The sequence below is a fragment of the Pseudovibrio denitrificans JCM 12308 genome (assembly GCF_001310815.1).
GTDB classification, from domain to species: Bacteria; Pseudomonadota; Alphaproteobacteria; order Rhizobiales; family Stappiaceae; genus Pseudovibrio; species Pseudovibrio denitrificans.
Map to the genome: position 1 here is coordinate 1 of NZ_BAZK01000033.1, position 49,573 is coordinate 49,573.

28 protein-coding genes, 2 pseudogenes and 1 riboswitch are annotated in these 49,573 nt (G+C 49.8%); of the genes and pseudogenes, 19 read left to right on the forward strand and 11 right to left on the reverse strand.

What is annotated here, in order from left to right; all coding sequences use genetic code 11:
• Positions 1–160: 160 nt before the first annotated feature.
• Positions 161–988, reverse strand: a complete 828-nt coding sequence (locus tag JCM12308_RS25500; protein WP_054785531.1) for a helix-turn-helix domain-containing protein — start codon at positions 986–988, stop codon at positions 161–163.
• Between the two features lie 306 nt (positions 989–1,294).
• On the opposite strand from JCM12308_RS25500, the gene JCM12308_RS25505 reads away from it, so the two are divergent.
• From JCM12308_RS25505 to JCM12308_RS25520, 4 genes are all read left to right on the forward strand, one after another.
• Positions 1,295–2,992, forward strand: a complete 1,698-nt coding sequence (locus JCM12308_RS25505) for a hypothetical protein (RefSeq protein ID WP_054785532.1) — start codon at positions 1,295–1,297, stop codon at positions 2,990–2,992.
• Between the two features lie 47 nt (positions 2,993–3,039).
• Positions 3,040–4,476: a hypothetical protein gene (locus JCM12308_RS25510; RefSeq protein WP_054785533.1), complete on the forward strand. Its 1,437-nt coding sequence runs from the start codon at positions 3,040–3,042 to the stop codon at positions 4,474–4,476.
• A 5-nt stretch (positions 4,477–4,481) separates the two neighbouring features.
• Positions 4,482–5,789, forward strand: coding sequence for a hypothetical protein (locus tag JCM12308_RS25515; protein WP_054785534.1), 1,308 nt, complete (start codon positions 4,482–4,484; stop codon positions 5,787–5,789).
• 118 nt (positions 5,790–5,907) lie between these two features.
• The gene (locus JCM12308_RS25520; RefSeq protein WP_164845368.1) at positions 5,908–6,810 is read left to right on the forward strand and encodes a polymorphic toxin type 4 domain-containing protein; all 903 of its coding nucleotides are present in this window, start codon (positions 5,908–5,910) and stop codon (positions 6,808–6,810) included.
• A gap of 902 nt (positions 6,811–7,712) precedes the next feature.
• Here the strand turns inward: JCM12308_RS25520 and JCM12308_RS25525 are convergent.
• Complete coding sequence (locus tag JCM12308_RS25525; RefSeq protein WP_054785536.1) at positions 7,713–8,246, reverse strand: GNAT family N-acetyltransferase; 534 nt, start codon at positions 8,244–8,246, stop codon at positions 7,713–7,715.
• Entirely contained in the window at positions 8,246–8,698 is a 453-nt protein-coding gene (locus tag JCM12308_RS25530) for a type II toxin-antitoxin system TacA family antitoxin (RefSeq protein WP_054785537.1), read from the reverse strand. Before JCM12308_RS25530 ends, JCM12308_RS25525 begins: the two co-directional genes overlap by 1 nt.
• Before the next feature lie 398 nt (positions 8,699–9,096).
• Here JCM12308_RS25530 and JCM12308_RS25535 point away from each other — a divergent pair, with 398 nt between their 5' ends.
• Positions 9,097–9,999, forward strand: a complete 903-nt coding sequence (locus JCM12308_RS25535) for a hypothetical protein (RefSeq protein WP_054785538.1) — start codon at positions 9,097–9,099, stop codon at positions 9,997–9,999.
• A 232-nt stretch (positions 10,000–10,231) separates the two neighbouring features.
• On the opposite strand, the gene JCM12308_RS25540 is transcribed toward JCM12308_RS25535, so the two are convergent.
• From JCM12308_RS25540 to nrdH, 5 genes are all read right to left on the reverse strand, one after another.
• Entirely contained in the window at positions 10,232–10,822 is a 591-nt protein-coding gene (locus JCM12308_RS25540; protein WP_054785539.1) for an ion channel, read from the reverse strand.
• 596 nt (positions 10,823–11,418) lie between these two features.
• On the reverse strand, positions 11,419–12,396 hold the full coding sequence (gene nrdF / locus JCM12308_RS25545; RefSeq protein ID WP_054785540.1) for a class 1b ribonucleoside-diphosphate reductase subunit beta: 978 nt from the start codon (positions 12,394–12,396) through the stop codon (positions 11,419–11,421).
• 16 nt (positions 12,397–12,412) lie between these two features.
• Positions 12,413–14,563: a class 1b ribonucleoside-diphosphate reductase subunit alpha gene (nrdE, locus tag JCM12308_RS25550; protein WP_083417472.1), complete on the reverse strand. Its 2,151-nt coding sequence runs from the start codon at positions 14,561–14,563 to the stop codon at positions 12,413–12,415.
• Positions 14,545–14,949 (reverse strand): class Ib ribonucleoside-diphosphate reductase assembly flavoprotein NrdI, encoded by a 405-nt coding sequence (gene nrdI / locus JCM12308_RS25555; protein ID WP_054785541.1) that lies wholly within the window; start codon positions 14,947–14,949, stop codon positions 14,545–14,547. Before nrdI ends, nrdE begins: the two co-directional genes overlap by 19 nt.
• Positions 14,950–14,953: 4 nt before the next feature.
• Positions 14,954–15,175 (reverse strand): glutaredoxin-like protein NrdH, encoded by a 222-nt coding sequence (gene nrdH / locus JCM12308_RS25560; protein ID WP_054785542.1) that lies wholly within the window; start codon positions 15,173–15,175, stop codon positions 14,954–14,956.
• A gap of 101 nt (positions 15,176–15,276) precedes the next feature.
• A riboswitch (cobalamin riboswitch) is annotated at positions 15,277–15,471 on the reverse strand.
• A gap of 814 nt (positions 15,472–16,285) precedes the next feature.
• On the opposite strand from nrdH, the gene JCM12308_RS25565 reads away from it, so the two are divergent.
• The gene (locus JCM12308_RS25565) at positions 16,286–17,107 is read left to right on the forward strand and encodes an HNH endonuclease (protein ID WP_054785543.1); all 822 of its coding nucleotides are present in this window, start codon (positions 16,286–16,288) and stop codon (positions 17,105–17,107) included.
• Between the two features lie 220 nt (positions 17,108–17,327).
• On the opposite strand, the gene JCM12308_RS25570 is transcribed toward JCM12308_RS25565, so the two are convergent.
• The 3 genes from JCM12308_RS25570 to JCM12308_RS25580 all read right to left on the reverse strand — a co-directional run bounded on the left by JCM12308_RS25570 (position 17,328) and on the right by JCM12308_RS25580 (position 20,852).
• The gene (locus JCM12308_RS25570; protein WP_128647506.1) at positions 17,328–17,945 is read right to left on the reverse strand and encodes a hypothetical protein; all 618 of its coding nucleotides are present in this window, start codon (positions 17,943–17,945) and stop codon (positions 17,328–17,330) included.
• A 274-nt stretch (positions 17,946–18,219) separates the two neighbouring features.
• On the reverse strand, positions 18,220–18,426 hold the full coding sequence (locus JCM12308_RS25575; protein WP_054785545.1) for a hypothetical protein: 207 nt from the start codon (positions 18,424–18,426) through the stop codon (positions 18,220–18,222).
• Positions 18,423–20,852 (reverse strand): histidine kinase, encoded by a 2,430-nt coding sequence (locus JCM12308_RS25580; RefSeq protein WP_054785546.1) that lies wholly within the window; start codon positions 20,850–20,852, stop codon positions 18,423–18,425. The genes JCM12308_RS25575 and JCM12308_RS25580 overlap by 4 nt, the downstream gene beginning before the upstream one ends.
• 628 nt (positions 20,853–21,480) lie before the next feature.
• On the opposite strand from JCM12308_RS25580, the gene JCM12308_RS28420 reads away from it, so the two are divergent.
• The 13 genes and pseudogenes from JCM12308_RS28420 to JCM12308_RS25640 form a co-directional block, all read left to right on the forward strand.
• Positions 21,481–21,648, forward strand: coding sequence for a hypothetical protein (locus tag JCM12308_RS28420; protein WP_164845369.1), 168 nt, complete (start codon positions 21,481–21,483; stop codon positions 21,646–21,648).
• Positions 21,649–21,815: 167 nt separating this feature from the next.
• Positions 21,816–23,005, forward strand: a pseudogene (locus JCM12308_RS33160) (condensation domain-containing protein); the annotation flags it as partial.
• A gap of 3 nt (positions 23,006–23,008) precedes the next feature.
• Positions 23,009–28,816 (forward strand): amino acid adenylation domain-containing protein, encoded by a 5,808-nt coding sequence (locus tag JCM12308_RS33165; RefSeq protein WP_373282419.1) that lies wholly within the window; start codon positions 23,009–23,011, stop codon positions 28,814–28,816.
• An 80-nt stretch (positions 28,817–28,896) separates the two neighbouring features.
• On the forward strand, positions 28,897–31,461 hold the full coding sequence (locus tag JCM12308_RS25595; RefSeq protein WP_054785549.1) for a zinc-binding dehydrogenase: 2,565 nt from the start codon (positions 28,897–28,899) through the stop codon (positions 31,459–31,461).
• Positions 31,445–33,277 (forward strand): beta-ketoacyl synthase N-terminal-like domain-containing protein, encoded by a 1,833-nt coding sequence (locus tag JCM12308_RS25600; protein WP_054785550.1) that lies wholly within the window; start codon positions 31,445–31,447, stop codon positions 33,275–33,277. The genes JCM12308_RS25595 and JCM12308_RS25600 overlap by 17 nt, the downstream gene beginning before the upstream one ends.
• Before the next feature lie 44 nt (positions 33,278–33,321).
• A complete protein-coding gene (locus JCM12308_RS31050; protein WP_054785551.1) occupies positions 33,322–33,960 on the forward strand; it encodes a phosphopantetheine-binding protein in 639 nt (212 codons plus the stop codon).
• Positions 33,957–34,874 (forward strand): 3-hydroxyacyl-CoA dehydrogenase family protein, encoded by a 918-nt coding sequence (locus JCM12308_RS25610; RefSeq protein WP_083417476.1) that lies wholly within the window; start codon positions 33,957–33,959, stop codon positions 34,872–34,874. Before JCM12308_RS31050 ends, JCM12308_RS25610 begins: the two co-directional genes overlap by 4 nt.
• A gap of 17 nt (positions 34,875–34,891) precedes the next feature.
• Positions 34,892–35,161 carry an acyl carrier protein gene (locus JCM12308_RS25615; protein WP_014285868.1) on the forward strand — a complete coding sequence of 90 codons (270 nt, stop codon included), beginning with the start codon at positions 34,892–34,894 and terminating at the stop codon, positions 35,159–35,161.
• Complete coding sequence (locus JCM12308_RS25620) at positions 35,148–36,296, forward strand: acyl-CoA dehydrogenase family protein (RefSeq protein WP_054785552.1); 1,149 nt, start codon at positions 35,148–35,150, stop codon at positions 36,294–36,296. The genes JCM12308_RS25615 and JCM12308_RS25620 overlap by 14 nt, the downstream gene beginning before the upstream one ends.
• Positions 36,293–38,271, forward strand: a pseudogene (locus tag JCM12308_RS25625) (AMP-binding protein); the annotation flags it as partial. The gene JCM12308_RS25620 and the pseudogene JCM12308_RS25625, both read left to right, overlap by 4 nt.
• Before the next feature lie 243 nt (positions 38,272–38,514).
• Positions 38,515–42,039, forward strand: a complete 3,525-nt coding sequence (locus JCM12308_RS31960; protein WP_373282420.1) for a non-ribosomal peptide synthetase — start codon at positions 38,515–38,517, stop codon at positions 42,037–42,039.
• A gap of 13 nt (positions 42,040–42,052) precedes the next feature.
• Positions 42,053–45,160, forward strand: coding sequence for a type I polyketide synthase (locus JCM12308_RS25635; protein ID WP_083417478.1), 3,108 nt, complete (start codon positions 42,053–42,055; stop codon positions 45,158–45,160).
• The coding region (locus JCM12308_RS25640; RefSeq protein WP_054785555.1) for a non-ribosomal peptide synthetase at positions 45,157–49,573 on the forward strand (4,417 nt) is incomplete at its 3' end. The genes JCM12308_RS25635 and JCM12308_RS25640, both read left to right, overlap by 4 nt.

Below are 49,573 nucleotides of genomic sequence, written 5' to 3' on the forward strand. Positions count from 1 at the left end.
GTAGCGCTGTTGCCCGAACCTCAGGTTAGAATTTGGCTGAACTCGGATCGGAGCCGAAAATAGCTTTAACGGCATACAGAATCATATGCGCCGAAAACAATCAAGTTAGCAGGACGTTGCGGTGTATCTACTGTAATGGAGGTCAGCGAAGCTTGGAATTCTACGGTTCTGGCTTTCCCAAGCGGACGAAAGTAGAAATACGGGAGAAGTCACTGTTTAAGAATGAAGCAGGACTTTTCAGTACGAACTCCTTCACAACTCGAGAAAAGTGCGCCTGGTCGTAGTAACCGGCCTCTATGGCCAGTTCTGCGATAGAAGACGTGTCACTTGTAATAAATAAACCGGCCACATGATTGAACTGCACTATACGTGCGAAGTATTTGGGTGGAAGGCCTACAATCTTGCGAAATAGCTTGTTCAAAAAAGGCATACTCGCATCTGCGTCTGAGAAGGCGTCAGTAACACGAATGGTACCATGGCTGTCCTCAATCTGACGTACAGCTTTGTCGATTGTATCTGGCACTTTGCGCGCCATTGGAATGAAAGGTGCTAGAACCTCTTCAAATGCGTTAGGATCAGGCCCATGACGGAGGAAGGCCTTACTCATTGCTGCGTCGATTTCAGGAGCGATACCAGACAAAGGCTCCGCTTTGTTGATTATGCTGGAGCCATCGATGTGAAACAGCTCCCATAGACCCGTTGCAGTCATTTCTGCAGCTACATGACCAATGCCACCATTCCACTGTACTGAAGCCCTTTTGCGGTAGATTTGCCCAGCTAAGATATTGAAAGGCATTGGTTGGGCTGGATACCTTTTATCTTCGACAACAGCTTCTCCAAACCCGCGGAAGATATGACCAAGAACTGGATAACCGGTTGGTGGGGAGTCGATCTCAATCGAGCCTTGATGTTGATCAGCGACATGGAAACTGCGAAAGAAACGAGCAAGTTCACCAGTTGCAGGTATGCGCGAGTACGGTGTCTCCATGTCGACCTCCTTATCGGTTTCGGTTTTTACAATACAGGGCCATTGACGGATGTAAATTGCCTGTTCTGACCTCACAGCTAGGGCTGTGACTGTTTGGTAAGGATGGGACCAACGCATGAAAGATTATCTTTTTGGATTTTCAACGACCCGTAATGCGAACGCTATTGCGCCAGAGGATCGAGATCGATTTCATATCCAGATGATTGAAGCCGATCGGCTGGACACGCGATATTGGTCAGACCATCCCAGGGGAGATTTTCGGAACATCTTGAACCGCATTCTTCAGAGGCTGATGGTTTTGAGGGAATGCCAGACCTTGCTGAACTCAAAGAACAGTTCAGTGCTTTTCTCACTTTCTATCGTGAAGCAAAATCTGAACAGCGGCGTCTGGATCTATCCGATCTGCCGGAGTTGGCTTTTGAGATAGGTGTATCACCTTTGGAGCCAAACCAACGCGTGTTGTTATGGGATGCTGTTGCCGAGAACCTTTGGATCCGAAAGAGCAAGCCTACTGTTGATGTAATCCGAGCGATCTTTATTGCTGACCTGGTGCTGAATGGGCTCGAGGATATTACTCAAGAAGAGCTATCTTCCCAAAAGGTTCAGACAGACCTACGTCGTATGCTCAATGCCCAACTTGTGTTGCCACTACCACTTGATAACAGATCCAAACAGCGACGGCATGGTGTGATCAATGAGCGGCAGCGCGAACTACTGGAGGCTGCACATGACCGGATTATCGCCGGCATTGATAAGCGGCGTCTGTCTAGCGCACAAGATGAGCTGTATCTTGCTAAGCTACGTTTGCGAGCTGAGACGTTGTCCCGCAATGATAGTTTAGAAGTCGAAACAGAGCGGGGGGCAGGGGAAACAAGCACAATCAATAGATTGGCGGTTCACTCTGAACAGCCGGATAACTCAAATGGGCCAAGAACTGTTTCATCTAGTTTCTTTGAAGGTAATGATATCAGCAAAGTCATGGCGCACATTGCCTCTCCGAGCGTAAAGGCAACGCTTGCGCCTTTCCAAGCGCGAGCATTCACTACTCGGGACCTCGAAGATAGTCTTGATGAAGAGATTGAGATCAACGAGCTGATTGCTGGCGGAGAGCCTGAAGTTGCGCAGTACGCAGCTTTTTATGCATTTGGGACAGAGTTTGCAATTGAAGAGCACATTCCCAAAGGTTCGCTCATACTCAAGAGATGCGCCCATCCTGACGGCGGCTACTTGACCTATATGACTTATTATCATGGGCGAACAGCACCTGTCTTGATAGAGCTATCAGGCCAGATAGTTACACCAAATGGTAGGACAAGATTACAGCCGATCTTCTTGGAAACAGGCGACGATCGTTTCCAAACTTTGCAGCTCACCACAGAGCCGGAAGATGGTTTGTTTTCAGATGTGGAGCTGGCTTTGCGCACAGCTGCACCTGGTGCACCATTGGCTAATCTCGACACGGTGCGGATTTTAAATCAAGTACCACATTTTGATGTGCCTGATTTGACTGAAGCCCCAGTTCTCAGCCAACAGCCACAACCACTGTTCGGAATAAATCGCTTGGGCTTGATTGAGTACCGCAGGGTTGAGCAGGAAACGGCCTGTTATGTCTCCGGTGAGGTCAGCAGGATCGAGTCAATTCCAGCCCGTACGTTTAAGCGCCGGAATACACGAACATTCGCAATGACTGAGTTGGAACAAGACGTCACTCAGGAGATCAGTTCAGAGCGGCAAAGTGAGACCGAAGCCGTTGAAAAAAGGGAGATGCAAAGCCAAGTCCAGGAGACGCTTCGTGAAGAGCAAGGAAAGTCATTCGATTTTGGCACTGGAGTGAGTGTTGAACTACCAGGTGCGGGGTCTTTAACAACGGAAACCGGTTTTAACTTTAACTCTCAATCCTCGAAGGAGGATGCCACAACCCAATCTATACAGTTGCTCGCCAGATCACTCAAAAGGTTGCCGAAAAGATTGTACAGAAAACAACAGCACGGCGTCGATCACTAAGCCGGAAGGAATTTGAAGACATTGTCGAACAAGGCTTCGACAACCGGATGGGTGATGATCATGTCATTTGCGTGCATCGTAGTGTCGATAAAATCGTAAACAACACACTTGTTAACTATGGCCGCATGGAGGTGATTGAGTTTGAAGTGCCGGAGCCAGCCCGACACTTCATCTCTGCCCAGCAATCGGAGCGGGAAGAACAGCAGTTTACTCACCGTCGACCAAAGCGTCCTCGTTCCATAGGTTTACGTGGCCCCAAGAGTATCAACTTTGGCAACTACCGCAGGTTTGCAAAGACTTACGGCATTGATCTTGATGCCCCACCACAGCGGAAGGTTAAACTAGCTCAAGCTTATGCCGATAGCATGCCGTTGATGGGAGGAGATGAGGAGATCTCTAGTCCTAACCGTGCAGTAGCTTGGAATGACCTGACCGTACCTGAAGGATATGTGGCCACAACAGTTTGGGTTGAAGCCGTTTCCGAGGATGCGCTGCGTGTTGATGGCAATCCATTCTCCGGTGGAGGAGATATTTCGATTTCAGTCGGGAATACCGACTTTCTCAAGTCGTCAGCTTTTGTGGTCCAGGACCTAAATAACCTTGAAGGTACTGTACCAGTTTCGGTTATGGCTAGAGGGGCAGGGGCCTTTACTGTCCAAGTAACAATCGAATGTAAGCTTAAGCCGCGCCACTTCTTTGATTGGCAGATGAAGTCCTTCACCAAACTGATGGAGGCTTATCGGAAACAGAAGGCTGAGTACGACGAGGCACTTGCAGCACACAAGTCAGAAGTAGAAGAAGCTGAAACTCGGGAGAGTGATCTCAATCCTCGTTTCCGCAGACAAGTAATGGAACGTGAGCTCAAACGGTTATGTATCTCGATGATTGCAGACCAACTAGAGATAGACATCACGGCCAATCACTATGGAGGTGCACCCGAAGGAGATCTGCCACCAATCAATTTTGGTCCTTCTTTGGATAAACATGCAGAACTGGTCCGTTTCCTTGAACAGGCAGTGCATTGGAACCTGATGTCTTACATGTTTTATCCGTATTTTTACGCAGATAAAGAGCGTTGGCGCGAGAAATTAAGTATGGAGGCCACGCGGGACAGGTTGTTTGCAGCTTTTCTTTCTTCTGGCATGGGGCGCGTGGTGGTTCCAATCCGGCCCGAGTTTGCAAGCGCTTTTGGTTACTTCTTGGAAACCGGCATTCCATGGTTTGGTGAAGGTCTCGTGATGGATAGCCAAGATGATCATTACCTATCACTTGCAGATGAGATCATGACGGGCAACCATGATGAAATTATCGAGGATCGCTGGCAAACTAAGTTACCAACGAACTTGACCATTTTGCAGGATGCCGCCTCTGCCATGATTGGTGAAGGACTTCCTTGTGAGATTGATGAGAACCGTATCGGTGCAGGAAACAGCCGCCTCAGTCCGGTGCTTCCGCCTGTCGAAGGCGATGGTAGCGTGGAGTAGCGTCTATGCGTCATCCAGATCCAAGTGTGCAGTGGTTTGCTAGGAAGTTGGCCCGCGTCAAGTCTGATATTGGGCAAGTCAAAGTAACTAAGGGCCCTGGGACAACGCGCTCTGTTGGCCACTTAGTGGTAACTCGAAACAGTGAGCATACAGTTCCTCATTTTTGGGGGCTGAATGACGCTATGGGGATGAAAGAGGGGGATCATGTTACCTTTTCCAACCAGTTTGAGGTCTTCCTATCGAGAAGTGGTATTCAGCTTGCCGCTCTGGCAAGTGCACAAGAACCAAGCCCCCCCAGTAAGTCAATTATTCTGGTCGAGGTCGAAGACCCCGATCAGCCGGACCTGACATCGGGTCGTTATTTTAACATCATAGCAGCACCTGGGCATGAGCTGGCTGACTTTCGCAATGATACAGTGTTTGTCGCTGGCATTCTTGGGCGGGCTCTTGGTGTTAACAGGGACGGATATAATGAACTGGTAGAAAATGCTTTTGCTGGTGGCTCTGCTGTGCAGTTCTACAGTTTTCGTGACCTGGTAGATGCCGCTACACAAAAGCTGATTGGTCTACTTAAGCCTCTGGTCGATAAACTTGCTAAGGTTTTTCAAGACGGAACGATGCCTGCCGAACTTTGGGATCCAGATTTAATGCCTAAGGATTTCCAGAAGCTCATCTCTCAACTTGGAGTGCAGTTAGACAGTGCAATTGCTGACAAGTTAAAAGCATTGGAAGCGATACCACGTCTGGCTGTTGTCGAGGAAATTCGGGGGTGGATTGGGGCTGGTGCCATCTCAAGTTTTCTAGATCAACTGGCCCGTATTGAAGACCTTTGGAATGACACACTGGACTTCCTGACAGATGCAGTCGTGTTTGTTAGAGAAGCGATCCCAAAGAGTGAAGATGTCATCGGTACGACCATAGGTTATCTCTGTGGGCTTTGGGATGGTGTCATTCAGGCTGCAGCGGGCATTTTTGAGACTGTTTCACTAGGACTTGTTCTTCTGAAAGCGTCTATTGCTGCTCGTCAAAACACAGCTGAAACCGCTCAGTTTGTTACCGAAGCTTTCGATGAGATCATCCAAATTCTCAGCCGGATTAAATGGCGAAAAGTCTGGCATATGATTGAAAAAGATATTTGGCCGTTAATGTCAAAGTTCTTCGATGCAGCAGCTGATAGCCTTGCTCATACAGTTACCCGTAGTCCAGCAACTGTCGGCTACTATACTGGTTACATGGTTTATAATATTGCTGAAACCTTCTTCCCGCCCTTAAAGCTAATGGCCTTGCTCGAGCAATCAAAGCAGCTGACTTGACTGCAGCATTTTCTAGGAAGTTGAGCTGATGACCAAAGGGGGCAAAGTAACCAAGAAAGTAAATTCCCGCAAAAAGGGGAGGGGAAGGCGTCCTGCTAACTTTGTTGAGGTTGTGGCAATGACCATGCAAGGTGTCGAAGAGATTGTAGGTCCGGATGGTACCAAAATCGTGAACATGGCTGGGCAGCATTTTCGCTTAATTTTGCTCGGTCTCAAGGGACTTCGTGATTTGTCTGTCAAGCTTGTTCGTGTGGGGACTGGGCCAGCGGTGCGCCGCATTATGCCGGGTGGAAAAGAGATCCCTCGCATTGTCCGGCGAATGAGTAAAGATGCCATACCCTACGAGAAGATGACCTATGAGACCCGGCTAACTGGCGGTATCCGAGAGGCTATTGGTTGGCTCACCAAGGACCGTGCTGTTGTAGTAGAGCTTGGTGGTTATATCGGGAAGTTTCCCGGTGGTGGGTCGAAGTTTCGCAAAAAGGCTGATTTTTCTAAGAAGCATTTGAAAAGAGCGGGTAACAAGGCAGTTGGAAAGTGGAGATTGCGTCGCCGTAACCCGAAGACAGGCAAAATGGAGAGTTACCAAAGATCTCACCTTTGGGGGTTTATTTTTGGTGATGAAGCGCGTGATGGCATTATGTATGCCCCGGCTGAGTTCAACCAGTTCTGGCAATCTAAACGGGTAGAAGCCAGAATTAGAGAACTTGCAGAGCAGGCAACAGCATTGAAAGGTAAGTTGGTGCTGCGCGCACGAGCCGAAAGCTACTCTCCAGGAGAACTTGCAGCTGCTGCACGCGGCACAGCCTCAGCTGGCCAATCGGTTCGCGCAGGGCAAGGGGAGTACCTGCTCAAAAAGGTCACTTATGAGTTGATGATAGAAAGTCCGCAAAAACCGGGTATTTTCCAACCTTTCACAGAACTTGTCTTTGAGATTCCTCCCCCCTGGCGCCCAGGAGATAAGCTTAAAATGCCATCTCTTGATAAAGATCTGCCGAGGCTCTCCACTGAACTCTTTTAGGAGATGGTTTTAAGGATCTGATGAACGAAGATGCTGGGTTCAGGAGTGGGGCAGCAAGTTGGCCTCGTCGAGGTTGTACTCGGTTTGGCTAAAAAATTGATGCTTAACTGGAAGTGAGAGCAGACGTTTGGGAGTAATGGTGGCTGCCAGTTTTGCTTTGGAGCCTCCCATCAGTATTACTTAGCAGAGGAGGGGGGGAGTTGGCTAAGTGAAGTGCAAATTTTATACTTAAAGGCGATTAATGACCATTAAATAGCAAATAAGCTATCTTGTTTTCGTGCTGCTACAATCGTGATACTTTGATGGTCATTCGGCTCTGGGTATCAGGAATTATGTAGCATTTATGCGCTATTAACGCCATAGTGATGTGTAAGGTAGCAAAAATGAAACATAATTTATCACACGATGTGCCTATATCTACTCTCTTAGCTGATTTAGGTTCCTAAACCTCTTGCCACCGGTGCTAAAGCTAATTTTCGTTTATAGTCAGACCGCTTTATTGAAAAACGTTGTTTCGCTATGATGTCAGGAGGCCTTTGACATCATCTACACCGATTAGGGGGCGTCCTTCGTCATAAATGTATTGGATTGGGATGTGCGAGGCTGCAGCTCAGTTGATCTGAAATTGGGCTCGAGTTCGTTGAGATAGGCTCACATTGTCTAGAATGAATGCCATTACTGAGAATGTGAGGTCTTTGGGAAAGTTGGGCTATAACCTAGTTGTCGGACTTAGCCGAAATGCAAGCGTACGCAAAGGCTACAAAGTGTTTGGTGACCAGTTGCGGACAGATGCAGGTGTTCAACGCATTCTCAGCTAGGGCGAGGTTTCAACTGTAAGTCAATGTCTCTAGGCTTAAAATGGAGGCAGTAAGCAAGGCCTCATTAGTTGGACAGTTTCGTCTTCAGGTTAGTTCCGGAGTGCTTTTAGCCAGCAGAGCTTCTTTCATGCGACTAGGCGTAAATAGGCAATTGAGCGGATCATCACAAAGAGGCACTGCTCCAAGGTGCTGGTAATATTTAGACATTTTTTCGTTCTTGGCCTCAACAAATAAGCCCAATCCACCAACTTCATTAATTACGTTTAGTGTGCGCCGGAAAGCGTCGCTTATCAGGATGAAGCTGAGTTTTTTACCTTGATATTCTTGATCAATAGCGATGCGTGCAAGCAAAAGAGTGGGAGCTGTGGAGGGCAGGCGTCTGAGTGAAGAGGGCGGGAGCATGGAAGTGTCGAACTCTTTCATTGTCAGAGTGTAATAGCCAACGATTTTGTCCGGGGCGCTTTTGGCTGATAGGATATATGTTCGAGAAAGGTTCTTGGCCTCAGCTTGAGAAGCGGTTTTTTGCAAAAAAGTATTCAGTGCAGGCTCGCCGCATTCAAAATTTGCCCTTTCAAAGCTCTTCTTGTTCTTAGCATTCAGTCTGACTAGTTCCACCATCACGTTTTATCGTATGCCTCATTAGCCTGTGCAGCCCATACATCATATCTATCATGTGGTTGAACAGGTTGATCAAGAAGATCCAGTGCATGTTGCATTTGCGCTCGGGTTAGAGTGAGTTTGGTGGCTCTTAATTCTTTTTCCAATTTATCTAATGCCTTTTCGATCGCCTCTGTGACGATTTCAGTCGCATTTTTTCCAACTGCATCAGCGACGTGATTCAATCGGTATTTTAGATCACCTGAAACTCGAAAATTCAAACGCTCGCTCTTCGTTCTGACTACTGAAGTGTTTGAGGGCACCGATTTATGAACTCCAGTAGCGCTGCTTCTAGCTCCGTAAGACTCGCTAGATTTGGCTGCACCACGCTTCTTTGAGGTGCCCCATTCCGTATCTTGCTTCTTAGCTGAACCCATAACAAACTCCATGCCTTGAGCTGCGATAATGTGCATCCAAATGGTGTACAAGTCAATCTTGAGATTGCGTACTTCATTGCAGACTTTGGTTCCTAAATCTCCAGATCAGTTGAACACGAAAAGAGAAGTTTTGCTTCTTAGTTGGACGTTTCACGAGGCAGGCAAGTGCTACATAATCCAGTATCTTTATATCGAAGGTCTGACATAGCTTCCTTTGCTGAACGCAGAGTGTCGAAGCTGGTCCAACTGGTAGAGCCTGCTGCGTTCTTGAGCTGGCTTTTCCGCCCTTTGCCAATGTTGCAACTTGAACAATGAGCTTCATTTGCAGTTAGAGCTTTGTTAGGCAAAGTAATGGTTCGGGTAGGGAGCTTGGTCACAGACTTGCCAGGTGCTGCGTCCTTACTGGTGGCAAATATTACAAGGAGAAGCCACCAATGATTAGTAACAAGGGCCGTTCGCGAATAGCCGGCAGCACTATCCTGATGCTTGTAGGACTGATGGCAAGTAGTGTGTCAGCTGAAAATGGCGCAGTTATCTCAAAATCATTCTGCAAATCTTACTCAAACGCTGCAAGCCTTTTCTGGGCTACTGAGAGCAGGAGCGTTGCAAATATCTATTACATAAACTCCACCGATATGAAGGGCACGATCCGAAAGATTGCTGGCGACAAGGACTTCAATAAACTTGAAAACCTAATCGTTTCGGCGCACGGAAGTTGCCAAAAAATTGCCGGCTTCAAGAATGACGAATTTGTAGGTTACCTGAAAAGTGCACGTTTAGGTCAAACGAGAGCGCTTAAGAATCTGGCTTACTTATCCTGTAATGCAGCAAGTACTGGTGAGAATGGCTCAAGCCTTCTTGATCTAACACGTTTAGAAATGTCCGATGTAGAACGAATTTTTGGATGGCTTGGCAAGGGCCATCTGGCAGGAAATGGTGCCGGAAAATTTGAAGATGCAATTTACACGTCAAGCGCTAGCAGTGAGGCTGTAAACTATCTGGCTGGTACAGAGAACTTTAACCCAAGGGACGCCATTGCATCCTATTATTGGGAGACCCGAAGCAATCCTGATCTGGATAATAAATCGTTCAAAAACTATTGTGAAGATTTGGTCGCAGATGAAAAACATTCGGACTTTGAAAGTAATTTCCTTAAGCTTATCAAAAAGATAAATAAGGTCTACATGAAGGAAACCCACTTCTCGAATGATATGACATTCTTTGCATGGGTTTATGAGTTTCTTGGTGCTGGTAACAAGCCTGTTGTTTGCGGTGAAAACGTAGATGGCGATCAAGTTCAGTGTAGTCAAAAAATGGTCGACTTGCCGAAATTTTGACGTTTTGCCTTTATGAGCCTGGCTCTCACTAGCCGGTATCAGCGGCCTGTGTCCTCAGGCTCATAAACTGCTCTTTTGTTGGGCTTGGGCTAGTCTGGCCGCTAGTTAACACCCAGGTCAGCGGCCTGATCATGCACATATCTGGCTTTTGTTTTCCAGCTCTCCCATGAACCCGATTACTTGGCCGTCAAAAGCCAGCATTTTCCCAAGTTCTTACAGAGTAGGGGGCAACTTATGCCTCCCCGCCATTCTTGTAGCCGATCTTTCTTGTACCTACAGAGTTCCAGAAAAATGCTATTAAGAAAGGGAGGCTAAAGAAGCCGATTGAGGCTTGGATACCTGCCCATGGTCTTGACCCGGGACATGGGGAGTATTCGCCATAGCCGACTGTGGTCGTCGTAATTGACGAAAAGTAGACAAGTTGGAGAAATTCACCGCCTTTGATACCATGTTCTGGCCCTACGATTCCAGTCACACCATAAATGACTGCAAACGTAAGGATGAAGAAGCAGTATAAAAATAGCAGGCTCACAAAATTTGTCACAGGTGTTGTCCGTTCATGCGTCAAACACTTGTAGACCAAATAAATCATCAATAAGATTCCTGCCAATAATAGAAATGCGCTCATTAATAATGGAGGGTAGGTATAATCAGTCTTTACGCAATATTTGATATTGTTATGTATATTATTTACATTTATGATGTAATCAGCTCCTAATGTGCTGATTATGATGAGTATAATCTTTGAAGTGATGAAAGTAGGTATCTCATATTCTTCTGGTATTGCTCTGATTTTATTTGTCATGAATGTGTAAATGAACATATTTTATTGACTTACCTAATTGCTCTGTTGAATTGCGTGTGTATTTTACATGTACTTTAAGTTATTTTTTGGCTCCTGAGTTGGATAGTTCCCGCGAAGCCCAAGTTGAGAAAATGTAACGCTGAAAGAGATTTCTTGCAAAGATATGAGCTAGAAGACCAGTGCACGCAGCCAGGAACATTCTGATGCCGATATGCCACTAGGGCATCGGACAGATGGTGATATCAGTAGCAGTATTAGCAGCTGTGAGAACCCAATTTGGCATGAGTACCTCATACTGAGAATGTGAGTTGTTTGGCAAAGTCGGACCATAGCCGCCCAATCGGATTTAGCCGAAATTTAGACCGGTGAGCCTTTTGCGGACGTTAGTCGGAGTTCAAGCGTTAGCAAATGCAGCAAAGTGCTTGGATGACCACAAGCCGACATTGGCTACGATGCTGAATGCCAATAGCCAAAGTTTAACTTCAACTCACGAGTGCTTTTGATCACTTGCTGTTATGAGCATGGAAACCAAAACTCCAATACATCATTCGTTTCGTAACAAGGGTTGAGTTTGCTCATCTCTGACCAAACCCAGCCCAATAACAAAAGGCTTTCTAAAAATCCCAATCTTCATCCTCAGTGGCAATGGCTTTGCCGATGACGTAGGAGGAGCCGGAGCCGGAGAAGAAGTCGTGGTTTTCGTCGGCGTTTGGTGAGAGTGAGGCCATGATCGCAGGGTTTACCTGGCAGATAGCTTCAGGGAACAGGCCTTCGAAACCCAGATTTTGCAGGGCCTTGTTGGCGTTGTAATGCAGGAAGTGTTTGACATCCTCTGTCAGACCAAGCGGATCATAAAGATCCTCGGTGTATTTGGTCTCAAGATCATAAAGATCAAACAGCAGAGCGAAGGCGAAGTCCTTGATCTCTGTTCGCTCAGCCTCTGACAACCGCTCCAAACCACGCTGGAACTTGTAGCCGATATAGTACCCATGCACCGCTTCATCTCGGATGATCAGACGGATCAGGTCTGCGGTGTTTGTTAGCTTTGCTCGGCTGGACCAATGCATAGGCAGATAGAAGCCGGAATAGAAAAGAAAGCTCTCCAGAAACACGCTGGCGATCTTTTTCTTTAATGGACTACTGGTTGCGTTGTACTCCTCCAGGATCAAGCGGGACTTGGACTGCAGGAACTCGTTTTCTTCTGACCAACGGAAGGCATCATCCACCTCAGCTGTGCGGCACAAGGTGGAGAAGACAGAAGAGTAAGAGCGGGCGTGGACGGCTTCCATGAAGGCGATGTTGGTGAGTACTGCCTCCTCATGGGGTGTCACAGCATCGGCCATGAGTGTTGGAGCACCAACTGTATTCTGGATGGTGTCCAGCAACGTCAGACCGGTAAAGACGCGAATAGTGAGTTGTTGTTCTTCTGGAGTGAGCGAAGCCCAACTTTGCACATCGTTGGACAGCGGAACTTTTTCCGGCAGCCAGAAATTGGAGGTCAGGCGGTTCCAGATCTCAAGATCTTTGTCGTCCTGTAGCCGGTTCCAGTTCACCGCTTTGGCCACTGGATGAATGGCGCTATGTAAGGTCATATGAAATCCTCAGATCTTAGAGCGAACAGGCCACGCAGCCCTGAACTTCAGTGCCTTCCAGTGCCATTTGGCGCAGGCGCACGTAGTAGATTGTTTTGATGCCCTTCTTCCAGGCGTAGATCTGGGCTTTATTGATATCGCGGGTGGTTGCTGTGTCCGGAAAGAACAGCGTTAGCGATAAGCCTTGATCCACGTGCTGAGTGGCGGCGGCATACGTATCGATCAATGCTTCTGGTCCGATCTCGTAGGCATCACGATAGTACTCCAGATTGTCATTGTTCATGAACGGTGCCGGGTAGTAAACGCGGCCAATCTTCCCCTCTTTACGGATCTCAATTTTGGAAACGATGGGGTGGATGGAGGACGTGGAGTTGTTGATGTAACTGATTGATCCGGTTGGAGGCACAGCTTGCAAGTTGCGGTTAAACAAGCCGTCCGTCATCACCGCTTCTTTCAAAGTCATCCATTCCGCGCGGGTTGGAATATGAATGCCGAACTTCTCAAAAAGAGCCGCAACCCGCTCTGTGTCCGGAAGCCAATCCTCCTCAACGTATTTGTCGAAGAACGCTCCCGAAGCGTATTGGCTATCCTCAAACCCCTTGAAGCTTGCACCACGTTCTCGCGCGAGAGCATTTGAAGCACGCAGGCAGTGATAAAGCACGGAACAGAAGTAGATGTTTGTGAAGTCGATAGCTTCCGGACTGCCATAATGAATGAGTTCACGTGCCAGGAACCCGTGCAGGTTCATCTGTCCAAGGCCGATGGCGTGGCTTTCATCATTGCCACGGCGTACAGATGGTACGGAGTCGATGGCACTCATTTCAGACACAGCCGTTAATGCACGGATTGCGGTTTCAACGGTCGAGCCAAGGTCTCCACCATCCATGGCCCTTGCGATGTTGAGAGAGCCCAGGTTGCAAGAGATGTCAGAGCCAAGGTGGGAATAAGACAAATCATCCTTAAAGATGCTGGCTTCATTCACCTGCAGGATCTCTGAGCACAGGTTGGACATGTTGATGCGACCGGAGACCGGATTAGCCGCATTCGCAGTGTCTTCAAATAGAATGTATGGGTAGCCACTCTCAAACTGGATTTCTGCTAGCAATTGGAAGAAGTCACGAGCCCGCATCTTTTTCTTGCGGATCTTCGGGTTATCGACCATCTCACGGTACTTCTCCGTTACGGAGATTTCAGAGAATGGTACGCCATAGACTTTCTCAACATCATGCGGCGAGAACAGGTACATTTCTTCGTTCTGTTTGGCGAGTTGGAAGGTGATGTCCGGAATAACCACGCCAAGAGACAAGGTCTTGATGCGGATCTTTTCATCTGCGTTTTCGCGTTTAGTGTCGAGGAAACTCAGAATATCCGGGTGGTGTGCATTCAGATAAACCGCACCAGCACCCTGGCGTGCGCCCAGTTGATTGGCATAACTGAAGCTGTCTTCCAGCAGCTTCATCACGGGCACCACTCCAGAGGACTGGTTCTCAACGCCCTTAATCGGCGCACCAGCTTCACGCAGATTGGTCAGCAACAAAGCTACACCGCCGCCACGCTTTGACAACTGTAAGGCAGAGTTGATAGAGCGACCAATGGACTCCATATTATCTTCCAGACGCAGCAAGAAACAGGAGATCAGCTCTCCGCGCTGTTTCTTACCTGCATTCAGAAAAGTCGGGGTCGCAGGCTGGAACCGATTGGAGATGATTTCATCCATCATCCGCATAGCCAGGTCTTCATCACCGCGAGACAGAGCCAGTGCGGTCATCACCACGCGGTCTTCGTAACGCTCCAGATAGCGTTTGCCATCAAATGTCTTGAGTGCATAGCTGGTGTAGAACTTAAAAGCGCCAAGGAACGTTGGGAAGCGGAACTTGCGTTCATAAGCTGCCACAAAAATGGCCTTCACAAAAGCAGGATCATATTGGTCCAGAACCTCTGCTTCATAGTAGTTGTCGCGAACCAGATAAGACAGTTTCTCTTCCAAAGAATGGAAGAACACCGTGTTCTGGTTCACATGCTCCAGAAAGTACTGACGCGCAGCCTGGCGGTCAGCCTCAAACTGAATTTTGCCCTCTGCGTCATAGAGGTTCAGCATGGCGTTCAGCGCGTGGTAATCAAGACCCTGCTGGCTGTTGACCGGTTGCCCTAAGAGTGTTGTTTCCAAAATAATTCTAGCCCCTGACGAACCCGCGCAATGTCTGTTTCCGTGCCAGCAAGTTCAAACTTGTAAAGGCAAGGGCAGTTGCATTTCGCGGCAATAATTGTGCCTGCATGGGCGAAGAACGCCCCAAAGTTTCGGTTGCCGGAGGCGATGACGCCTCGCAGCAAGTTTCGATTGGCCGCATCATTCAAAAATCGGATCACCTGCTTGTGCACCGCCCCCCGCCCTTCGCCATCCGCATAAGTTGGCGAAATCAGCACAAAAGGATGCGTCATCTGAGGCATAGACTCAGAAGCGCGATACGGTATGCGCTCAGCCGACAGGCCGAGGCATTCAACAAAGCGATGGGTGTTTCCGGATGGGCTTGAGAAGTAGACTAGCCCGCTCACGAGATCAGGCGAGCGTGCTTATCTTATCTGGGCGAAAACCAGCCCAGTGTTGATCGCCAGCAACAACAACAGGTACCTGGCGATATCCAAGCTCCTGCACAGCAGCGAAAGCATCAGTGTCCTGAGAAAGGTCAATCACGTCGTAGGAGATTCCGGCACTGTCCAGCGCACGAGTGGTGGCGGTGCACTGCACGCAGGCAGGTTTGGAATATACCGTAATGCTCATGCTTCAAACCCCGTAGCATGGGCGAAGAAGCAAGGATGAGAGGCCAACACTGCTTTGGAACGCAAATGTGCCCGCAACCCAAACAGGCCCTCCGCCCGTGGTTGTTAAAATGTCCCTTGGCAGGTCTCCTGACTTCACAGCTCTAACACAGGCCCTCTACCTTCCCGGAATACGCTCCAGTGGCATAAATGAGAGCCCGCTTGCTGCTTACAGTTGCGGGGGCAGTCCCGGAATCTCACCGGCTTCCCTCTTAGCTTGCGAGTCACCTTGCAAGAACCAAGATGGCTTATATAGTGCATTTGCGTAGGAGGCGGTCAACATATAGAAGTCTATGCACAGCTTATTGTTGTGGAGTTTGCTGTCGCTTCAAAAACTTACAACATCAGGCCATAGCGCTAATTACGTGCTTGAGGCAAGTGAGAGAGTGCTTCACAAGCGCAGAGATATTCTGACAAGCATTCATCATCCGTCCTGCCAAACACCTTGCTTTAGGTACAATTGTCGGTGAGTCAGAGTGTTGCGGAAATATGCATCATGGGAAACGATCACCATAGCTTGTGGCAAGGATAGAAGAGTTTCCGTGAGGCGAGACTGATCAGTTCGCTTATCTGCTTTCCATCTGATCCTCAAGGTGGCGTCTGACTATACTGTATGCCTTTGAAAGGAAACTATTCTGGTATAGTTTTGAGCAATCCGGGCCAGAACAAAGTTCTCTAAAAACCGCCCGCTTTGAACGAACAACACAGAACTTTCGGAGAGACTTGGATCTAACTTGAAGTTCAAGAATCCGATGATTGGCCCTAATGCAGAATCCCCCCATAAGCAAACGACTGCAATTCAGATCATCTCAAGCTTGTATGCCTGTTGCAAGTCACAGGCACCAATATCGGTCTTTATCGGGACAGCAAAGAGTTTGACTTTTACTGACAATGAAACCAACGCAACAGAAATCTAGGGCAGAGTGGCAATTCAACGTCGGGTATATTTATTCTTGATGCATATTGCTAAGTTCAAAGAAGAGTGATCAATAGTTCGGCCATTACAAAGATGAAGTAGCGGCTTCAGAATAAAACGCTGCTTTCACGGTTCGAGTGAGAGTTGGGGGTGCGTATGTTTATTGAAGGTCAGGAATATTCACGCCGGAATGACATTCACGGAGTTTATGGGGGCCAATCTCAAGGAGGGATTTCCACTCCTGCTTCCCATCCTAAGATCTTCATTTTTACCGGAAAGTCAGGCGAGCAGCATGGCTACGCTGATGGGTGGCAGGATTCAGGTGTCTTCCTGTACACAGGCGAAGGACAGCTTGGCGATATGCGCTTCAAGGGCGGCAACCTTGCTATTCGTGATCATGACTGCAATGGAAAGTCATTGTTACTCTTTGAAGCATTAGGAAAATCTAAGCCTGTTCGTTTCATGGGGCAGTTTTCATGTCAAACCTGGGACACGTTTCAAGGAGTAGATCGAAACGGCGACATGCGAGAATGCATTCGGTTTCACCTTGTCCGTTGCGAGCATGATGTAGTGCCGGCTGAAAAGATTGAGGTTGCGACAAATAAAGACACTTCTATAGAACTTCTTAGGAAGCGAGCGTTTGATGCGGCTGTGCCTAAGCAATCCAAGAACTGGAATGATGCACCTCGTGTCTACAGAAACCGCAGCAAGGCGGTTCGCGATTATGTTCTTGCCCGAGCCGATGGTGTTTGTGAGCTAACAGGTAAGCCTGCTCCATTTCTAACGGCCTCAGGGCAACCCTACTTAGAGGTTCACCATACTCGCAGACTTTCAGATGAAGGGCCTGATGACCCTCGTTTTGTGGCCGCAATCTGTCCGACTGTTCATCGAGAAATTCACTTTGGGAAGAATGGTGAAGAGCTAAATCGACAGTTAATTCGGCAGCTTGAAATAATTGAGCCACACAGCAAAGAATGAGAAAGAAGTGGCCATCAGTGTCAAGCTGATCAGATCAGTCCTATGTTAATGTCTCGCTCAGGCTGAAGCTGATCCATAATAAGCCGAATGGCAACAAAGATCAGCCAGCAGTTTTACAGCATCTGCGAACGATTGCGCTCCGGCTAACGTCCGTTAAGAGGCTCGAAAAGTCTCAGGATGCCTGAGACTTTTTTCCTCTCCTACAAGGAGCAAAGCGACGTCAGCTTTGGATGTTAGCCCGTGCGATCATCGCCTTGTTCAATTGACGGAGTTCCTCAAGCATCTGGATGGTTTCGAAAGTTTCATCATTGTACATTTCTACAGATGTTCCTTCGCCACGCACTGACGAAAGAGCTGCTAAAGGTGCGGCTATCGCTTGCCAGGCAGCTGCACCGACTTCATCCATTGCACCACCACCAAGGCCATATTGGAATACGTCCTTGAACATGTCATCTACCGGACCCTCGCCATTTTTGATGCTAGCGTTCAATGATAAGAGCGTATTCCCAAGGCCTATCTTGGTAAACCGCCCGCGTGCCTCAAGATAGGTTTGAATGAGAGACGCACCATCAGGATCCATAGGATCGATGAACGGCAGAAGGCCATCATCGATCATGTGAAAGATGCTATCGGCTTCATCCAGAAGATCTTCGATTTCAGGGCTGTTGATGATTTCCTCGACTAAGTCACTGATCAGAGCGTTTCGTTTGGATTGATAGGCAGAGTCATGATTGATGCTGTCAGGCGTTGCTTCAATCATTTGTCGGAAGTCTTCTATCGATGTGTTTTCCAGATGCTTAGTGACTTTTTCCGCAAATAAACCCGCAAGTCGCGGCACATCACGATCATAGTGATGGTTGATTGTTCCGCTAAGGTAGTCGGCCTCAATCTTGAACTCTTGCTAGGTAGGGCGAAAGAAAGTGCGGATGATAGAACCGTTGCCCCCTCAAGGTTGGTAAGGACAAGTTTGATGACGATGGTTCCGCTTAATTCTTGTTTGGCCCAACGGCTGTTTATTGATCTACCATTACGCATGTACTCGCCATTCCATGCTCTGCTTACTGGGCCATTGGGAGGAGTCCAGCTATTCCTTTCTACCCGTGCGTGGTACTTTACATTGCCCATTGAACTGGGAAGTCAGGCTCATACCAATGCTCTTTCAACTGCGAAGGATCGTATTCGGCCTGCAAGGTCAGTTGACCTGAGAGTAGCATCAGTACGTAAGTTGTTGGAAGACGTTCAAACCATGCGATGGGGATCTGGATATATTGCGGACGCGGGCCATCGTAGCCGGTTGGCATTGCTTTGAACTCGCTCAACCTTTGATGTAAGCGCTGGAGTTGAAGGACAGGGAGCTGTGCCGCGTTGCGCACGGTGTCCACTTTCGTCTGGCGATCTGGAGCTCAAAGTGATGTTGGACCGATGAGAACGCTTGCTTGTATTCCGTTTTTCCAGACCCAGCCACACCCCTGATGGCGTCGCGCAACGGTTCCAAAGGTGCGGTTGCACCATATAGCGCTAACGTTGCATCGCGAGAACTATCGTCAGCCGGTTTGCCCGGCAAGGCTATTTCGCCAACTGGACCAAGAAGGAAGGGATCAAATCCATTCATTTCCCCACTTCGTTCAGTGACGATATGCATATGCAGCCGTGTGATTTCTGAGCGGATTTCGTTCGAGATGCGCAGCAAGATATCAAAGAGAGCAATGGCGTAATCTACGTCGACTTCAGCTTGTCCCAAGTTGTAACGAAGATCAAAGATCGCTGTTCGGTAGCGAAGGATTTCTCTTCCGTTACCGATCAACTCGATAAGGTCGGCTTCGGTATTCACCGCGCTGGAGGCTGCACCGGGCAGGGGATAGTGAAACTCAGGGAAAAGCAAGACAAGGCTGCGATACGATAAAGCGCACATCTGGAATACTTCTGGCGCAAGGATTGTTGGTGTAACCGTATCGGTAGCATCCAATGTAAAAAAACTTACAAAGCTGGGATTCAGCGGGCGTCCGTCCGGCCAATGATCACGTCCACGATAGTTTGTACTGGCTGCTAGCGAAACCGCGTTTGTTGGTGTGCTGCGATCCTGTTCAAGGTAGAAACGACTAACGATGCGTCCATTTCTGTTGATCCAAGGCAATAGGTTTCGTGGTCCGCGTTCACGATATGTATTGGCGTCGTAATCGTCTGCGCCATCTCTTTGACGTTCGATGATCAACTTATCAACTTCACCAAGAACGCTGCCCTCGGCGAGATTGATAATATCGCGCCGTATAGCCCGCTGGCCTTCGAGGATGTTGCGTAAATCTCGTCTCAGAATTTCCTCGACCCGTCGCAGGATCCTGCGCTGCTGTGTGGCGGAAATGGCAGTTTGTCGTTGAAGTAAGCCAAGCTGGATGGAGATGTCTGTGAGATGATCGTCCAGGCGGTCGAAGCGTTGATGCATTTCCCGGCGGATTTTTCGAACTTCGCCATAGACTTCGCTTAAAGACTTCATGATTTGTTCGAGTGCCTTGGCAACTGGGTCAGGCTTGCTTGAAGAAAAAAGTGAAGCCGCGGCCGAAAGTACGCCTGTATAGGCAGCAAAAGCAGACATCGCGCCGATTTGAGAGAATTGAAGGGCGATAGTTGTCGAGCGGATCATGCCAATCAACTCAATGGCCTGAAACATTTTGGCAGTTGCTTCCGATTGCATGCCAAAAGCATCAAAGATATTGCTGAGCCCGCGGAAGAAGGAATGCTGTTCTTGAATTGCGGCGTTTCGAATTTTGAAAACTTCATCGCGGGAGAGCTCGGATGACAGTTTAGCGCCCAAGGTCTGGCCCAGTTTGCCATTGGCCAGGTCGCTTTCGTGCCCCCAATCAAGGTCGGTCAGATCGAACTCTAACTGAGTGTCCTCATCAAATAAGGACCAGTGTTCGACTTGCTCGTTCGAGAACGTGACGCTGTTGGCATCGATCGCGCTCTGTCCGGAAATGTTGATCCCTAAGGTGGCTTGACCATGGCGGCGTTTCATTTCGGCAGCGTTCTGCTCCCACTGATCAAGCAGTTCAGTGGGAAGCTCCATGCTGGCATATCGTTCAGAATAGTCGAACCAGTCGGCTATGCTCTCAAACACATTCTGGGCAAGAGTTGGGTTTTGTTGGCTTGTTTGCTGTTCGAAGAATGTTGAAACTCCGAACCGGTCGAGTGCCCCGGTGAATGAGCCCATTCCCTTTTCCGGCATTTTAGATGAGATCTGGGCGAAGGCAGCACCTTGCATCGTGAACTCCGCATCGACGGGGTCAAAACCGACCTGATGCGGCTTGAGGTGGCCACCAGCGCTGATACTGTCAAGAAATATGTTGGAGTACCGCTTGACCTGGTCATAAGCCTCTCCTGCAACTCCAGCTGCCAATCCAGCCTGCCGGCTAAACAGAACCTGGGTCATTGCGGTGATTTCCGCTCCGACAATGAAATGCTGGAACTTATCAAATCCAGGCCAGTTGGTCGTTCCGGGGTTGTTATCGACGAACCTTTTTACCTTCCACCAGCGTTCCCGATCTTTAGCGCCCTCAAGGTTGCCCACGTTGCGCCCCAAGAGCCTGGCCATAGGATTTATAACGCGATGTTGGAAGGATCCGCGCCATTGCAGCGGATCTTGTCGATCGGCCAATGCCATTTCTGCCATTAAGCGATCAGGTTCCAGAACACCGGCATCAATAAGATCTCGCAGTTTTTGATTGGCAGTTTGAGTTACAGATACAGACATTTCCCACCTTCAATGGATGCAATCAAAGCTTCCCAAACGTTAGTAACTTTAAGGGGGGAGCGGCAAGACATTTGTCGTACATCAAGGCCGATGTGGGAGAGTAATGAGCTTTCATACTGACAAGCACCTCTAGCAGTGCAACCCAGCTGCTACGAGATATCTGCCATAAAATAGAGTTACATGTTGGCCGAAACGCATTTGCTTTCAGTCGCAACGCTCATCTGGCTTTAGGTCTGCGCCATTGTTTGCAGGATGCGCAGTAGGAGTTGGACTTCTTTCACTCATTCTGACGATGAACTACTGACATCTCCTGGGCGTCCACACATGCGTGTTGGGTCCAATTGGGGCTTGAAAGAAAATTCTACAAAGCAAATGATGCAATAAAATAATCTACTACGTACCCAGAGTAAGGTAGATTTATTGAAGATGATTCGAAGGTAAAATTAAAATGACGGGACTTAAATTAACTGAAGTACTCAATAGATTCAAATTATGATAAGTATCACAATGGAAAGATGTAAAATAATTCATCTAAATCTATGTTGACTCATATGTACTACTTGTTTTGAATGTAATTCATACTTCAATGAATACAAAAAAGTGAATTGTGCAATTTATAGGTGTAAAAATGTCATCTAGTGCTTTGAGTAATTCCCATCTGGTTCAAATAAGCGAGATTGCAGGTATTGGAGAGGCCAGATCTCAAGCAAAAATTGTAACTGGAAAGCTAGCTGACAGCTTTGCTGACGATCAAAAGATTCAAAAAAAACACTCAGATTTGCTCTCAGATTCATGAAAGTTTTTGCGCCGTAACAGATAGGCGTTTCATGACTGACAGCGCCACTGCGCGGTGAGTTGTGAGCATGTGTTGAGTTTTACTTTTTTACTTTTCCAAGGCCATTTCCCTTGACTTCAAACATCGATGATATTCTCCCTCTGTCGTCCTTACAGGAAGCCTTGCTCTTGCGGACGATCGAATATCCAGATGACGATGCTTATCTGGAAGAAGCGGTTGTACGCTTAAAACATCCCATAAATGTGGATCGGCTCCGCAATGTCCTCATAGCCTTATTCGATAGGCATGCCGGGCTTCGTGCGCGCTTCCATTGGGAAGGATTGAGCCGTCCTGTACAAATGATCTTAAAGCCAGATGGAACAGCACCTTTCAGTGTCATTGATGTGTCTGGCAAAAAAAACTGTGATCTGGAAAATGCGCTTCAAGGATGGTTGGACAAGAGCAGAAGCAGCAATGATATTGCGCGTGCACCTATCCAGATTTGCCTAGTGCAAGGAAAGAAGAGTGCGGCGCTTGTACTATCATGCACCACATCCTTCTTGATGGCTGGAGCCTTGCTATTTGCTTGAAGGAGATCTTTGAGGACTACTCAAAAGGGTTCGAGTGTACTCCGGAAAGGCTGCAGACCTCGCCGAAATCTCTCCTGCCGTCCAAAGACGCAATCCGACATGATGGCGAGTTTTGGAAGACTAACCTTCAATCTGCTGAACCTTCTTTTCTTATGGCATCAGGCACTCAGCCTGAACCGTGTGAAGCTACTTTAGTTAAAGAACAGCACACTAAAGAACTCGACTGTATTTCTCAGATTACCCGCTTCTGTTCGACTGTGTCGGTGACACCAGCTGCATTGTACTACACTGCTTGGGGGCTACTTGTTCAAAGGTGGACGCATAGCTTTGAAGCATTGTTCGGTACGGTCTTTTCGGGTCGGAGCGCTGCCACCGTCAACTCAGATAAGACGGTTGGCATGTTCATCAACACCCTGCCGATACGGGTCGCGTTTGAGGGTTCCGATCGGGTTGATGAAGCCGTTCTGGCGACACAGACGCATATCCAAGATTGCTCGCAACATCAATCGGCTTCGCTAGCGGATGTCACGAAATTAGTCAATCCAGGTGCGCGAGGACGAGTTTTCGACTCGCTGTTTGTAGTTGAAAATTATCCATTAGACCCAGAGCTCCTTAGTAGCTCATCGGACCTAGTTCAAGCCGTGTCGTTAGATGAAACAACTGAGTTTCCCGTCACAGCAACAGTGCTCGAAATGGATGGGAAACTGCGGCTTGAGGTAACTACTCGGGACGTGCGCTCGCAAGGATTAGCAAGAACGTTCGCTGACCTGTGGTCTTGCCTGTTAGAACAGATGATTGCAGACCCCAAAGCGCAACTTGCAAGCTTGCAAAACCTGTCGGATGAAGAGCTTACTCGTCGTCAATCTGTTTTCCATGCAGCGGTTCAAGATCGTACTTTCTGTTCGATACTGGATCGGATCTGGTGCCAAGCAGAGCGATCTCCAGATCAGATCGCCTTGGTTGATGCCAAAAGGTCGATGACGTACCGGGCGATGATTGCAGACGTCGAACAAAAGGCGCAGGCTTTGGCAGCGCACGGAGTGCGACCGGGTGATCTTGTCGGAATTCTCACGGAACGTTCCGTCGAGACTATCCTTTGCCTCATAGCGATACATAGGGTTGGGGCAGCTTATGTTCCAATCTCTGGTGACTATCCCTCTGGGCGTATCTTGGAGATCCTCGAAGATTGCACACCAAAACTGGTTCTTACAAACTCAAACCACACTTTCTTGGAGTTGGAGGCGGCCTGCCCGTTTGTTCAGGTTCAAGATTTGCATATCAAAGAGCCTGTGGCCTCTTGGGAGCCGGATAAACCAAATCCAGATGACTTGGCTTATGTGATTTACTCGTCTGGGTCGACCGGGAAGCCAAAGGGTATCGCTGTGCAGTATCGAGCTATGCCCCGATTGGTGCTCGATCAGCAGGAGCTTCTACCCAGTCCAGGTGAAAGTGTCTTGCTGACGAGTGCCTTTGAGTTTGACGTTTCGGTTTTTGAGATGTGGTCGACACTTGCGCAAGGCGCCAAGCTGGTTGTGCCCTCATGGGTCGATCTTTTGGACAGTGACTTGCTAGCGCGCTGGGTAAAAGAAGAATCCATAACTCAAGCTTGGTTCATAACATCGCTGTTTAATGCACATCTCTCATCAGGCGCGCAGTTTTTTGCGACGATGAAGAAGGTCATCATCGGCGGAGAAGCGCTGTCAACGTCCCACGTCCGGCAAGCATTAGAGGTTTTTCCGCACTTAGAGATATTGAATGGCTATGGTCCAACTGAGAACACTATCTTCACGACTTGTACGCCTTTGAGCCTACCTGTGGAAGAGCCGGTCCCAATTGGTTACGCCGTCAATGGAACAAGTCTGCAAGTTCTGGACTTAGACCAAAACCTATTGCCGGTAGGCGCTTTGGGTGCCCTGGCCGCTGGGGGAACTGGTGTTGCTGCAGGGTATTTGAATCGCCCTGAACTTGATCGGGCTCGTTTTGTTAATGATCCGTTCAATCCAGGCAAAAAGCGCTTTCTTACCGGTGATCTCGTCAGAGAGCGCACTGATGGATCCCTTTTGTATTATGGACGTGGTGATAGCCAGGTAAAGATCCGCGGCAATCGTCTGGACTTATCAGAGATTGAGCAACGGTTACTGGCGATTGAGGCCATCTGTGAGGCATCTGTTGTTCTCGTTAAACATCAAGACACTGAGCGCATTGTTGGCCTAATCCGGACTGAACAAGAGTTATCGAACTCAATCGTTCTTACTAAGCTTGCTGAGCATTTGCCGACTTGGGCGGTGCCTGAGCATCTGGTTCAGGTCAAGCAGCTCCCCACGCTTTCAAACGGGAAGCTCGACCGTTTGTTGGTAGCAAAACTTGCGCAAGAACATGTCAATGACCAACAAAAAGTGATCAGTCCCATCACTTTATCCTCAGAGCCGCCGAAGGGAAGCGGTATCGGATCAGAAAGATCAACAGATCGAAACGCTATAGAAATAGCTGTGCGTTCTGCATGGGAAAAAGTACTGGACAAGACCGACATTCCTTACACGATGTCGTTTTTCGAGGCAGGTGGCACATCGCTGCACATCATCCGCTTGAAGAGTTTGTTGTCAAAGGCATTGGGGCGTTCGGTTGCGGTCGCGGAGCTTTTTACCCACGTGACCATTGCTGATCAGGTGCGGCACCTGGAGGCTGCTGACGGATTAAGCCCCGCAAAGCCAGCGAGAAAATCGGAGATCAGAAGCACTCAGCCTGATGATGAAAGAGATTTTCGTCAAGATGATATTGCGGTTATTGGGATGGCTGGCCGCTTTCCCGGTGCTACCAATATTGATGAGCTTTGGGAGTTGGTGAAGAAGGGAAACTCGGCACTCCATCGCTTTAGTTGCGAAGATCTGATAGCCCATGGTGTTGCCCCTCAAGACCTTCTGGACGACAGCTATATTCCCATCAAAGGTCTTTTGGACGATGTCCATAAGTTTGATCCGACGTTTTTTGGGTATTCCGAGCGTCAGGCAAATTTGATGGACCCCCAAGTTCGCTTGTTGCACCAAGTCTGCTGGGACGCTCTGGAAGCGAGTGGTCAGAGCGATACTAACCACGGCACACGGATTGGCCTCTATGCTGGGATTTTGTCGAACCCGATATGGCTGAATGGAGTGATGGCTGGGGTTGATGGTGCGACGGAGTTATACGAAGCATCGAACTTGAACTTGCAGGCTCCCACTGCGCTGATCTCCCATTCATTGGGACTGACCGGACCATCGATGCAAATCGACACGGCGTGTTCGACCTCAGCGGTTGCGATCCATGTTGCCGCACAAGCAATACTGTCGTCTGACTGTGATGTTGCCTTGGCCGGAGCGTCTTCGATTGAAATGCCGGTTCGTCGAGGATATCGGCGCGTTGAAGGTATGATCCACTCTAAGGATGGCTACTGTCGTCCATTTGATGAGGCCGCATCTGGAACAGTGACTGGTGACGGTGTAGCTGTCATTGTCTTAAAGCGGTTAAGCGCAGCTATCCGGGACCATGATCAAATCCTTGCGGTTTTGAAGGCGAGCGCGATCAACAACGACGGTGACCGAAAGGTCAGTTACACGGCTCCCAGTGCGCTCGGACAGGCAGAAGTCATCAACGCCTGCCTCGATAAGGCGGATATAGAACCAAAGACTATTGGTCTGGTCGAAGCGCACGGTACCGCCACGCCGCTTGGTGATCCAATCGAGGCAGCGGCACTGACCCAGGTATTTGCTACAGATGGTCAACCTGCCTGTGCCCTAGGTTCAATAAAGGGCACCATTGGACATTTGAACTCGACCGCAGGTGTCGCGGGTGTGATTAAGGCCATTTGTGCGTTACAGCATAAAACACTGCCGCCAAACCCCAACTTCAACCGCCTGAACCCAGAAATCAATGCGCAGACGCTGCCGTTCTTCTTTCCATCAAAAGCAACTGTTTGGGAAAAGACAAATGATACAGCACGGCGGGCAGTGATCAGCTCGTTCGGGATCGGCGGGACGAATGCACATATTGTTCTGGAAGAAGCGCCGGAGCGTGTTTCAGTCGAAGGAACGCGTGCATTCAAGAATGATGAAACCAAGCGAGCCGATAGACTACGCATCTATCCGTTCTCGGCATCTGACGATGCGTCGCTGACACGGCGCATTCAAACCACGATAGGGGAGGCGGAGGCGCAAAGAGTATCCTGCGATGATGTCGAGTATACCCTTCGCTCTAGCCGCCGTACGTTCGCGCACCGGGCAGTCGCTTTAGCCCGTCCAGTTGAGACCACGTTCACGCAAGATGAGATGCTGCTTGCAGATTGGGAACGCGGATGTGTTGCTGATCAACCTGCACAACCGGTGTTCCTGTTTCCTGGGCAGGGTACACAGTACATAGGAATGGGACGTGGTCTTTATCGTAACGTCCCGCAATTTGCGAGAATTCTAGATGACCTTCTGGCCCGCTTAGAACCGCATATAGACTTTGATGCCCAGCATCTCATCTTTGAGGCGCCGATAGAAGAGGGGCTGCGGGATACTAAAATTGTCCAACCACTCTTGTTTACGCTGGAGCTTGCGCTTGCGAAATGCCTGATGGCGATTGGTGTAACGCCAAAAGCAATGGTTGGGCACAGTTTGGGCGAGTTTACCGCAGCGACACTTGCCGGTGTTTTTGAGTTAAATGATGCATTGTCGTTGGTTGCGTTGCGTGGCCGGTTGATGCAATCTCAGCCGACAGGGCATATGTATAGTTTGCCGATGTCTGAGGCTGAGATCGCCACTGTCCTTGAAGGTTGGCCAGACATTGAAGTTGCGACCATTAATATGGCGCAAGCCTGCGTTATTGCTGGCCCACAAGCGAAGCTGGCTGACTTCTTCGCACAAATGCCCGATCTCGCTAGTTCGGCGGTTCGCCTGCAAACATCGCACGCATTCCACACTCAAATGATGGACGGCATGCTGCCGGCTTTCAAAAAGGTGCTCCAGGCAATTACGTTAAGGGCACCAAGTATTCCGTATGTTTCGAATGTAACGGGAACTTGGATTACTCCTGAACAGGCGATGGATCCGGATTATTGGTGCCAGCATACGCGCCAGGCTGTGCGCTTTGCACAAGGTCTTTCAGAGCTGTTATCTGAGACCGGTTTGTTCATTGAGGTTGGCCCTCAAAATGTCCTATCCAATTTGGCAAAACGCCACGCAAGTTGGGATGTTAAATCGCATTCGGCGTTTGAGCTTTTGCCTAAAGAACCAAGCCCTCCAGTAGATCAGATTTCGCGTGATTGGCTACAGTTCAGCCGGACACTCGCACAGCTTTGGTGCCGCGGCTGTAACTTGTCTTGGAGTGCTCTGGATGACCATTGTGATGGACAAAAGGTCAAAGTGCCAGGCTATCCATTTGCGCAACGGGCCTACTGGAAATTTGGCAATACATTCGAGCCTTTAACGCTACGGGACCGTAAGCGAGCGAGTAAGAGTGAGTGGGCACGTCAACCAATCTGGACGGCGATGTCTACCACGGATGTTCGTCTGGCGCGCGGACATGAGCTTTGCGTAGTACCAATTGATCCGATGGCTACCGAAGCCACGAACCGCCTATGTGAGGTTCTAAAGAACCAAGGGATTGCCCATACTCATGTTAAACACCGGAGTGATGCGGCATTGGGGCGGAGTGGGACTGAGGCCGCGCCTTTATATTGGCTTTTGGTCGCAGAGTCACAAGCGGATCCGCTGGCGGATAGCGATGCCGCCAACGCATTGTTGGCGCAATATCTTGACCTTCTTAAGGGCGTGACTTCGCATTTCGGTCCGCATGACAAGATTTGTCTTCTAACTCATGGAGCCTTCCCGGTTCTGCAACAGGAAATAGCAAACCCCACAACACGTGCCATCGCTGGAGCAGCACTTCAAGCGCGCACTGAGCATGTGGGCCTGCCCATGTCTCAATGTGATCTTCCAGCTAGCGGGATCGCGCCGCAATGGCATATGACCTCCCTCCTGGCAGGGATGTTCGAAGGCCCAAACAAGCGGCCGTACTTGGCCTGTCGAGACGGCAAGCTCTTTGTCCGCGATGCTTGTCAGTTGAGCTATGCATTGTCAAAACGTGCTGAGTTGCCGAGTGCACCAAAGGTTTGGGTCTTTGGAGGGCGTGGTGGCATCGGTTCAGCACTTGTCGAGTACTGGCTGACCCATCCCAAAGCTGAGGTATCAGTTTTTGTGCGAGGGGAAATTTCGCCGAGGCAAGCAGCAGTGTTCCAACGCTTATCAGCCACTCATGGCTCGATGTGGAGGAGCGTCCGATTTGATGCCAACAATCGCGATGATTTGAAGATTATCGGCAATCATCTCCTGCAGTTTGGCAAGCCTGACCATATCGATTTTGCGATGGGCGTGGCTGGCTCTACGCTCCTGCATGCCTTAGACGAAAAAGCGTTGTCTAGGGAGCTATCTGCAAAAGTCAATGGAACAGCTCTTTGCTTGGCTGAGTTGCAACGACATCGCGCTCTGCACGAAGAGCTCACGGTGAACTTTTGTTCATCGATTGCTTCAGAGGCAAGTGGGGCCCCGGTCAGATTGCATATGGCGCTGCCAATGCTTGGTTAGACGCCATTGCGCACTATTGCTCCAAGACCTTCCATATCAACGCTTTGGCGTTGGGATGGGATACTTGGCGAGACCGCGGAATGGCTGCACGCCTAATCGGATCATCGTCTGCCGAAACTGAACCAGTTCCATTCTCTGAGCTTTTTTCAGGTGGAGCAGATGATATTTGGCCATCGCACGCATTGGGTCACAAGAACGTTAGAACATTGATCCGTCTGCAACGCTCAAACGATTGGATCGTGGAAGCTCACAAGTTGGGCGAGACGGGAGTTATGCCCGCGACTGGATATCTGTTTCTTGCGTTAGAAAGCGTGAAGGCTCTTGGGAGTGAGCTTGCAAACTTAGAAGAAGCCATTGTGCTTGCCCCCTTAAGCTTGGCTCAGGGCGAGGAGTGTTTGATCCGTGTGGATTGTGAGCAGGACGGTGATCACTTTAATATCGTAATTCGCTCTTGTTCGGACGCTTTTGATGACCAATGGACAACTCATTTTCAAGGCAAGGCTGCGATCGAACCGCCCGTTTATGTGAATGAGGCTGAATTTTCGCAAGATGTACAATTGTCTGACGGCAGACAGTTACAATCTGTACGCCTCCAGGACTTGCATACAACTGTCTTGAGTTATTCTGGCCCTTGGGAGTGTATCAAGAGTATTAAGTGCAATGCCGATATGTCGTTTGTCACGGCTGAACTGGCTATGCCGTCAAAATACTCACGGCAAACTGAGAGTATCCAGGTTCATCCAGCCCTTCTTGACGTGGCAATTGGGCTTCTCGACCGCGTTGCAGGAACCGGGTTGGATACAGTTCCGTTCTCGTTTGAAAAGCTGGCCGTGTCAGGACCTTTAGGTGCAACCGTCAATGCGGAGATCACTGCGCAAAGCTGCGGTTCAGCGGTTCCGAGTTTTTCTATGGTTTTACATGGAGACACCGGCCATCGCCTAACATGCCAAGCTGTCATTAAGCGAAGAGTGGAAGTTGGTGTGCCTGAAGATGACCAAGAACATCTTGTTAGAGGCTCATGGCGCACGCTTCCAACGAGTGCAAACTATGATCTGATCCAAGCCGAACCTGGCGTGCTGCAAAGCTTGGGTTTCGTCACTTGCGAGAAGACAGAGCTAGCTGCAGACGAAGTTGAAATCGAGGTCTTATCGTCTGGTCTCAGTTTCAAAGACGTGTTGTTTGCTGCAGGGCATTTACCGGAAAGTGCGGGCTTTACTAGTTTCGGGCTGGAATGTGCGGGGCGTGTCAACCGCGTCGGAAAAGATGTTTCGACCTTCCGCGTAGGTGATGGAGTTATGACGGCTGTGCCTGGCGCGTTCCGGCGTTTTTTGACGGTGCGTGAATGTTCTGTTGCAGCCATTCCAAGCAACAGTACATACGAATCCGCCGCTGCCTTGCCAGTTGCTTACCTGACGGCCCTTGTTGCTCTGCGCGAGCGGGCTAAACTCAAGCCTGGCGAAACAGTACTAGTCCACTCCGCAGCCGGCGGTGTCGGATTGGCTGCCGTTCATATCGCAACACACCTGGGCGCGAGCGTCTACACAACGGCTGGGACGGATGAGAAGAGACAGCGACTAGCAGATATGGGCACCACTGTTGTGGGGTCTACGCGCGATGAAAGTTTCGAAGCAGGTCTTTTGGCTGCCACCAACGGCAAAGGTGTAGATGTTGTTTTAAATGCTCTGACTGGGGAGCTTCTGGAAGCAGGTATGCGCTGCTTGTCTGTTGGTGGACGCTTTGTCGAAATGGGGGTTCAGGATATCTCATCTGGTCGCGGGTTGCCGATGGATCTGCTCAGCGGTGGCCGGCAGTTTATTCCCCTTGGAGACAGTTTGGATCCTGAAGCGTCGGGAGGAGCTTTAAGAGAACTCGTGCGCTTGGTGGAAGCTAGGGCCTTGCCACTCCTGCCTGCAACCACTTTCGGTGTAGATGAGGTTTGCGACGCATTCTCATATATGGCTGGCGCGCGGCATTTCGGCAAAATCACAATCACGCACCGTAACCGGGAGGTGATGAAACAGTTGAACGCGATCTTGGATGAGCGCGTCAACGGCGCCTTTGCTACGGGTTTTTCTGATGAAGAAGCTATTGAGTTGTTTGATAACTGGGCAGGGCGGTCAACGGCCTCGTCGCAGATCATCCTCAGTCCGCGCTCGCATGAGCAGTTGCACGAACAGATGCATAGCGAGCGTTCTACTGCATCTGCAGATACTGATCCGCTCAGGGCGGAACTTCGGCCGCGCCCAAATCTGACGTCTGAGTACAAAGCCGCGCGGTCGGAGATGGAAGAACGCTATGTGGCATTGCTGGAAAGCCACCTTGGCACTGCTCCAGTTGGAATTGATGATAACTTCTTTGAACTCGGTGCCACCTCACTCGATATTGTACAGATTGCTGGAAAATTGGCCAAGATCGAGGCCAGCAGCAAAGTCGTTGATTTTTACAAGTTCACCACAGTTGCGATGCTCGTCAAGCACTATGGGGCCGGTCAAGAAGAGCCAAGCTCCGTCTCTAATGCAACCGAAACGAGCAAAACTGCCACCAAACCTAGACTGAGCGCCGTTGATGCCGTTCGCAACCGTGCCAAGACGGCGTCTCAAAAACGCGCCCAGAGTCGGAGGAAACGTGATGTCAGTAGCGTGTGATCCAACAGATTTTGGCATGGGCTTGGCGATTGTCGGAATGGCAGTCCGTCTTCCTCAAAGCGAGACCCTCGAAGATTACTGGCATACCATTGTCGGTAAGAAGGCGTGCCAGACTTGGTTCGACAAGGATGATCTGATTGATGAAGGTTGGGATCCAGAGCTTGTAAAAAATCCAGCTTTCATGCCAGTCAAGCCAGTGATTTCAGGCGTGGAGCATTTCGATGCTGACTTTTTCGGGTACAGCCGGGCCGAGGCGGCACATCTTGATCCGAAGACACGTGTCTTTCATGAGGTTGCTTATCATGCTTTGGAGCATGCGGGCTATGGTGGCAATATCAGATCAGAGATCCCAATTGGCGTCTTTGCTGGTGCGTCAGAGGACCCCGAATGGCTTCGCAGAACGTCTGCCATGCTTTCTCGAAACAGCGTTGAGCAGTTTGAACGTGGAATACTCGCACACAAGGACTTGTTAGCCCAACTTGTGGCGTTTCATCTTGATCTGCATGGCCCGGCATACACATTGTACACCGCCTGTTCCACATCATTAGCAGCGGTACATATGGCTGCGCAGAGCCTTTTGTTCGGCGAGTGTGATGTTGCTATTGCTGGCGGTGTCACCATAGATCTGCCCATAAAGTCAGGCTATTTGGCGCAAGAGGGCATGATCCATTCTCTTGACGGGTATTGCCGGCCGTTTGATGCCGCCGCAAAGGGCACGCTGTTCGGCGATGGCGCTTGTGCGGTGGTCTTGAAGCGCCTTCAAGATGCTGTGGCTGATAGAGATCACATTCACGCTGTCGTACGGGCTGTTAGTGCAAACAACGATGGACATCGAAAAGTTGGTTTCTCCGCGCCCAGCCTGCAAGGCCAAAGTGATCTGATTAGCACAACTTTGGCTATGGCTGACGTTGATCCAAGCACTATCGGATATGTCGAAACACACGGGACCGGGACAGTCATTGGCGATCCGGTTGAGTTTGATGCTTTGGTTGAGGCGTTCGGCACGACGCTAGGACAACGATGTGCGCTCGGTTCTGTGAAAGCCAACATTGGTCATACGCATGCCGCTGCTGGGGTCGCCGGTTTAATTAAGAGCGTCCTCGCCATCGAGAACGCCACAGTGCCGCCTATGGCGCATTTTCAGGCACCAAATCCCAACATGGCGCTGGAGCAAAGCCCTTTTTATATTCCAACTGAACCTCAGGTTTGGCCAGCTGAAATGACACCTCGGCGGGCGGCGGTCAGTTCTTTTGGGATTGGTGGTACTAATCTTCACGCTATTATCGAGCAAGCACCTGACTTTCCAACCCCTTCAGCTTCGCAAGGCCCATTGGTCTATCCAGTCTCAGCTCAGACAGAAGACGTTGCTAAGGAGCTGGCAGAGCGCCTGCAAGCGCAGTTGAGCACGTTATCCAATAGGGATGATTTTAGTCGTCTGGCATTTTGCCTTCAAACCAAACGCAGAGAGTTTCCTTATCGTCTTGCAATTGTTGTGAGTGAAGGAAAAGAAGGACAGTGGCTCTTTGAGAAAGTAGAGCCTACTTGCGGTGCAAATGAGGTGTCAGGTTCTGTCTTACGATTGAGGCATGAAAACGCGGTCGCGCTGAGTGCTTGTGAACGCAATACACTGGTATCTCAAGCCAAGACGCTGATTTCGGCTGTGCCATCGATCACTTCTGTTTCGGGTCAAGGCGATATGTTGTGGCTCGCAGCGGCCGTTGCTGGTGTGATGGAAAGTGAAGGTGTTCTTTCGGCATTGGCCTTTGCACAGTCTGGTGCGTTGCTACTGTTCCATCACGCCACCACACGCCCTTAACAGTGCTGAGCGATATCAACGGGATCGCAATAACTCCCGATCAATTGGCTGATGATGGGTTCTGGATTGGGCAGCTGACCAACACGGCGCAAGCGCATCCGGCCTGTTCAGAGAATAAAAGAACTGTCGGTGGACATGGCTTAACCTTCGGCCTGGCAGAAACCCAATCACCTGGTCTTGAGCGCCTTCTTGCAGATCTGTGGGTCAACGCAGGTGCAATCGATTGGCGGGTCTTTCACAGTAACGGTGTACCGTCTCACCTTGCCGGACCGAACTACCCCTTCTCCAGAACGCCATTTCCGGTACCTCCTGCCGTATCTCAACAGGTAAGTCCAAGCTCAGACAGCGCACTGCCTAAAGAACTCACGAGTGTCAACGCACGTCCTGATCTTTCCTCCACATTTCGTCCCGCTGAAAACCAGACCGAACTCCTCGTCACAGGTTTGATGGAGCAGATGCTCGGCATTGCACCGGTCGGAATGGATGATGATTTTTTCGAGTTAGGTGGTCACTCCCTTTTAGCCACCAAACTGGCAATCGCAATCGAAAAGAGCTTCGGCACGGTCTTAGAGATCGCCAACTTTCTTGAGGTTCCAACTGCAGCTTCGATCTGCAGCTTTCTTGCCAGCGCAACTCCAGCTCAGTTCCCTTACAACCATGGAAATGAGGAAACAAACACATGAGTTCTCAGGTCAATAGCGACTTATCGGTCCTGTCCAAGCAAACAGTATGTGAGTCAATCTCCGATCTCGTCGCGGTCATCGGCGCCGGTACAATGGGTACTGGGATCGCGCATGACCTTGCTTTGCATGGGGTGGATACTGTCGTTGTAGATATCAACTCAGATCAGCTTGATATCTGTGCCAAGAACATCAAGCAGAACCTACGCCTGTATCAGATGCATGAAGTGCATGGAAAGCTAACGGTACCGCGCGAGACCATTTTGGAACGGTTGACATTCACCACATCGCTGGAGGACATCGCGGACGCGGGGTTCGTCATCGAAAATGTCACCGAAGATTGGGACATTAAGCAGCAAGTTTATCAAAAGATGGCTGAAGTTTGTGCGCCAGAGACTGTCTATGGCGTTAACACTTCGGCCATTTCGATAACCCAGGTCGCTAGCTTGATGCCGGTGCCAGAGAATGTCGTCGGCGTGCATTTGATGAATCCGGTGCCGCTCAAACCGATGGTTGAACTTATCCGTGGTTTTCGCAGCAGCGAGGACGCTCTAAATCGTATGCGTGCTCTGTTGGCGCGGTTGAATAAAGAGAGCATTACCGTCGAGGACTCACCCGGTTTTGTTACCAACCGAGCCATGATGATCTTCGTCAACGAGGCCATCTTCATGGTCCAAGAACACGTCGCATCACCCTCTGATGTCGACACACTATTCAAGTCCTGTTTTGGCCACAAGATGGGGCCGCTTCAGACGGCCGATTTGATTGGTCTCGACACGATCCTTAAGTCGCTGGAGGTTCTTTACGAGGGCTTCAATGACAGCAAGTTTCGCCCCTGTTTTCTGCTCAAGAAAATGGTCAGTGCCGGCAAGATGGGCATGAAGTCCGGATCCGGTTTTTATGAGTACACACAATAAGCCTCGGAGATACTCTCATGGAAAACATTAGAGCACAGATCCGCGAATTCCTGTCTCGTGCGACCAATGGTGCCGCGATTGAAGACAACACGAACATATTCGAACTGGGATTAGCGCACTCGTTGTTCACCGTTCAGATGATCTTGTTCATCGAAGGTAAGTTCGGGATCGAACTCGAACTGGATGACATCAAACCAGAAGATATCAGCACAATTGCCAAAATCTCCGAACTGATCTCAACACATTTAGTGGCAGAAAATCGGGAGTTGGAACATGCAGCCTCCTGACAATCTTACTCAGTTCCAGGCCAACGTACGTGCCTTTGTCGAAAAGACGCTTTTGCCAGAAGTGAATAAGATCGACGAAGCCGAGCAAATCGACCGTTCGCTAATTCAAGCGATGGCCAATCAAGGATTTTTGGGAGCGTCGATCAAGAAGAAGAATGGCGGGCAGGCTCTACCCTCTGATCACCTGATGGTGCTGCATAAGGAAGTGGCACGCGCGCATGGTTCTTTGGAGAATCTCGTGACGGTGACCGGCATGGTTGCAGCTGCGGTGGAGCGTTTTGCCAAGTCCGATCTGATACGTGACTACGTTAAGGCACTGGCTAAAGGCGAGTTGATCGGCGGTTTTGCGATGACCGAGCCCAATATCGGCAGCAACTTGAGCCATGTGGAAACCACCATCACACGCGATGGCGATGACTATGTGATCAATGGCGTCAAGACGTGGATCACTTTGGCCCAAATCGCAGATTTCTTTGTCGTCCTTGGTCGCACGCGTGACAACCACACCCAGGTCATTTTGGTTGATCGCTCGACGCCAGGTCTGAGTGTGGAACCGATCCGCGGGATGATTGGTCTGAGGGCCAATATGCTTGGCACGGTAACGTTTGATCAATGTCGAGTGCCTGCTCATTATCTTTTAGGCAGCGAAACTCAAGGATTGGCATTATCAGCGACGTTTGGCCTGCATGAGGGACGCTTTACAACGGCTTGCGGATGCCTGGGCCTGGCTGACGCTGCTCTGGAAGTGATGACTGAGCGGTGTATCTCACGCCAGCAGGCGGGCAAACCACTTTACCGGCATCAGCTGGTTCAAAAGATGCTCTCGGAGACCTTGGTCGCGGTAATGTCTGCGCAAGAGCTGGTCAATCGCGCTGCTGAAGCTCGCGATATGGCCTCACCAGACATGGTGCAAGCGATTATGATCGCGAAATATGCGGCCTCCCAAGCTGCTCGTCTGGCCAGCAATAACGCGGTTCAGTTGTTGGGAGCCTCTGGGTGCCACGCCGTCAATCATGCCGAGCGTTACTTTCGCGATGCAAAGGCGATGGAGATTATCGAAGGCACGACGCAAATCCATGAAATTCAGATCGCGTTGGCATACATCGCAACGAATGTTGAACGGGCCGCAGCATGACACATCTTGCATTCATATTCCCCGGTTCCGGATCACAGTATCCGGCAATGGCATCGCGCTTGATCAAGAACCATGACTTGATCAAGGAGCTGTTTGTTGAAGCGTCAGATGTTCTCGGATGGGACTTGACCGATCTTTGTACTAAGGGCGGGTTGACGAAGCTTAGCAAAACTAAATTTCTGTTCCCAGCTTTGCACGTCACAAATGTTGCTCACTTCAAGGCAGCCATCCTGGAATATGAATGCAAGCCAACAGTTATGCTTGGTCACAGTTTAGGTGAGTACTCGGCACTTACTTGTGCCGGAGCGATGTCTTTTGCTGATAGTGTCAAAGTGGTCGCTAGACGCGCAGAAATTGCAGCAAAAGCTCAAGCGGCTACGGTCTCTGCAACAACGATTTTTAAGAATACGGATCTGGAGACAGTTCGCAAAACGCTTGAAGAGGTGCGTGCGCAAACAGATGCCCTGGTGAGCCTTGCATGCATCAATAGTGACACGCAATTTATGGTGACGGGCGAAGCCAAGGCAGTGTTGCTGGCTGAGCAGTCTCTCTTAGCTTCTGATGGTAGTGCCGAGGTTGTACCACTGTATGGCGGTGCACCTTACCATAGTAGTCTTATGACACCTTACGTTGCAGAGTTACGCAGCGCATTAGAAAAGGTAACGTGGCATTCACCGCAGATCTCCGTGATTTCCAGTGCGACCGCGAACAAAGTTGAGACGCCTGATGCCATTAAGGATGCTCTAGCACGGCAGCTTGATCATACTGTATTATGGCGGGATTGTATTGAGCGGATCAAAGATGAGGGCATTTCCTGCGTCGCCGAAGTTGGTCCACAAAGCGTTTTGAAAAATCTGCTTTTGGAGACGAACTATCCAGGTGTAGTTCTGGCTCATGATGACCAATCGGACAAGCTAAAACTGGCAGAGTTTGGTAATCCGCCAAAGACTGAGACGCCCGAAAAAACCATTATGAGTGCAGTGGAGCGCTCGTTTCGCTCATATCCAGATGCTGTGGCTGTTCGTTGTGAAACGGGCAATCTGACGTACTGTGAGTTGGATAAGAAATCCAGCCATCTAGCTCATAAACTGAGAAGCCTCGGCGTTGGCAAAGACACGCCAATGGCCGTTTCAATGCCGCGCAGCTCTGATATGATTGTTGCTATATTTGCGATTTTGCGCGCAGGCGGGGCTTACTTACCAATCAATGCCCATCACCCTGCTGACCGTGTGCAGACCATATTGCGCGATAGTGGTGCCGTTGGGCTAATCACAGACACGACCGATCGCTTAGATGTATCGTTTGATGGGTTCAGCCTCGCAATGGATGTCTACGATTGGAGCGCTCCGGTCGTAAGTGGTGAGCTGCCCGAACCACAGCCAGAAGACTTGGCGTACATAATTTACACCTCGGGTTCTACCGGGCGGGCAAAGGGTGTTTGTACAGAACACGCGGCGCTCAGCAATCGCCTTGACTGGATGCAAGAAGCTTATCCAATAGGTCCCGCTGACACGATACTCCAGAAGACTGTTACGACGTTTGATGTCTCGCTTTGGGAGTTGCTTTGGTGGGCTATGGAGGTGCGAGTGTTGCTCTGCTGCCATCCGGGAAAGAGCATGATCCGAGGGCAATCTCTCGTAGTATTCGCACCCATAACGTTACTATTATTCACTTCGTGCCATCAGTATTTGAGCTGTTTCTGACCTATGAGGAGATCAAAGGACGTCCCGAAGAGCTTTCCAAGCTTCGGTTCATTTTTACAAGTGGCGAGAAGCTCTTGGTCGAAGCGGTTCAACGGTTCCATACGCTGACACAGAACCAACCAAGTATTGCGCTGGTTAATCTATACGGCCCTACTGAAGCGGCAATAGACGTGACCTATTTCAATTGCGTACGCGGCCAGGTCCTGTCCGATGTTCCAATTGGTAAACCGATTACAGGAATCGAACTGCACATTGTCGATGAGGCTCTTAAACCCATAGACGGTGAAGGGGAGTTGCTAATTTCTGGTGTTGGTTTGGCGCGAGGATATTTGAATGCAGAAGAACTGACAAATGCAGCCTTCGTAAATGTCCCAGCATTAAATGGTCTACGCGCCTATCGCACAGGTGACTTAGTCACGAAAGACAGCAAAACTGGTAACTATCACTATATCGGTCGTAATGACTTCCAGATCAAGCTACGTGGATTGCGTGTTGAGCTTGGTGAGATCGAGCATGTGATTTTGCAAAGCCGGGGTGTTACGTCAGCATGTGTTTACGCTGACACGGATAACCCCATGTCACAAAACATCTTCGCGTCAATTGTTGGTGATGGTGAAGTTGATATTGATGACGTGCAGCTGAACCTCTTGAATGCGCTACCTGAGTATATGATCCCAAGCAGGCTGCTCTTGTTAGATGCAATGCCACTGTCCAAAAATGGGAAGTTGGATCGCAAGGCACTTTTAGCTCAAGCTAAAAGCGTTCAGGGCGTGACAGTGGACCTTCGTAAAGCAAGTGATGTTGGTGGGAAGGCTATACAGGCTCAAGAAGCTATCCCTCTGACAAATGGGCAGAATGCAATGTGGGTTGCACAACAACTGCACCCTGATCGTAGCCTGTTCACCTCTCCGATAATGCTCAAGCTGAAGGGCATTTTGGACGTGGACCAGTTGTCCAAAGCAGTGGAACTGACCGTTGCCCGCCATGGGCAGCTGCGCTCAGGTATTTCTTCTGATCGCTCTGTTCAAGTTACAAATGCTTTTTTGCCCAAACTTGAGTGTCTTAGTACGCTGCCAGCAGGCTACAAGGCAGGCACACCACTTCCATTTGCGACGGGGCGCTATGACATAGAGCGACCTTTGGTTCGATTTGTCTTGGTTAAGCTAGCGCAGGATGAATACTTGCTACAGATTGATCTGGATCACATCCTTTGTGACGGTTGGTCTAAGGCGGTTCTGATTGATGATTTGCTCGGGTTTTATTATGACACCCCGACCGAAATGCCGGGCAAAACATACATTGATCATGTGTCCCAGTTAGCAGAGTTTGCATCTTCCGAAAAATATGACCGACAGCTTGATTTCTGGTTGAAAAAACTCTCAGGGGATCTGCCAGTTCTGAGCTTACCTTTTGACCGGCGCCGGCCATCGCTTTCTGCCCGGACTGGCTCATTCGTTGATTTTTCACTGCCATTAGAAACAACAAAAACCCTGAAAGGTGTCGCAGCACGTAATCGCGTTAGCTTTTATAATGTTCTTTTGGCGGCGTATGCCCTCTTTTTGAATAAGCATACAAGCCAGGCCGATATCATTATTGGCATCCCTATGGCTGGGCGATTTGAGGCAGCTTATGAACGAACATTCGGGCTTTTTGTAAACAGCCTTCCCCTTCGCTTAGACATTGATATTTCGCTTTCATTTTCCCAGTTGCTGGAAAAGATCAAGAGTGAAAGCCTGAATCTCATTCGAAATGGTTCGATAGGGTTTGAAGATATTGTCAAGACAGTCAAACCCCGGCGACAGGGGTCTGCCTTTCCAATCTATCAGACGTCTTTCCAGCTTGACAGTTTGCCGGTGCCGGATCTGAAAAGAGACGCACTAGAGGCTGACGTCCTGTTGAATGATACAGGTATTTCTCTTTTAGATTTGTCGATCAGTCTTCATGAAACAGGCGATGGTCTGCAAGGTACTTTTGAGTACGATGACGAGCTTTTTGATCGAGAAACAATCGAACGCTTTGCTGCGCGGTACCGTTGTCTCCTTGAGGCGATTGCAAAAGACGAGACGGTTGAATGTGCAGATCTTTCAATCATGTGCGCGCAAGATTTTGAGGCTTATGAACGATTAAATGCACGTTGTTTGACCAAACCCGCCCACTCCTCGCTTTGGCCCTTACTCAAATCTGCTCTTTCTGAAAAGGGAGACGCGATTTGTATTAAAGACAAGGGTGACGAGGTTAGTGGTAAATCGCTTTTGTCGGCAGTGTACCGTTTTACCAGTAAGCTTGCTGATTGTGGCGTGGTCCCGGGGTCGCGCGTCGCTAGTGTGATGGAGTCCGGCCTCCCAGCAATTGTGGCACAGCTGGCAACTTTTTGTATCGGGGCCGTCTGGGTCCCGGTTGATCCCAAATCTCCAGCTGATCGGTTGGCGCACGTGTTGAATGAGTGCGAGCCGCTTGTTTTGCTACTCGATTCAGCAAGCGCCGAGTTCTACGGTAAGACAAGTCCCGTCCTTGAAGGTCAAACTTTGATTGAGGTGGAACCTCTTCAGGCTCAGGACTTGCGAGTGTCATCCGATGATGAAGACCCAAGCTTTGAGGTTCCAATCTCAAGCGATGCAGTGATCTTGTTTACGTCTGGTAGTACGGGTCGGCCCAAGGGTGTTCGGCTGACACATCAAGGACTTGCGATCTTGGTGGAGTCCTTTCTGGAAAGTTATGACATCACAAATCAGGATGTTCTGCTTCCGGTTACCTCGGTTGGCTCTGCAAGTTATTTGGGAGAAGTGTTGCCAATCCTCATCGGGGGCGGACAGCTCTTGCTTGTCGATCAGATGACAGCTCTCGACATAGACGCAACACTCAATGCCATAAAGCAGGATCACGTTACCATACTGAGTACAGTTCCAGGGCTCCTGGACCGCCTCAACAAGGCCGTTACCAAAGACGATACTCGTTTTGAAAGCGTGCGTTGGTTGTTAAGTGGTGGTGAAGCACTGAATTTCAGTCAGGTCGACAATCTAATCAACCATGCAAGGGTGGTGAACGGCTATGGTCTGACTGAAGCGACGATTTGTTCGACCTTCTACGAAGTGACAGCGGCCGACAACAACACCGTGGGTCCTTTGCCGATTGGCATGACGGTGTCAGAGACCGATGCGATTTTGCTCACTGAGAACGGAACCAAAGCGCCAATTGGCGTTAATGGCGAACTGTATCTTTCCGGGCAAGGTCTTGCAGCAGGATATTTGCGGGAGGAGCAAACGGACAAAGCCTTTGTGGCACTCCCTCAAACCTCAGATCAAGTTTTCCTGCGCACTGGAGATCGTGTCCGGATGAGACCGGACGGGTGTTTGGATTATCTGGACCGTGTGGATCGGCAGGTCCAAATTCGTGGCCATCGAGTTGAACTCGGCGACATTGAAACGGTGTTGATGGGGCATCCGGAAATCGAGAGAGCCCATCTCGTCTTACACGAAGTACAAGGTGGTGCAAGAGACGCACAAGTGTTGTCGGCCTTCTACACGACCAAAACACAAGTGACAGTTGCTGATAGTGATTTGCGGGCTTTTGTTTCTGCTAAACTTCCGGCCCATATGGCCCCAGCTGCTTTTGTCTTTCTCAAAGATTTGCCGCTGTCATTGAATGGCAAAGTTGATGAGGCGCAGTTGCCAACTGCACAAGCAACAGTTCAATCGATGGCCAGGCAGGAGCTCTGTCCGCCCCGAACGGATGTCGAAAAGAAGTTAGCTACCATTTGGGAAGACCTATTAGGCGGTGTTCAGCCTGCTGCTGATGCCAATTTCTTCGAACTGGGTGGCAACTCACTACTGCTCACAGACCTACAGCACCAAATCGCACGTGAGTTTGCAACGAAGATTGAGTTAGTCGAGCTTTTTTCAAACCCAACAATTCAGTCGCAAGCCAAGCTGCTCGATACCTCCAGCACAATCGAGCCAACACATGAGCATGCTCCCGACAGTGCGATCGTGAGGAAATCTGCATTTGCCCCCAACCGATGGAAGCCAGCGGTAAACGCCTAGAGGGAAAACTGACATGACTACGCAAACTAATGATCTTGGTGTCGCTGTAATTGGGATGGCTGGACGATTTCCGAAAGCCGATACGACAGCGCAACTATGGGAAAACATTAGATCTGGGCGGGAGTGTATATCCGAGTTTACAGAGGAAGAAGTGATTGCATCAGGCGTCTCACCTGAGATCGTACGACGTCCGGATTACCTACGTCGCAAGGGCGCAGTCTCTGACATTGATCGGTTCGATGCGCCATTCTTCTCTATTTCTCCTCGGGAAGCTGAGTTAACCGATCCACAGCACCGTCTCATGTTGCAATGTGCTTGGAATGCGATGGAGGACGCTGGTTACGATCCCACTTCGTACCAGGGCGACATCGGTGTGTTCGCTGGGAAAAGCTTAGATTCTTATTTGATGCTCAATGTGTTGCCAACTTTCAAGAAGGTTTTCTCTTCGGGAAGTCTTCAGGCCGCAATCGGTAATGATAAAGATAGTATGACCACCCAGATCGCCTATCATCTAAATCTGACTGGGCCGGCCATCACCATTCAAACGTCTTCGTCGACTTCGCTCGTGGCAGTGTGCAGTGCTGCCCAAAGTCTGCTTACATGGCAATGTGATTTGGCACTTGCCGGTGGTGTGACGCTCGGACCACCAATTCACAGCGGATATCTGGCACAAGAAGGCGGCATCACATCTCACGATGGTCATTGTCGAGCGTTTGATGCGGCCAGCTCTGGTTTCGTACCTGGTACGGGTCTTGGTCTTGTTGTGTTGAAACGACTAGATGACGCAATCCGTGACAATGACTCCATTATATCAGTAATTCGCGGCTTCGCCGTCAACAATGATGGTTCCCAGAAAGTCAGCTATACTGCACCGAGTGTCGACGCACAGGCTCGAGTTATTGCGCGTGCGCATGCAATGGCAGGTTGGACAGCGGATGAGCTGTCTTATGTCGAAGCCCACGGAACGGGTACACGCATGGGAGACCCCATTGAGGTCTCCGCTCTAACAAACGCCTTTCGCAAGACAACCGATAAGACATCATTTTGTTGGCTAGGCTCTGTGAAGTCCAACATTGGCCATCTGGATACTGCTGCTGGCGTGACAGGGTTGATCAAAGCCTCATTGAGTATAAAGCATGGAGAAATTCCTGCTTCAGTGAACTATGCGACACCAAACCCTGCATGTAACTTCGAAAGCTCTCCTTTTAAAGTTGTACAGGAACTTACCCCATGGGTACCGGATAGTGGTGTGCGTCGGGCTGGCGTGACTTCGTTGGGTATGGGGGGCACAAATGCCCATGTTGTATTGGAACAAGCGCCAGAGCGGTCTAAGTGCGAAGCCAGGCAGCTAGCGCTTCCCTATATCTTGTCAGCGCGCAGTGAAACCGCGTTGGCCAGGCAGATCGATCTTCAAGGCAAAGCTCTTTCAAGACGAGATTCTGCTCAACTTCTGCCTCAAGATGCAGCTTTTACTCTGGCTGTTGGCCGTAAGGCGATGCCCTGGCGTGCAGCAGTCGTAGCCCGCTCCATCCAGGAGGCTGGCAACAAGTTCCTGACTGGAGACAGAAACGAGATTTACCTTGGTCAACCGGGACTGGTCAGCCCCTTAGCCTTTTTGTTCACGGGGCAGGGGAGTCAGTATCCGGCAATGGGTGCAGATCTTTATAAGCATGATGCTGACTACCGCGATGCATTTAACAGTGCAGCTGAAGCCATAGCCGCCGCCGAGGGGCCGGATTTGAGGAATGGGCTTTATGGTGATGAAGATGTGAGATTTAGTGGAGATCAGCTTGCGCAAACTCACCTGACCCAACCCGCGTTGTTCGCTGTGGAGTATGCACTTGCGATGGCATGGTTAGCGCGTGGCATAACACCCGGTGCATTGATTGGCCATTCATTGGGTGAGTGGGTAGCGGCGGTCGTGGCAAATGTTATGTCTTTGGAGACTGCTGCACGTCTGGTTATTGTTCGTGCGAACGCGATGGCAACTGCACCATCGGGTGCGATGCTTTCCATCCGGGCGGATGCCAGCCAGATCCAGGATAAGCTTATTGAGAACGTTGAGCTTGCAGCCGAAAACGCTCCTGGGCTTTGTGTTGTTGCTGGTCCTTCTGAAGTGATTACCGATTTTGAGCAAAAACTGGATCAACTAGGTATCCGTCATAGCAGGCTCAAAACCTCTCATGCCTTCCACTCAGCATCAATGATAGGTGCTGCAACACAGTTGCGAGACGCAATGGAGGGGCAGACGCTCCATCCGCCAGTTTATCCGATTTATTCAACGGCGCTTGGTCGGCTGGCTCGGTCCGAAGAGCTAACAGATCTCACCTACTGGAGTGCGCAGGTGCTTAAGCCTGTTTTGTTCCAAAAAGCGTTGATGGCAGCTTTGGAAGATCTGAACTGTAACATGCTGGAGGTAGGACCGGGTAACGCATTGTCTTCGATGGGAGTGCTTTGTGCGGGTACGACAATCGCTCCCATTACATCGCTCCCGCAAATCACAGAACTACAGTCTGCTTTGGATCACAATATGACGGCAATGATCCAATTGTGGACCATGGGGTATGATCTGAGTTGGGAGGTTGTTTTCAAAAATCAGAAATGTGGGCGTGTCTCACTACCTGGTTACAGTTTTGACAAGCATCGATATTGGATCGCAAGTGAAGAAGAGCAATGTGGGCACGATGGCGAGTCCACTGATTGGGATACAGATCAGGCTGCTGCCTCTACCACATTGTTAATGTCTGCTGCAAAGAGCCCAAGACCTAAGTCACTCTCAACAACTTTTGAGCCTGTGGCGTCCGAACTAGAAGCGAAAATCAGTGAAATCTTCGAGGATCTTCTAGGGATCTCCGGGATTGGTCGCACCGATGATTTCTTTGAACTTGGCGGCCATTCTCTGATGGCGTCGATGATGATAGCACGCCTTGCGGAGTTGCATGGCATCTCGCTTGATACCCAGACATTCTTCACAGCGCCAAATATTGCAGATCTGACTGCTGAACTTGAGAAACGCGGCAAGGCAGGGAGTACTTCTCTTGTTGAGAGCCTGCTTACAGACTTTGAAGTTAGTTCTGAGCTGCTGGAACACGCACAGCAGCCAGAGGAGGTGGCAAAATGACGACATCTCCTCCTCTGTCTGTCGCGGATCGCTTGGTCGCGTTGCCTAAGGATAAGCGCAAGGCTTTCTTTTTGAAGTTGCTGGAAGAAGGTGGCTCTCTTGCATCGCTTCCAATAGCCCGTCTACATCAAGACGAAGAAGTGCAGCTGTCATTTGAGCAAGAGCGCCTTGCGATACTTGATCAGCTTGACCCAGATGCTTGTGACTATGTTCTCTACCAGGGCTTCCGAATTTCGGGCATGTTGGATGTCGACGTGCTTATCCAGGTTTTTGAAAATCTGATTCAGTGTCATTCGAGTCTACGTATACAAATTGATCTTGAAAAAGAAACACTAACGCAGCGTATTCGCCCCCACATTGGTGTGCCGCTCACAGTTCATAACTTGTCTGGTGACCAGTTCAGTTTGTTAGAAAATGCGGCAGTTGGTATCGCAAGCAAGCCAATTCCGTTGGCCGAAGCTCCGCTGTTCAGGATTGACTTGCTAACGAATGATGGACCAGATCAGCTGCTTTTACTAAGGATCCATCATGTGATCGCTGATGGCCTATCATTGGCAATCCTGTTTCGACAAGCGATGACGTCATATGATGCGCTGGTCCGCGGACAAGCTCTGGAGCCTATAAAGGCGGAGCGGGCTAGCCTTGTTGATTTCGCGAACTGGCAGCGTAGCTGGTCTGATGGAATGCGCGCCTCGACCTTTGCTACTAACTGTGCAGAGGCTTTCCATAGCGCACCTGTGCAATCCATGTTGCCCCCAGATCAACCCGCACCTACGGGATCAATAACCACGCAGAAAGGGCGACGTCTTCGGCGTCTAATCGATCCAAGTCTGACGCAAAAGATTGAGGCAACAAGCCGAAGTGCGAAGACGGGCATGCACGCCGTTTTTCTTGCAGCACACGCTCTCACACTGCGTGCCTTCACCGGGCAGGACAGGATTATCGTGGGGTCACCAGCCACTGGTCGCTTGCGTCCAGAAGTTGAGGAAACAGTAGGTTTTTTTGCAACCACCACGCTTTTGGATGTGGATTTGGCAGAAGCTGAGACTTTTGCAGATGCTCTTGGTCAAGCGGCAAAGAGCATCCATAACTCTGACACGTTCAAGTCGCTTCCGATGGAGATTCTTCGGGAGAAGCTAGTTGTTGACGGACAACTTGACGGCAATGTGCCGTTTCAGACTTTCTTGATTTCTCATGCGACGGCAAAGCAGAGTAAGTTTCGGATTGCCGACCAAGATTGGGAGATGATTGACCTTCACAATGGTAGTTGCAAGTTCGACCTGACCCTCGAGTTAATACCATCGGGGGGAGGGTATGAGGTAACGGCTGAGTTTGATGTAACACGATATTCTACGTATCTAATCGAACTTTACTTCGACACCTTCCTGGAAATGCTCAAGCAGATTGCGCATGCGTCGGACGTAACTTTAGAAGCTGTCTCAACCCCTATCGAAGACAAGACCCAAGCTCTCCTTACAAGATTGAACAAGACCACCGCACCCCGCAGTGATGCTGATTTGGTTCTTGCACGATTTGAGGACTCTGTTCGTCAATTTTCAACGGACGTGGCGATTGCATCTCCACATGAGACCTGGAGTTACTGCGACCTTGATGAGGCAAGTCGGCGGTTTGCAGAAAATCTGCGGAGGCGCGGTATCGGCACTGGCGATCTTGTTGCTGTGGAACTGGACCGCGAACCATTATTGATCGCAGCAATGCTTGGCATCTGGCGGTTGGGTGCGGTCTATTTGCCCCTTGACCCGTATAACTTGCCGGAGCGCACAGACATTGTTTTGAACCTTGCTAAGCCATCGCTGATTGTCAGCCGCAATGCGCATGCATCGTTCAATGTCGCTGATCCACACGAGTTGACCTCGGGCACGGTTGAAACAGCTGAAGTGGATGAACTGCCGAGCGCCTCAGATACGGCTTACGTAATCTTTACGTCTGGCAGCACTGGAACGCCTAAAGGCGTCTGCATACGCCATGGCAACCTTGCTAACTTCCTGTCTTCAATGGCTCATCAACCAGGATTGACGTCAAAGGACCGCCTTTTGTCCGTCACGACCCCAAGCTTTGATATTTCCCTTTTGGAGTTCCTATTGCCGTTATGTGTTGGTGCATGCGTCGAAATGGCTCCTCAGGATATTGTTAGCGATGTTTTTGAGCTACGGGCATTTATTGAGCAATGCCGCCCAACGGTGATGCAAGCAACGCCGTCTCTTTGGCAAATGTTGGTAACAAGCGGATGGCGTGCTGACAGTACACTGCGTATCTTGGTCGGTGGAGAACCATTGCCATTGTCTTTGGCGCAGGCGCTGACGAGCACAGGTGCCGAATGCTGGAACATGTATGGCCCGACTGAAACAACAATTTGGTCGTTGTGCTGCAAAGTAGAACCGTCTGACACGAGTATCTCAATTGGTGCGCCCATCGATAATACGAGTATTCGCATCATCGATGATCTGGGACGACAAGTACCTATTGGAGTGACTGGAGAGCTTTGGATTGGAGGAGCCGGGCTTGCAGCAGGCTATAAAGATCGCCCAGACCTGACAGACAAACAGTTTGTGAGTTGCGGTGAACCAGCCGCTAGGTGGTATAAAACCGGTGATCGGGTGTGCCTGACATGGGATGGCAACATTGTATTTAAGGGACGCCAGGACAATCAACTTAAGATCCGCGGGCATCGGGTTGAGCTAGGGGATATTGAAACCAGCCTGATCGCGCATCCTGAAGTGTCGTTTGCTGTTATAAGGCCGCAAGAGGTAGAGTGTGGCAATGTCCGATTGACTGCCTTTATCGAACCCGTAATCGGCACGGACACAGCCGATCTTCATCCTCGTCTGGTCCAATATACGACTGAGCATCTGCCCGATTACATGCGCCCGGCGCGTTGGAGATTTGTCGAAGCATTCCCTAAGAACTCAGCTGGCAAAATCGACCGAGCCGCGCTGGATGGACAAGAACTTGCTTCAGCAAATGTTGCGACCACAACGCAAGCACCAGAAACTGGAACTGAACTGTCCCTTGCTGCGATTTTGCAGCACTTGCTTTCATTAAAGACCCTTGATCGGCATGCGGATTTTTTTGCCATTGGTGGGCACTCTCTTTTGGCAGTCGAGTATCTTGTCCAAGTGCGCGCAGCATTGGGAGTGAAAGTTCTTCTCAAGGATCTACTCAGGAACCCAACTATTGCGTCTTTGGCATCACATATCGATGAAGGCCAAGCAGCTGGTGACTTAGCCCAGATCCAAATAGAGCATACGGATTTTGGTTCTTTACGTCATGTAAGTCAGCCGGATATCGATTTTCCGCTCACCGATGTTCAGCGTGCATACTGGTCTGGGCGTCAGCTTGGTGCCAATGGAGCTAAAGTTTCCTCGTTTGTTTATCAGGAGTTTGAGAGCCGGTCGGTGGATCTCAAACGGCTAGAAAATGCTTGGAACAGGTTGATCAAGCGTCAGGATATGTTGCGGGCAATCGTCACCCAAGACGGTCAACAACGGATTTTGTCGGATGTTTCGCATTACCCTATTCCAGTTGAAGATCTGAGCTCCACACTAGTCGAAGTGCGAGAAGAAAAGCTGCAGCACAAGCGTGCCCGTTTGCGGCGGGGATGCGAGACGATTGATACTTGGCCTCTTTTCTCACTGGAAGCGACGGTGTTGCCTGATGGCATGGTGCGATTGCATTTCGGGATAGATCTTTTGATCGCTGATGCTGCGAGTTTGAGCATTATCGCCGAGGAATTGATACTGCTTTACGAAGAGCAAGATGTGAAGCTGACGCCACTACCATTTTCTTTTAAAGATCATGTGCTGGCTTCACAACACGCTGTCAAGAAGCAAGATCTAGCTGCTGCGGAGTGTTGGTGGGATGCCTCTATTGCGACCTTCCCGGCAGGTCCAGAGTTGCCTACACGCGATGACCAATTGGCTCTTCAAAGCACCACGTTTCGTCGTCGAAGTCACTGCCTCAATGGAAAAAACTGGGCTGCCCTTCGCAGCTCTGCTCAACGTATAGGTGTAAGTGCAACCAGTCTCCTGCTGTCGGCCTTCTCGCATGTTCTGGGAAGGTGGAGCCGCACGCCTGAGTTTGCACTAAATCTCACTGTGTTCAATCGGCCGCGAGTCAAAGGGGCAGATACACTGATCGGTGATTTCACCGACATCCTTTTGCTTCCGGTAGATTTGAAGACAGTTACCAGTGTCAGATCGGCGGCTTTACAAATTCAAGACAGGCTCTGGGAGGCCCTTGACCATGCAGCCCTGTCTGGTGTGCGCGTCACGGAGAAACTCATCCGTGCAGGGCGGCTCAGAGCCCCTCTGCCCGTTGTGTTCACCAGTTTGCTTGACCAGCCGAAACAAGACACGAATGCGGCGATATCTGCATTGGGTATTGAGACTGTCT

Coding starts and splice junctions, on each gene's coding strand:
- nrdH (WP_054785542.1), bottom strand. CDS start 15,175: ATGAGCATTACGGTATATTCCAAACCTGCCTGCGTGCAGTGCACCGCC.
- JCM12308_RS25525 (WP_054785536.1), bottom strand. CDS start 8,246: ATGGTGGAACTAGTCAGACTGAATGCTAAGAACAAGAAGAGCTTTGAA.
- JCM12308_RS25595 (WP_054785549.1), top strand. CDS start 28,897: ATGGCTGCACGCCTAATCGGATCATCGTCTGCCGAAACTGAACCAGTT.
- JCM12308_RS25600 (WP_054785550.1), top strand. CDS start 31,445: ATGTCAGTAGCGTGTGATCCAACAGATTTTGGCATGGGCTTGGCGATT.
- JCM12308_RS25610 (WP_083417476.1), top strand. CDS start 33,957: ATGAGTTCTCAGGTCAATAGCGACTTATCGGTCCTGTCCAAGCAAACA.
- JCM12308_RS25535 (WP_054785538.1), top strand. CDS start 9,097: ATGATTAGTAACAAGGGCCGTTCGCGAATAGCCGGCAGCACTATCCTG.
- JCM12308_RS25520 (WP_164845368.1), top strand. CDS start 5,908: ATGACCATGCAAGGTGTCGAAGAGATTGTAGGTCCGGATGGTACCAAA.
- JCM12308_RS25505 (WP_054785532.1), top strand. CDS start 1,295: ATGCCAGACCTTGCTGAACTCAAAGAACAGTTCAGTGCTTTTCTCACT.
- JCM12308_RS25530 (WP_054785537.1), bottom strand. CDS start 8,698: ATGCACATTATCGCAGCTCAAGGCATGGAGTTTGTTATGGGTTCAGCT.
- JCM12308_RS28420 (WP_164845369.1), top strand. CDS start 21,481: ATGTCATCTAGTGCTTTGAGTAATTCCCATCTGGTTCAAATAAGCGAG.
- JCM12308_RS25615 (WP_014285868.1), top strand. CDS start 34,892: ATGGAAAACATTAGAGCACAGATCCGCGAATTCCTGTCTCGTGCGACC.
- JCM12308_RS25565 (WP_054785543.1), top strand. CDS start 16,286: ATGTTTATTGAAGGTCAGGAATATTCACGCCGGAATGACATTCACGGA.
- JCM12308_RS25540 (WP_054785539.1), bottom strand. CDS start 10,822: ATGTTCATTTACACATTCATGACAAATAAAATCAGAGCAATACCAGAA.
- JCM12308_RS25620 (WP_054785552.1), top strand. CDS start 35,148: ATGCAGCCTCCTGACAATCTTACTCAGTTCCAGGCCAACGTACGTGCC.
- JCM12308_RS25580 (WP_054785546.1), bottom strand. CDS start 20,852: ATGTCTGTATCTGTAACTCAAACTGCCAATCAAAAACTGCGAGATCTT.
- JCM12308_RS25635 (WP_083417478.1), top strand. CDS start 42,053: ATGACTACGCAAACTAATGATCTTGGTGTCGCTGTAATTGGGATGGCT.
- JCM12308_RS25500 (WP_054785531.1), bottom strand. CDS start 988: ATGGAGACACCGTACTCGCGCATACCTGCAACTGGTGAACTTGCTCGT.
- nrdF (WP_054785540.1), bottom strand. CDS start 12,396: ATGACCTTACATAGCGCCATTCATCCAGTGGCCAAAGCGGTGAACTGG.
- JCM12308_RS25510 (WP_054785533.1), top strand. CDS start 3,040: ATGGGTGATGATCATGTCATTTGCGTGCATCGTAGTGTCGATAAAATC.
- JCM12308_RS25515 (WP_054785534.1), top strand. CDS start 4,482: ATGCGTCATCCAGATCCAAGTGTGCAGTGGTTTGCTAGGAAGTTGGCC.
- JCM12308_RS33165 (WP_373282419.1), top strand. CDS start 23,009: ATGATTGCAGACCCCAAAGCGCAACTTGCAAGCTTGCAAAACCTGTCG.